The sequence below is a fragment of the Streptomyces rhizoryzae genome, from assembly GCF_023155275.1.
GTDB classification, from domain to species: domain Bacteria; phylum Actinomycetota; class Actinomycetes; order Streptomycetales; family Streptomycetaceae; genus Streptomyces; species Streptomyces rhizoryzae.
The window spans coordinates 1-57671 of the sequence record NZ_JALMUV010000026.1; the positions used below are offsets into that span (position 1 = coordinate 1).

44 protein-coding genes (1 of these 44 running past the window's edge) are annotated in these 57671 nt (G+C 75.1%); 20 read left to right on the forward strand and 24 right to left on the reverse strand.

Features of this window, described 5'->3' with window-relative positions; genetic code table 11:
• The first annotated feature begins 65 nt into the window (after positions 1 to 65).
• The 5 genes from MUU72_RS20635 (at position 66) to MUU72_RS20655 (ending at position 5181) form a co-directional block, all read left to right on the forward strand.
• Positions 66 to 1280 (forward strand): thiamine pyrophosphate-binding protein, encoded by a 1215-nt coding sequence (locus tag MUU72_RS20635; RefSeq protein ID WP_282504369.1) that lies wholly within the window; start codon positions 66 to 68, stop codon positions 1278 to 1280.
• A gap of 223 nt (positions 1281 to 1503) precedes the next feature.
• Positions 1504 to 2961, forward strand: coding sequence for a catalase (locus MUU72_RS20640; protein ID WP_248014892.1), 1458 nt, complete (start codon positions 1504 to 1506; stop codon positions 2959 to 2961).
• A 449-nt stretch (positions 2962 to 3410) separates the two neighbouring features.
• The gene (locus MUU72_RS20645; protein WP_248014893.1) at positions 3411 to 4166 is read left to right on the forward strand and encodes a hypothetical protein; all 756 of its coding nucleotides are present in this window, start codon (positions 3411 to 3413) and stop codon (positions 4164 to 4166) included.
• Positions 4167 to 4238: 72 nt separating this feature from the next.
• Entirely contained in the window at positions 4239 to 4763 is a 525-nt protein-coding gene (locus tag MUU72_RS20650) for a GNAT family N-acetyltransferase (protein ID WP_248014814.1), read from the forward strand.
• Between the two features lie 40 nt (positions 4764 to 4803).
• On the forward strand, positions 4804 to 5181 hold the full coding sequence (locus MUU72_RS20655; protein ID WP_248014815.1) for an MmcQ/YjbR family DNA-binding protein: 378 nt from the start codon (positions 4804 to 4806) through the stop codon (positions 5179 to 5181).
• A gap of 39 nt (positions 5182 to 5220) precedes the next feature.
• On the opposite strand, the gene MUU72_RS20660 is transcribed toward MUU72_RS20655, so the two are convergent.
• The 4 genes from MUU72_RS20660 to MUU72_RS20675 all read right to left on the reverse strand — a co-directional run bounded on the left by MUU72_RS20660 (position 5221) and on the right by MUU72_RS20675 (position 10815).
• Positions 5221 to 5898, reverse strand: a complete 678-nt coding sequence (locus MUU72_RS20660) for a hypothetical protein (protein WP_248014816.1) — start codon at positions 5896 to 5898, stop codon at positions 5221 to 5223.
• 189 nt (positions 5899 to 6087) lie between these two features.
• Positions 6088 to 7866: an AMP-binding protein gene (locus tag MUU72_RS20665; protein ID WP_248014817.1), complete on the reverse strand. Its 1779-nt coding sequence runs from the start codon at positions 7864 to 7866 to the stop codon at positions 6088 to 6090.
• A 328-nt stretch (positions 7867 to 8194) separates the two neighbouring features.
• On the reverse strand, positions 8195 to 9736 hold the full coding sequence (locus MUU72_RS20670; protein WP_248014818.1) for an AMP-binding protein: 1542 nt from the start codon (positions 9734 to 9736) through the stop codon (positions 8195 to 8197).
• Between the two features lie 134 nt (positions 9737 to 9870).
• Positions 9871 to 10815, reverse strand: coding sequence for a LysR family transcriptional regulator (locus MUU72_RS20675; protein WP_248014819.1), 945 nt, complete (start codon positions 10813 to 10815; stop codon positions 9871 to 9873).
• 119 nt (positions 10816 to 10934) lie between these two features.
• Here MUU72_RS20675 and MUU72_RS20680 point away from each other — a divergent pair, with 119 nt between their 5' ends.
• Positions 10935 to 11489 carry a GNAT family N-acetyltransferase gene (locus tag MUU72_RS20680; RefSeq protein WP_248014820.1) on the forward strand — a complete coding sequence of 185 codons (555 nt, stop codon included), beginning with the start codon at positions 10935 to 10937 and terminating at the stop codon, positions 11487 to 11489.
• 198 nt (positions 11490 to 11687) lie between these two features.
• Here the strand turns inward: MUU72_RS20680 and MUU72_RS20685 are convergent, their stop codons facing one another.
• The 5 genes from MUU72_RS20685 to MUU72_RS20705 form a co-directional block, all read right to left on the reverse strand.
• Positions 11688 to 12881, reverse strand: coding sequence for an XdhC family protein (locus MUU72_RS20685; protein ID WP_248014821.1), 1194 nt, complete (start codon positions 12879 to 12881; stop codon positions 11688 to 11690).
• A gap of 33 nt (positions 12882 to 12914) precedes the next feature.
• Positions 12915 to 14378 carry an NCS2 family permease gene (locus tag MUU72_RS20690; protein WP_248014822.1) on the reverse strand — a complete coding sequence of 488 codons (1464 nt, stop codon included), beginning with the start codon at positions 14376 to 14378 and terminating at the stop codon, positions 12915 to 12917.
• Positions 14379 to 14654: 276 nt separating this feature from the next.
• Positions 14655 to 17039, reverse strand: a complete 2385-nt coding sequence (locus MUU72_RS20695) for a xanthine dehydrogenase family protein molybdopterin-binding subunit (protein ID WP_248014823.1) — start codon at positions 17037 to 17039, stop codon at positions 14655 to 14657.
• A gap of 1 nt (position 17040) precedes the next feature.
• Complete coding sequence (locus MUU72_RS20700; protein WP_248014824.1) at positions 17041 to 17634, reverse strand: (2Fe-2S)-binding protein; 594 nt, start codon at positions 17632 to 17634, stop codon at positions 17041 to 17043.
• Positions 17625 to 18527, reverse strand: a complete 903-nt coding sequence (locus MUU72_RS20705; protein ID WP_248014825.1) for an FAD binding domain-containing protein — start codon at positions 18525 to 18527, stop codon at positions 17625 to 17627. The genes MUU72_RS20700 and MUU72_RS20705 overlap by 10 nt, the downstream gene beginning before the upstream one ends.
• 261 nt (positions 18528 to 18788) lie before the next feature.
• Here MUU72_RS20705 and MUU72_RS20710 point away from each other — a divergent pair, with 261 nt between their 5' ends.
• The 3 genes from MUU72_RS20710 (at position 18789) to MUU72_RS20720 (ending at position 22756) form a co-directional block, all read left to right on the forward strand.
• Positions 18789 to 20450 carry a PucR family transcriptional regulator gene (locus MUU72_RS20710; RefSeq protein WP_248014826.1) on the forward strand — a complete coding sequence of 554 codons (1662 nt, stop codon included), beginning with the start codon at positions 18789 to 18791 and terminating at the stop codon, positions 20448 to 20450.
• A 295-nt stretch (positions 20451 to 20745) separates the two neighbouring features.
• On the forward strand, positions 20746 to 21597 hold the full coding sequence (locus MUU72_RS20715) for a hypothetical protein (protein WP_248014827.1): 852 nt from the start codon (positions 20746 to 20748) through the stop codon (positions 21595 to 21597).
• A 298-nt stretch (positions 21598 to 21895) separates the two neighbouring features.
• The gene (locus tag MUU72_RS20720; protein WP_248014828.1) at positions 21896 to 22756 is read left to right on the forward strand and encodes a hypothetical protein; all 861 of its coding nucleotides are present in this window, start codon (positions 21896 to 21898) and stop codon (positions 22754 to 22756) included.
• A gap of 27 nt (positions 22757 to 22783) precedes the next feature.
• Here MUU72_RS20720 and MUU72_RS20725 read toward each other — a convergent pair whose 3' ends face one another.
• Complete coding sequence (locus MUU72_RS20725; protein ID WP_248014829.1) at positions 22784 to 23518, reverse strand: GntR family transcriptional regulator; 735 nt, start codon at positions 23516 to 23518, stop codon at positions 22784 to 22786.
• Between the two features lie 199 nt (positions 23519 to 23717).
• On the opposite strand from MUU72_RS20725, the gene MUU72_RS20730 reads away from it, so the two are divergent.
• Positions 23718 to 24566, forward strand: coding sequence for a (2Fe-2S)-binding protein (locus MUU72_RS20730; protein WP_248014830.1), 849 nt, complete (start codon positions 23718 to 23720; stop codon positions 24564 to 24566).
• 213 nt (positions 24567 to 24779) lie between these two features.
• A complete protein-coding gene (locus tag MUU72_RS20735) occupies positions 24780 to 25895 on the forward strand; it encodes a DUF2637 domain-containing protein (RefSeq protein WP_248014831.1) in 1116 nt (371 codons plus the stop codon).
• A gap of 64 nt (positions 25896 to 25959) precedes the next feature.
• On the opposite strand, the gene MUU72_RS20740 is transcribed toward MUU72_RS20735, so the two are convergent.
• From MUU72_RS20740 to MUU72_RS20750, 3 genes are all read right to left on the reverse strand, one after another.
• The gene (locus MUU72_RS20740) at positions 25960 to 26331 is read right to left on the reverse strand and encodes an ATP-binding protein (protein ID WP_372503231.1); all 372 of its coding nucleotides are present in this window, start codon (positions 26329 to 26331) and stop codon (positions 25960 to 25962) included.
• A gap of 332 nt (positions 26332 to 26663) precedes the next feature.
• Positions 26664 to 28406 carry a pyruvate dehydrogenase gene (locus MUU72_RS20745; protein WP_248014833.1) on the reverse strand — a complete coding sequence of 581 codons (1743 nt, stop codon included), beginning with the start codon at positions 28404 to 28406 and terminating at the stop codon, positions 26664 to 26666.
• 84 nt (positions 28407 to 28490) lie between these two features.
• The gene (locus MUU72_RS20750) at positions 28491 to 29516 is read right to left on the reverse strand and encodes a protein phosphatase 2C domain-containing protein (RefSeq protein ID WP_248014834.1); all 1026 of its coding nucleotides are present in this window, start codon (positions 29514 to 29516) and stop codon (positions 28491 to 28493) included.
• Between the two features lie 534 nt (positions 29517 to 30050).
• On the opposite strand from MUU72_RS20750, the gene MUU72_RS20755 reads away from it, so the two are divergent.
• Positions 30051 to 30533, forward strand: coding sequence for a DUF456 domain-containing protein (locus tag MUU72_RS20755; protein ID WP_248014835.1), 483 nt, complete (start codon positions 30051 to 30053; stop codon positions 30531 to 30533).
• Between the two features lie 94 nt (positions 30534 to 30627).
• Here MUU72_RS20755 and rsgA read toward each other — a convergent pair whose 3' ends face one another.
• The 3 genes from rsgA to MUU72_RS20770 all read right to left on the reverse strand — a co-directional run bounded on the left by rsgA (position 30628) and on the right by MUU72_RS20770 (position 32907).
• Positions 30628 to 31734, reverse strand: coding sequence for a ribosome small subunit-dependent GTPase A (rsgA, locus tag MUU72_RS20760; RefSeq protein ID WP_248014894.1), 1107 nt, complete (start codon positions 31732 to 31734; stop codon positions 30628 to 30630).
• A 361-nt stretch (positions 31735 to 32095) separates the two neighbouring features.
• A complete protein-coding gene (locus MUU72_RS20765; protein ID WP_248014836.1) occupies positions 32096 to 32479 on the reverse strand; it encodes a MerR family transcriptional regulator in 384 nt (127 codons plus the stop codon).
• A 71-nt stretch (positions 32480 to 32550) separates the two neighbouring features.
• On the reverse strand, positions 32551 to 32907 hold the full coding sequence (locus MUU72_RS20770) for an ArsR/SmtB family transcription factor (RefSeq protein WP_248014837.1): 357 nt from the start codon (positions 32905 to 32907) through the stop codon (positions 32551 to 32553).
• Positions 32908 to 32969: 62 nt separating this feature from the next.
• Here MUU72_RS20770 and MUU72_RS20775 point away from each other — a divergent pair, with 62 nt between their 5' ends.
• A complete protein-coding gene (locus MUU72_RS20775; protein ID WP_372503232.1) occupies positions 32970 to 34091 on the forward strand; it encodes a cation diffusion facilitator family transporter in 1122 nt (373 codons plus the stop codon).
• Positions 34092 to 34124: 33 nt separating this feature from the next.
• Here the strand turns inward: MUU72_RS20775 and MUU72_RS20780 are convergent, their stop codons facing one another.
• The 3 genes from MUU72_RS20780 to MUU72_RS20790 all read right to left on the reverse strand — a co-directional run bounded on the left by MUU72_RS20780 (position 34125) and on the right by MUU72_RS20790 (position 38165).
• Positions 34125 to 35183: a sodium:calcium antiporter gene (locus tag MUU72_RS20780; RefSeq protein WP_248014839.1), complete on the reverse strand. Its 1059-nt coding sequence runs from the start codon at positions 35181 to 35183 to the stop codon at positions 34125 to 34127.
• Positions 35184 to 35458: 275 nt separating this feature from the next.
• Entirely contained in the window at positions 35459 to 36796 is a 1338-nt protein-coding gene (locus MUU72_RS20785) for a cysteine desulfurase (RefSeq protein WP_248014840.1), read from the reverse strand.
• Positions 36783 to 38165 (reverse strand): family 2B encapsulin nanocompartment shell protein, encoded by a 1383-nt coding sequence (locus tag MUU72_RS20790; RefSeq protein WP_248014841.1) that lies wholly within the window; start codon positions 38163 to 38165, stop codon positions 36783 to 36785. Before MUU72_RS20790 ends, MUU72_RS20785 begins: the two co-directional genes overlap by 14 nt.
• Before the next feature lie 430 nt (positions 38166 to 38595).
• Between MUU72_RS20790 and MUU72_RS20795 the strand changes: the two genes are divergently transcribed.
• Positions 38596 to 41583 (forward strand): SpoIIE family protein phosphatase, encoded by a 2988-nt coding sequence (locus MUU72_RS20795; RefSeq protein WP_248014842.1) that lies wholly within the window; start codon positions 38596 to 38598, stop codon positions 41581 to 41583.
• Between the two features lie 271 nt (positions 41584 to 41854).
• Entirely contained in the window at positions 41855 to 42337 is a 483-nt protein-coding gene (locus MUU72_RS20800) for a hypothetical protein (protein ID WP_248014843.1), read from the forward strand.
• Between the two features lie 100 nt (positions 42338 to 42437).
• Here the strand turns inward: MUU72_RS20800 and MUU72_RS35355 are convergent, their stop codons facing one another.
• Positions 42438 to 42980: a hypothetical protein gene (locus tag MUU72_RS35355; protein ID WP_282504371.1), complete on the reverse strand. Its 543-nt coding sequence runs from the start codon at positions 42978 to 42980 to the stop codon at positions 42438 to 42440.
• An 836-nt stretch (positions 42981 to 43816) separates the two neighbouring features.
• Between MUU72_RS35355 and MUU72_RS20810 the strand changes: the two genes are divergently transcribed.
• The gene (locus tag MUU72_RS20810; protein ID WP_248014844.1) at positions 43817 to 45787 is read left to right on the forward strand and encodes an APC family permease; all 1971 of its coding nucleotides are present in this window, start codon (positions 43817 to 43819) and stop codon (positions 45785 to 45787) included.
• A 149-nt stretch (positions 45788 to 45936) separates the two neighbouring features.
• Here MUU72_RS20810 and MUU72_RS20815 read toward each other — a convergent pair whose 3' ends face one another.
• Positions 45937 to 47157, reverse strand: a complete 1221-nt coding sequence (locus MUU72_RS20815) for an acyltransferase family protein (RefSeq protein ID WP_248014845.1) — start codon at positions 47155 to 47157, stop codon at positions 45937 to 45939.
• Positions 47154 to 49523, reverse strand: a complete 2370-nt coding sequence (locus MUU72_RS20820) for a glycosyltransferase (RefSeq protein ID WP_308403842.1) — start codon at positions 49521 to 49523, stop codon at positions 47154 to 47156. The genes MUU72_RS20815 and MUU72_RS20820 overlap by 4 nt, the downstream gene beginning before the upstream one ends.
• 933 nt (positions 49524 to 50456) lie before the next feature.
• Between MUU72_RS20820 and MUU72_RS20825 the strand changes: the two genes are divergently transcribed.
• Positions 50457 to 51092, forward strand: a complete 636-nt coding sequence (locus tag MUU72_RS20825; protein WP_248014895.1) for a transcriptional regulator — start codon at positions 50457 to 50459, stop codon at positions 51090 to 51092.
• A 70-nt stretch (positions 51093 to 51162) separates the two neighbouring features.
• Here MUU72_RS20825 and MUU72_RS20830 read toward each other — a convergent pair whose 3' ends face one another.
• The gene (locus MUU72_RS20830) at positions 51163 to 52623 is read right to left on the reverse strand and encodes a nucleobase:cation symporter-2 family protein (protein WP_248014847.1); all 1461 of its coding nucleotides are present in this window, start codon (positions 52621 to 52623) and stop codon (positions 51163 to 51165) included.
• Between the two features lie 265 nt (positions 52624 to 52888).
• On the opposite strand from MUU72_RS20830, the gene MUU72_RS20835 reads away from it, so the two are divergent.
• From MUU72_RS20835 to MUU72_RS20845, 3 genes are all read left to right on the forward strand, one after another.
• A complete protein-coding gene (locus MUU72_RS20835; protein ID WP_248014848.1) occupies positions 52889 to 55240 on the forward strand; it encodes an FHA domain-containing protein in 2352 nt (783 codons plus the stop codon).
• A 75-nt stretch (positions 55241 to 55315) separates the two neighbouring features.
• A complete protein-coding gene (locus MUU72_RS20840; protein WP_248014849.1) occupies positions 55316 to 56086 on the forward strand; it encodes a hypothetical protein in 771 nt (256 codons plus the stop codon).
• Complete coding sequence (locus MUU72_RS20845) at positions 56083 to 57138, forward strand: serine/threonine-protein kinase (protein ID WP_372503233.1); 1056 nt, start codon at positions 56083 to 56085, stop codon at positions 57136 to 57138. The genes MUU72_RS20840 and MUU72_RS20845 overlap by 4 nt, the downstream gene beginning before the upstream one ends.
• Positions 57139 to 57304: 166 nt before the next feature.
• On the opposite strand, the gene MUU72_RS20850 is transcribed toward MUU72_RS20845, so the two are convergent.
• A protein-coding gene (locus tag MUU72_RS20850; protein WP_248014850.1) for a streptophobe family protein crosses the window boundary here: on the reverse strand, positions 57305 to 57671 show its final stretch. Its footprint extends 959 nt past the window's final position; only the last 367 of its 1326 coding nucleotides appear in the window; its start codon lies off the right edge, out of view; its stop codon occupies positions 57305 to 57307.

Sequence of the window (57671 nt, forward strand, 5' to 3'; positions counted from 1 at the left end):
CTCCGCCCTCCTGCGCGGCGTCGAGCGCCTCTCCGGATACGACCTCAAGGGCTGAGACACCCACCATGGGGGCACGTCGGATTCCCGCCGCACAGGCGGCCGTTGAGATCATGCAGGACGAAGGTGCCGGCACCGTCTTCGGATGCCCGGGTGCCGCCCTGCTCCCGCTGTACGCGGCGATGGAGCGGACCGGCGGTATCGCACACCTGTCCGCGGGCCACGAAGAGGGCGCCGTGCACATGGCCGACGGCTGGGCCCGGACGACCGGGAAGGCCGGCGTGGCCGCGGTGGCGGCCGGGCCCGGAGCGGTCCGGCTGCTCACCGGGCTGGCGGCCGCCCAGCAGGACGCGGTCCCGCTGGTGTGCGTCACCGGCCGGGCGGCCTCCGGGCCGCACGCCCCCGCCGTCCCGCTGCGGCACGCCGGCCACCGGCCGCCGGACCTGGTCCGGCTGGCCGGCGCGGTCACCAAGCGTGCCGAGCGGATCGAGGACCCCGCGCGGATCCCGGGCGCTTTCCGTGAGGCGTTCCGGATCGCGCGGGAGGGCCGGCCCGGGCCCGTACTGATCGACGTACCGGCCGAGCTGGCCGCGGTGGAGATCGTGTGCGGCCCGCAGCCGGCCACCCCGCCCGCTCCCGGTGCCGGTCCGGCCCTGGTGGACGGCGTCCGGTCGCCGGCGCCGGGAGCGGTGCTGCCCGTGTCCGTCCCGCCGGACCGGGCGGCGGCCGGACCCGCCGCGGCCTCCTGGGCGCTGGCGGAGCTGGCCGGGGTCTACGGCTCCCGGCCGGCCGCGGACACCTACGTCGTCAGCGGACTGCCGGAGGTGTGCGCCTCCGGGGCCGCGGGCCGGCACCGGGTGCCGCGCCGCGGCGGCCCCCCGGGGTGGGAGGTGCCGACCGCGATCGGCGTCCGGGCCGCGCTGGACGCCCGGGGCGAGCGGGAGGCGGAGGTCGTGGTGGTGGTCGATGCCCACGGCTTCCCGCTGACGGCCGGGGAACTGGCCGCCGCCGCCCAGTACGCGGTGCCGTTCGTGATCGTGCTGCTCGGGGCCGCGGAGGACGCCGATCCGTTCACCTCCCCGGTGAAGCTCGCCGAGGCGTACGGCTGCGCCGGCCGCGACGTGCTCGATCCGGAGGAGTTCCGCTCGGCGGTCGAGTGGGCCCGCAAGGAGGCCGTCTCGACCCGGCGGCCGGTCCTCGTGGAGGTCCGCTCCGCGCGCCCCGCGGGCGCGTCCGCGGGGCCGCCGGGAGACCCGGTCGGCGCCCGCGCGTACGGGACCTGACAACCCTCCGCCGGGGCTCCCGGACCCGTGCGGAAACAAGCTTCCGGGCGGTGGTCGCGCTGACACCTGTCCTGTCGCGCCCAGGCGCGGCCGCCGCCCGGAATACCCACCCAGGTTTGTTTCAACAAACTGTTGACGTTTGGTCGGAGCGCTTTCTACGCTCCGACATGCGGAAGCCAACTTCCGCGCTCTCGTACGGAAGGTCACCATGTCGAAGCCCACGCTGACGGCGCGCACTCTCACTACGGAGGCAGGCGCCCCCGTCGCCGACAACCAGAACTCCGCCACCGCCGGCGTCGGCGGCCCGATCATTCTCCAGGACCAGCACCTGCTGGAGAAGCTCGCGCGCTTCAACCGCGAGCGCATCCCGGAGCGCGTCGTGCACGCCCGCGGCTCCGGTGCGTACGGCTACTTCGAGGTGACCGACGACGTCACCGGCTTCACCCGGGCCGACTTCCTCAACACCGTCGGCAAGCGGACCGAGCTGTTCATCCGCTTCTCGACCGTGGCCGACAGCCTCGGTGGCGCGGACGCCGTGCGGGACCCTCGCGGTTTCGCGGTGAAGTTCTACACCGAGGAGGGCAACTACGACCTCGTCGGCAACAACACCCCGGTGTTCTTCATCAAGGACCCGCTGAAGTTCCCCGACTTCATCCACTCGCAGAAGCGCGACCCGTTCACCGGCAAGCAGGAGCCGGACAACGTCTGGGACTTCTGGGCCCACTCCCCCGAGGCCACCCACCAGGTCACCTGGCTGATGGGCGACCGCGGCATCCCGGCCTCCTACCGCCACATGAACGGCTACGGCTCCCACACCTACCAGTGGACCAACGCCGAGGGCGAGGCGTTCTTCGTCAAGTACCACTTCAAGACGAACCAGGGCGTCCGCAGCCTCTCCGCCGAGCAGGCCCAGGAGCTGGTGGGCAAGGACGCCAACAGCCACCAGACCGACCTGCTTCAGTCCATCGAGCGGGGCGTGTACCCCTCCTGGACCCTGTACGTGCAGGTCATGCCGGCGGCCGAGGCGGCGCACTACCGCTTCAACCCGTTCGACCTGACCAAGGTGTGGCCGCACGCCGACTACCCGCTCCAGCGGGTCGGCCGGATGGTCCTGGACCGCAACCCCGACAACGTCTTCGCCGAGGTCGAGCAGGCCGCCTTCTCGCCGAACAACTTCGTGCCCGGCATCGGCCCGTCCCCGGACAAGATGCTCCAGGGCCGGCTCTTCGCCTACGCCGACGCGCACCGCTACCGCCTGGGCGTCAACCACACCCAGCTGGCGGTCAACGCCCCCAAGGCGACCAGCGCCAACAACTACGGCCGGGACGGCTTCATGGCGTCCAACGCCTACGACCGGCACGCCAAGAACTACGAGCCGAACTCCTACGGCGGCCCGGTCGAGACCGGCCGGCCGCTGTCCGCGCCGCTGGCCGTCTCCGGCCACGTCGGCACCCACGAGGCCCCGGCGCACACCAAGGACGACGACTTCTTCCAGGCCGGTGAGCTCTACCGCCTGATGTCCGAGGACGAGAAGAAGCGCCTGGTGGACAACATCGCCGGCGGTCTGTCCCAGGTCAGCCGCGACGACGTGATCGAGAAGAACCTCGCCCACTTCCACGCCGCCGACCCGGACTACGGCAAGCGCGTCGAGGCGCGCGTCCGCGAGCTGCGCGAGGACTGACGGGAGGTCAGCTTCCTTGCGCACCCGTACCGGCCGGCCCGTTGAGGGGTGGTCGGCCGGTACGGGGAGGTAGCGCGGAGCTCCGCGGCACGTCCGGGGAGATTCCAGTGCGGTGGCAGGCCCGTCCGACAAGGAGGACGGGCCGCCTCCCCGCCGCGGAGCCCGCCTGCTGCCCGGCACGTCCCCCCCACCCCTCCCCCGACTCCGTCCGGCGGTGCGATGTCCCGTCGCGCCCATCTCTCGCACTGCCGGACGGGAACCACCCACAGGGTCCGGAACTTCCGTACGGTCACGGAGTCCGGGCCCTGTGCCGCACCCCCGGCGCCCGCACCGGCGCCGGGGGTGCGGCCTCTTCCGGCGCAATCCGGCCCCCGGTGGCGGCCTTTGGGGGGACCATGGACGGCAAGCAGGCCCGACCGACCGCCTGCCCGACCTGCCTGGAGCCGATCATGGCCGACAGCGTGCCGGTGCGGTGCCCTACGTGCCGCCGCGAGAACGCCTTCACCCCGCCGACCTTCCCGTGCGCCTGCGGCGCCCCGCTGACCCTGCCGGTGCTGCGCGGCGGCGTGCCGGTGGAGATACGGCACCGCACCTGGGAGGCGTCCTGGGTGCAGGTCCGGTGCGAGGTCTGCGGCCGGCAGGACGCCTGGCCCGCGCCGGAGGCCGGCTGCGCCTGCGGCACGGTCGTCCGGGTGCCGGTCGCCCCGCTCCCGCCGGCCCCGCCGGCCGGTGCACCGCGGCTCCCCTCCCCGGCCGCCGGCCCCGCCCGGCCGGCCCCGCGCACCCGGCCGGCCGCCGGGCCGCCGCCGCAGCGCCCGGTGTTCCACCCGGTGACCATCCGGACCGCCCGGGACTGCGTCACCGCGGCCGCGCAGTACCTGAAGTGGCTGGGCTTCGGCGACGTGGCCCGCACCCAGGAGCGCAGCGCCGCCGGGGTGGACCTGCGCGGCAGCGGCGTGGTGGCCCAGGTGGACCCCTCGACCCGGGCCAGTACCGTCCGCGACGTCGAGTGCGTCTGGCTCAACGGCCTGACCGACTCCGCGGTCGCGGTCTTCTTCTCCCTGGCCGGCTACGCGCGCGAGGCCCGGGAGCGGGCCGACGCGCTGCACGTCCCGCTGTTCGTCATGGACCTCACCGGCACCCCGCAGCCGGTCAACGACGCGGCCGACGAGCTGATCGCCTCCGGTGCGGGCCGCCCCGGCTGACGGCCGGGCCGGTGGTGCCGCCCGCCGGAAACCCGCTGGCCGCGGGCGGCCCCGGGCGGCCACACTGGCCCCATGCTGCTGCGCGCTCCCGACCCCGCCGACCTGCCCGCCCTCCGCGCCGTCGAGCGCGCCGCCGGGGAGGCGTTCCGCACGCTGGGCATGGCGGCGGTCGCGGACGACGAGCCGCCGCCGCTCGACCTGCTCGCCCGGTACCTCCGGGCGGGCCGGCTGCTCGCCGCCTACGACCCCGGGCGGCCCGGCGGGGCACCGGCCGGCTATGTGCTGTGGGACCCGGTCGACGGCTGCGCGCACATCGAGCAGGTGTCGGTCCACCCGGAGCGGGCCCGGCGGGGCGTCGGGCGGGCGCTGATCGACCGGGCCGAACGGGACAGCGGCCGGCCCGCGCTGACCCTGACCACCTTCGCCGGCGTCCCGTGGAACGCCCCCTACTACGCCCGGCTCGGCTTCCGCCGCCTGGCCGCCGCGGAGCTGACCCCGGGCCTGCGGGCGATCCGCGCGCACGAGGCGGAGCTGGGCCTGGACCGCTGGCCCCGGGTCTGCATGCGGCGGGAGGCGGGGACCGGCACCGTCAACTGACGGTCCGTCAGGTGCGGTGCGGGCCCGGCATAATGGGCCGGTGATCGATGCGAAGGCGCTGCGCGCCCTGTGCCTGGAGTTCAACGGGGCGATCGAGGAGAACCCGTTCCCCCGGAACCCGGACGTCTCCACGTTCAAGGTCGGCGGCAAGATCTTCGCCCTGGCGTCCCTGGACGCGCTCCCGCTGACCGTCAGCCTCAAGTGCGATCCGGAGACCGCGCTCCGGCTGCGGGCCGCGCACCCGGAGGTGGTGCCCGGCTACCACCTCAACAAGCGGCACTGGAACACCGTCTCGCTGGCCGGCGCGCTCCCGGACCGCCTGGTGCGGGAGCTGGTCGAGGACTCCTACGACCTGGTCGTCGCCTCGTTGCCGCGCGCCCTGCGGCTGCGCCTGGACTGGCCGGGCGAGCGGGCCTGACCGCCGCCGCGCACCGGGCGGCGGCGGTCGGGCGCCCGGTCAGCCCCGCGGCGGCAGGACGGCGCGGATACCGCCCTGCGCGGTGGCCGGGGCCACCGTGTCGTAGCCGCCGTTGACCGCGCCGTTGCCGGCGTACTCGGCGGTGTAGCCGCCGCTCAGCACGTCGGCGCCGGAGCGCGGCCGGTCGGCGTCGCAGGACGCCCGGCCGGCGGTGTCCGTGCGCGCCACGCAGAGCACCTGGCCGGCGGTGTCCTTGAAGGTGATGGTGGCGTTCCAGACCGCGTCCTGCGGGCCGGCGGCGCGGGCCCGCACCAGGGTGGCGTGCAGGCCGATGACCTTCCGCGGCGCGGTGGACAGGGTGGCCTTGCCGGCGGTCAGCCGGGTCGCCATCTCGGGCACCCCGGCGGCCGGTTCGCACAGGCCGCGGCTCCAGTCGAAGAGCCCGCCGGGCGCGCAGGTCGCGTGCCCTTCCTGCGCCGCCACCCGGTGGGTGACCGGGTCGCAGCGGTAGAAGCGGGCGGCACTGTCGGCGTCGACCACGGTCGGCGCCACGGTGGCCGCGTCCTCGCCGCTCGCGCAGCCGGCGGTGAGCACCTCACGGGTGGGACCGTCCGGGGTGCCGGGCTGGACGACGTCGGCGTAGGCGGGGGCGGCGAAGCTCCCCAGGGCGGCGGCCACGGCGGCGGCAGTGGTCGCCCAACGTGCGATACGGGTCATGAATGTCCCCTCTTGGCGGGAATCCCGCGGGATGCCCGGCCTGGTGAACGGCCTTGGGAATTGGCCTGGTTGACGGCCTTTCACCCGCCCCGGAATCCGGGAACGGGCCAGGTGGGGACCCTATCGGCCGGTCCGCGGGAGCCCGGCGGCGGGCCCCGCGCGGCATCCCGGCCGTCGCCTGACGCCCCGTCAGGACAGGTCCACGCTGTCCCGGTCCCGGCTCTCCGGCAGGGTCGCCCCGGCCGCGTCCGCCACGCCCCCGGCCGCGTCCGCCACGCCCCCGGCCGCGTCCGCCGCGTCCCCGGCCGGGGCGTCCGGCCCCGCCGCCCGCGCCGGCGCGCCCAGCTTCGCGGCGAGCCGTTCGCGGAGTTCGACCTTGCGCACCTTGCCGCTGACGGTCATCGGGAAGGCGTCGGTGATCTCCAGGTAGCGGGGCACCTTGAAGTGCGCGAGCCGGGAGCGGCAGTAGCGGGCCAGCTCGTCGCGGGTGAGGGTGACCGCGGGGTCGCGCAGGATGACGCAGGCGGCGATCTCCTCGCCGTACTTCTCGTCCGGGACGCCCACCACCTGCACGTCGGCGATCTTGGGGTGGGAGTACAGGAACTCCTCGATCTCCCGCGGGTAGACGTTCTCCCCACCGCGGATGATCATGTCCTTGATGCGGCCGACGATCCGGACGTAGCCGTCGTCGTTCATCACCGCCAGGTCGCCGGTGTGCATCCAGCGGGCCCGGTCGATGACCTCCGCGGTGCGCTCGGGGTCCTCCCAGTAGCCCAGCATCACGCTGTAGCCGCGGGTGCACAGCTCGCCCGGCGTGCCGCGCGGCACGGTCACCCCGGTGACCGGGTCGGCGACCTTGACCTCGATGTGCGGCAGCACCCGGCCGACGGTGGCGGTGCGGTGCTCCAGGTCGTCGTCCCGGCGGGTCTGGGTGGAGACCGGCGAGGTCTCCGTCATGCCGTAGCAGATCGCCACCTCCGCCATGTGCATCTCGGACACCACCCGCTTCATCACCTCCTCCGGGCACGGGGAGCCGGCCATGATGCCGGTGCGCAGCGTGGAGAGGTCGTAGGAGGCGAAGTCCGGGAGGTTCAGTTCGGCGATGAACATGGTCGGCACGCCGTAGAGCGCGGTGCAGCGCTCGTCCTGGACGGCCCGGAGGGTGGCGGCCGGGTCGAAGGCGGGGGCCGGGATGACGATGCAGCCGCCGTGCGAGGTGATGCCGAGGTTGCCCATCACCATGCCGAAGCAGTGGTAGAAGGGCACCGGCAGGCACACCCGGTCCTGTTCGGTGTAGCCGAGGGTCTCGGCCACCCAGTAGCCGTTGTTGAGGATGTTGTGGTGGGAGAGGGTGGCGCCCTTGGGGAAGCCGGTGGTGCCGGAGGTGTACTGGATGTTGACCGGGTCGTCGGCGGCCAGCGTCCGCTCGCACTCGGCGAGCCGGGTCTGCGGGACGGCCGCACCGGCGGCCAGCAGCCCGCCCCAGGTGGGGTCGCCGAGGTAGACCACGTCGCGCAGCGCCGGGCAGTCGGCCCGCACCTGCTCGATCATCCGGCGGTAGTCGCTGGAGCGGTGGGCGACCGCGGAGACCAGGACCGCCACCCCGGCCTGCTTCAGGACGTACGCCAGCTCGTGGACCCGGTAGGCCGGGTTGACGTTGACCAGGATCGCGCCGATCCGCGCGGTGGCGTACTGGACGAGCACCCACTCGGCGCAGTTGGGCGCCCAGATGCCGACCCGGTCGCCCTTGCCGACGCCCTTGGCGAGCAGCCCGAGCGCCACCTCGTCGACCGCGCGGCCCAGTTCGGCGTAGGTCCAGCGGCGGCCGGCGGCCACGTCGACCAGCGCCTCGCGGTCGCCGCAGCGGGCGATGGTACGGGCCAGGTCGGCGCCGATGGTGCGGCCGAGCAGCGGCCGGTCGGCCACCCCGCTCGCGTACGACAGTTCGGTGTGCGGCTGACTGCTCACCGGTGGTTCTCCTCCCAGTACTCGGCACCGCCGGCGCCCCGCGGCGCCCCCGGCCCCTCCACCCACAGGTCCGTCTTCCGTTCCCGGATGCCCGCCCCGGCCGGAGGTGCCCGGCCGGGGTGCCGGCACCCTGGAGGCTGCCCGCCGCGGAGCACGATCCACTCCCCGCCGGCAGGTACCCCGTACAGCATGGCGTCGCGCGCGCCCGAAGAGCCCCTGGCTCGCCCGTGCCTTCGCGCGGCGAAAGCGGGTTCGGCGCACCGGCGGAACCCGCCGCCGGGCCGGGGCGTCGGGCCGGGCCCGGCGGGGGCCGGGCCCGGCCGGTGGTTCAGTGCACGCCCCGGTCCAGGCCCGCCCAGTACGGCTCGCGGAGCTTGAACTTCTGGATCTTGCCGGTGGCGGTTCGGGGGATGGCGTCGCGGAACTCCACGGAGGTGGGCGCCTTGTAGCCGGCCAGGCGCTGCTTGCAGTGGGCGATGAGGCCCGCCTCGTCCGCGGTGGCGCCCTCGGCGAGCACCACCAGGGCCTTGATGGTCTCGCCCCACTTCTCGTCGGGGACGCCGATCACCGCGACCTCGGCGACGGCCGGGTGGCTGAAGAGGGCGTCCTCCACCTCGATCGACGAGACGTTCTCCCCGCCGGTGATGATCACGTCCTTCTTGCGGTCGGAGATGGTCAGCCGGCCGTCGGCCGGGTCCAGGGTGCCGCCGTCGCCGGTGTGGAACCAGCCGTCACGGAGCGCCGCGGCGGTCTCCTCCGGCTTGTCCCAGTAGCCCTCCAGCACGGTGTTGGAGCGGGCCAGGACCTCGCCGGAGTCGGCGATCCGCAGGGTGACGCCGAGGGCCGGGACGCCTGCGCGGGAGAGCTTGCGGGCCCGCTCCGCGGCGGGCAGGGCCGCGTCGGCGGGCCGGGTGCGGTTGAAGGTGAGCAGCGGGGAGGTCTCGGTCAGGCCGTAGAGCTGGGTGAACTCCCAGCCCAGTTCCTCCTCGACGCGCTGGATGGTCCGGGTCGGCGGCGGGGCGCCGGCGCAGACGATGCGGACCCGGTCGCGGCCCGGGATCGGGCCCGGCCAGTCCGCGGCCGCGTCCAGGACCATGTTCCAGACCGCCGGGGCGCCGCACATCAGGGTGACGCCGTGCTCCTCGACCCGGCGCAGGATCTCGGTGCCGTCCACCTTGCGCAGCGCCACCTGCTTCACGCCCAGGCCGGCCATCACGTACGGCATGCCCCAGCCGTTGCAGTGGAACATCGGCAGGGTGTGCAGGTAGACGTCGCCCTCCCAGACCCGGGTGTGCAGGCCGAAGGTGAGGCCGTTGACCCAGATGTTGCGGTGGGTGAGCTGGACGCCCTTGGGGCGGGCGGTGGTGCCGGAGGTGTAGTTGAGGGTGGCGGTGGCGTCCTCGTCCGGGTGCGACCAGGGGCGGGGTTCGGTGCCGAAGCGCATCAGCTCGGTCTCGGTCCGCTCACCGAGGACGAAGCGGTGCCGGGCCGTGACGCCGGCCAGCGCCGCGTCCAGCTCGGGGTCGACGAGCAGCACCGAGGAGCCGCTCTGCCGGACGATGTAGTCGACCTCCTCCGGCTTGAGGCGGAAGTTGACCGGGACGCAGATGCGGCCGCTCATCGGCACCGCGAACAGCAGCTCCAGCAGGCGGGCGGAGTTGTGCGCGGCCACCGCGACCCGCTCGCCCTCCCCGACGCCGAGCGCGTCCAGGCCCGCCTGCCAGGCGCGGACGCGTTCGGCGAAGCGGCCGTAGGTGCTCTCGGGCACCGGCACGGCGGGCTGGTGCGGCTCGTCGACCACCCCCGGGCTGTCCCGGAACCCCAGCTCGGCCCGGTTGAGGAAGTCCGCGACGGTCATCGGTGTCCGCATGCTCTCTCCTGTGCTCGGATGGATCCGTTCCGCAATGACGCAACGATCGCCTGCCATCGTGTAAGCACGGCGGCGCGCACACCACCCCCTGTCGGGAGGAAGCGGCGGCGGCCCGGGGCGGGCGCCCGGGGCCGTCAGCGGCAGCCGGCCGGGGCGCCGCGCTCCCCCGCCGCCGCGCAGGCCCGCAGCAGCAGGTCGACGCCGGCCGGCGGACCGCCGCGGCGCACCACCAGGCACGTCGTCAGCTCCATGCCGGGGCCGCGGAACGGCAGGTACACCACACCGGGCGCGGGCAGCCGGCGGGCGTACGCGTCGTAGACGACGGTCCACCGGCCCGCGGCGGCGGTGCCCTCGCCGACCGCGGCGAGGGCGGCGTCCAGCGCCGGGTGCCGGGGCCCGGCCACGGGCGTGAAACCGGCCGCGTGGCAGGCGGCCAGGACCAGGTCGACCAGCGGGGGGTTGTCCTCGCGGTCGGGCAGCAGCAGCGGGAGGCCGGCCAGTTCGCCCAGGCTGACGGCGCCGGGTGAGCCGGCGAGCGGGTGCCGGGCCGGGACGGCGGCGACCAGCGGGTCCTGCCAGAGCGGGACGTGGCGGAGCCCGTCCCGGCCGGGGCCGGGGGCCCGGCAGCGGACGAACGCGGCGTCCAGCGCGCCGGCCGCGACCAGGGCGCGCCGCTCCCGGGCCGGTGCGGTGACCGGTTCGACGGCGAGCCGGGGTGCGGTCCGGGCGAGCGCGGCCAGCACCCGGTCCAGGTGCGCGGCCAGGCCGGGGCCGGTGCCCAGCCGCAGGGTGCGGTCCGGGGCGGGCGCCGGGACGGCCGCGGGGCGGTGCGCGACGGCGGAGCGGGCCCGCTCCGCCGCGGCGAGCAGCGCCCGGGCCGCCGGGAGGAACCGCTCGCCGTCGGCGGTCAGCCGCGCTCCGGGCACCGAGCGGTCGAACAGCTCGGTGTGCAGCTCCCGTTCCAGCCGCCGGATCTGCCCGGCGAGCGCCGACCGCAGGAGGCCCAGCCGCTGGGCGGCCCGCCCCAGCTCCCCGTCCTCCGCGACCGCCACGAAAGCGCGCACCTGACGCAGCTCCACATCCGTCACTCCCCCCGGCCCCCTCGGACCGCCGGCCCGTACCGGCACCGGCTCCCACGGCGGCCGCCCCTCGGTCGATTCCCTTGCCCGCCGGGCCGCGGCGCGGACATCATCTCCCCATGATCGATGCCGAGGCGCTCGCACAGAAGCCGGTCCTGGAAGGCGGCCGGATCCGGCTGGTGCCGCTCGCCGGGCGGCACGCCGAGCCGTTCCACAGGACCTTCCAGGACCCGGAGACCAGGCGGCTGACCGGCACCCACCACGACTGGACGCTGCCCGGGATCCAGGACTGGATCGCGGAGTGCGGCGGCCGCACCGACCGGCTGGATCTGGCCATCGAGGACCGGGCGACCGGCGGTTACCTCGGCGATCTGGCCCTCAGCCGGATCGACCGGGACAACGCCCACGGCTCCTTCCGGATCGCCCTCGTCCCCGGTGCCACCGGGCGCGGTCTGGGCTCCGAGGCGACCCGGCTGCTGCTTCGCCACGCCTTCGACCGGGTCGGGCTGCACCGCGTCCAGCTGGAGGTGTTCGCCTTCAACGAGCGGGCCCGGCGGGCGTACGAGCGCTGCGGGTTCGTGGTGGAGGGGCGGCAGCGGGAGGCGCTGCGCTGGGGCGGGGCCTGGCACGACGTGCTGCTGATGGCGGCGCTGCGGCCGACGGCTGACGGCTGACGGCCGGTCACTTGCGCGCAGGACGCACGACGGCACGGGCGCGGCCCCCAGATGGCTCCGCGCCCGTGCCGTGGCGGACCGGTGTCCGCCGTCCCGCGGGACCGGCGGCGTCAGGTGCGCCGGTCCCGCGGGGCCCTTCTTCCCGCGTGGGCGTACGGTGCGCCGACCGCCGCACCGATCCCGTTACATGACGACCCGTCAGGCCACTTCGCCGATCCGGCCCACCGTCCGCGGGGTCTCGTGGTGGATGGGGGTGTGCGCGCCGGTGAGCGGGGCGCCGGTGCCGCCGCGGCGGTTGGCGACGATCTCGGCGGCGATGGACAGGGCGGTCTCCTCGGGCGTCCGGGCGCCCAGATCCAGCCCTATGGGCGAGCGCAGGCGGTTCAGCTCCAGCTCGGTCAGCCCGGCGTCGCGCAGCCGCTGCTGGCGGTCGAGGTGGGTGCGGCGGGAGCCCATCGCGCCGACGTAGGCGACCGGGAGCTTCAGCGCGCGCTCCAGCAGCGGGATGTCGAACTTGGCGTCGTGGGTCAGGACGCAGAGCACCGCGCGGGGGTCCAGTTCCTGGGAGTCGAGGTAGCGGTGCGGCCAGTCGACGACGATCTCGTCGGCATCCGGGAAGCGGGTGCGGGTGGCGAAGACCGGGCGGGCGTCGCAGACCGTGACGTGGTAGCCGAGGAACTTGCCGACCCGGACCAGCGCGGAGGCGAAGTCGATCGCCCCGAAGACGATCATGCGGGGGGCGGGCACCGAGGACTCCACCAGGAGGACGACCGGCTGCCCGCACCGGGAGCCGTCCGCCCCGATCTCCACCGTCGTGGTGCGCCCGGCGTCCAGCAGCGCCCGGGTGTGCTCGACCGCGGTGCGGTCCAGCGCCGGGTGTCCGCCCAGGCTGCCGGTGTGGCTGCCGTCGGGGCGGACCAGGAGGGCGCGGCCGAGCAGGTCGTCCGGCCCGTCGATGATCCGCGCGACCGCCGCCGCCTCCCCCGAGGCGGCGGCGGCCAGCGCGGCGGCGAGCGTCTCGGCGTTGCTGTCCACCGCAGTCCCCGCGGGGCCGCTGCCGGCCGCGGTCCCGGGGGCGCTCGCCCGTACCGGGGTGATCACGATGTCGATGATTCCGCCGCAGGTCAGGCCCACCGCGAAGGCATCCTCATCGCTGTAGCCGAACCGCTCCAGGACCGGCCGGCCGGTCTCCAGGGCCTCCTGGCACAGTTCGTAGACCGCTCCCTCGACACACCCGCCGGAGACCGACCCGATCGCCGTGCCATCGCTGTCGACGGCGAGCGCGGCGCCGGGCTGGCGCGGGGCGCTGCCGTTGGTGGCGACGACCGTGGCCACCGCGAACGTGCGTCCCTGCGTCATCCACCGGTTGAGCTCGTCGGCGAGGTCCAGCATGTCGGTCTCCTTACGGACGGGAGCGCGGGGGCGTTACCTGACGCCCAGCCACTGCTCGATCGGATGGAGCGAGAAGTAGACGAGGAATATTCCGGTCAGCACCCACATGAAGGCACCGATCTCGCGCCACTTGCCCTGGGCCGCCTTGATGGCGGTGTAGGCGATGACGCCGGCGCCGACACCGGTGGTGATCTGGTAGGTGAACGGCATCAGGGCCACGGTCAGGAAGACCGGGATCGAGGTCGCCCGGTCGCTCCAGTCCACGTGCCCCGCGACACTCATCATCATCGACCCGATGACGACCAGCGCGGCGGCGGCGACCTGGCCCGGCACGAGCTGGGTGACCGGGGTGAAGAACAGGCAGGCCGCGAAGAACAGGCCGGTGACCACGGACGACAGCCCGGTGCGGGCGCCCTCGCCGACGCCGCTGGCCGACTCGATGAACACGGTCTGGCCGGAACCGCCGGTCAGACCGCCGATCGCACCGCCGGCGCCGTCCACGAACAGCGCCTTGGACAGGCCCGGCATGCGGCCCTTGTCGTCGGCGAGCTTGGCCTCGGTGCCAACACCGATGATGGTGGCCATGGCGTCGAAGAAGCCGGCCAGCACCAGGGTGAAGACGATCATGGTGACGCTGAGGACGCCGATGGAGCCCCAGCCGCCGAACTCGACGTGCCCGAAGAGTCCGAAGTCCGGCATGGAGACGGCGCTGCCCTCGATGCCGGGCGCCGTGCCGCCCCAGTCCTTGGCGGTCAGTCCGCCGAACTTGGTGGCGGCGATCGAGAGCCCCGAGCCGATGACGATGCCGATGAGGATCGCGCCGGGCACCTTGCGGGCCTGGAGCATGAAGATCAGCAGCAGGGTGATGCAGAAGAACAGAACCGGCCAGCCGGCCAGCTTGCCGTTGATGCCCAGGGTGACCGGGCTGCCGGGGTTGCCGATGCCCACGAAGCCGGCCTTCACCAGGCCGAGCAGGGCGACGAACATGCCGATGCCCATGGTGATCGCGTGCTTCAGGGCGAGCGGGATGGCGTTCATGACCATCTCGCGCAGACCGGTGACGACCAGGAGGCAGATCACGACGCCGTACATCACACACATGCCCATGGCCTGCGGCCAGGTCATGTGCGGGACCACCTGGGTGGTCAGCGCGGCGGAGACGTTGAGGCCGGCCGCCAGGGCCAGCGGTACCTTGCCGACGAAGCCCATCAGCAGGGTGCAGACCGCCGCACCCAGTGCGGTGGCGGTGACCAGGGCGGAGTGTTCCAGGGTGTTCTTCTGCACGTCCTGCACCGAACCCAGGATCACCGGGTTGAGCAGCAGGATGTAACACATCGCCATGAAGGTGGTGATCCCGCCGCGCATCTCCCGCGCGAGGGTCGACCCTCTGTCGGATATGTGGAAGTACCGGTCGAGCCAGGATCGGCCGGCGGGCTGGCGTGAGCCGTCACCCGCGTCTTCCGCCGTGGTCCTCGGCTCGGTGGACTGCTGGGTCATGGTGCCTTAACTCCCAAGGTTCATAGGGGCACTCGCCACGGCGGCGAGATTTGGGATGGATCTTCGGCTGCACGACCCGGGGGACGGCCCGAGACGAACGTGATACTGCCTGCGCCGTGTTGTAGCAGGTCAGTCCGGGGGTGATGCGGGGTGGTGCGGGGCGGTTCAGGTCGGGCTCCGGGCGGCGCGCGCAGGAGGACGGACAGGGACACCCCTTGTGCCGCGCGCCGCCCGGAGGCTTGGGGGCCTGGGGAGGATGGCCCCCAGGCGGCTCCGTTACGTACCCGTCAGGTGCTCGGGCCGTACCGGAGTCTTGTTGAGCTCCAGCCCGGTCGCGTTCCGGATCGCCGCGAGGACGGCCGGGGTGGACGACAGGGTCGGGGCCTCACCGATGCCGCGCAGGCCGTAGGGGGCGTGCTCGTCGGCGAGTTCGAGCACGTCGACCGGGATGGTGGGCGTGTCGAGGATGGTGGGGATGAGGTAGTCCGTGAAGGAGGGGTTGCGCACCTTCGCGGTCTTGGGGTCGACGATGATCTCCTCCATCACCGCCACGCCCAGTCCCTGGGTGGTGCCGCCCTGGATCTGGCCGACGACGGAGAGCGGGTTGAGCGCCTTGCCGACGTCCTGGGCGCAGGCCAGCTCGATGACCTTGACCAGGCCCAGCTCGGTGTCCACCTCGACGACCGCGCGGTGCGCGGCGAAGGAGTACTGGACGTGGCCGTCGCCCTGGCCGGTTTCGAGGTCGAAGGCCACGGTGGGCCGGTGGCGCCACTCCTCCTCCAGCTCGACGACCTCGTCCTCCAGCACGTCGACCAGGTCCGCGAGGACCTCGCCGCCGTCGGTGATCACCTTGCCGCCCTCCAGGAGGAGTTCGGCGGTGGCCCACGCCGGGTGGAACGTGCCCATCTTGCGGCGGCCGATCTCCAGGACCTTCTCGCGCACCAGCTCGCAGGCGTTCTTGACGGCGCCGCCGGTGACGTAGGTCTGGCGCGACGCGGACGTCGATCCGGCCGAGCCGACCTGCGTGTCGGCCGGGTGGATGGTCACCTGGGTGACGCCCAGCTCGGTGCGGGCGATCTGCGCGTGGACGGTGACCCCGCCCTGGCCGACCTCCGCCATGGCGGTGTGCACGGTGGCGACCGGCTCGCCGGCGACGACCTCCATGCGCACCTTGGCGGTGGAGTAGTCGTCGAAGCCCTCGGAGAAGCCGACGTTCTTGATGCCGACGGCGTAGCCGACACCGCGCACCACACCCTCGCCGTGCGTGGTGTTGGACAGGCCGCCGGGCAGCTGGCGGACGTCGGCGCCCTCGCTGGACTCCCACTGGCGCTCCGGCGGCAGCGGCATCGCCTTGACCCGGCGCAGCAGTTCGGCGACCGGGGCCGGGGAGTCGACCGGCTGGCCGGTCGGCATGATCGTGCCCTGCTCCATGGCGTTGAGCTGGCGGAACGCGACCCGGTCCAGGCCCAGCTTGTCGGCCAGCTTGTCCATCTGCGCCTCGTAGGCGAAGCACGCCTGGACCGCGCCGAAGCCGCGCATGGCGCCGCAGGGCGGGTTGTTGGTGTAGAGCGCGATGGCCTCGATCTCGACGTCGTCGATCACGTACGGGCCCGCGGACAGCGAGGAGGCGTTGCCGACGACGGCCGGGGAGGCGGAGGCGTAGGCGCCGCCGTCCAGCACGATCCGGCACTTCATGTGCGTGAGCTTGCCGTCCTTGGTGGCGCCGTGCTCGTACCAGAGCTTCGCCGGGTGGCGGTGGACGTGCCCGAAGAAGGACTCGAACCGGTTGTAGACGATCTTGACCGGCTTGCCGGTGTGCAGCGCCAGGAGGCAGGCGTGGATCTGCATCGAGATGTCCTCGCGGCCGCCGAACGCGCCGCCGACGCCGGACAGCGTCATCCGGACCTTCTCCTCGGGCAGGCCGAGGACCGGGGCGATCTGGCGCAGGTCCGAGTGCAGCCACTGGGTGGCGACGTACAGCTCGACGCCGCCGTCCTCCGAGGGCACCGCGAGGCCGGACTCCGGACCGAGGAACGCCTGGTCCTGCATGCCGAAGACGTACTCGCCCTCGACGATCACATCGGCCTTCTTGCGGGCCTCGTCCGCGTTGCCGCGGATGATCGGCTGGCGGTGCACGATGTTCGGGTGCGGGACGTGGCCGATGTGGTGGTCGTCGCGGCCCTCGTGGATCAGCGGCGCGTCCTCGGCGAGCGCGCTGGCCTCGTCGGTGACCAGCGGCAGCTGCCGGTACTCGATCTTGATCTTGGCGGCGGCGCGGCGCGCGGTCTCCGGGTGGTCGGCGGCGACGATCGCCACCGGCTCGCCGTGGTGCCGGACCTTGCCGTGCGCGAGCACCGGGGTGTCCTGGATCTCCAGGCCGTAGTGCTTCACGTCGGCCGGCAGGTCGTCGTAGGTGAGGACGGCGTAGACGCCGGGCTGGGCCAGCGCCTCGGAGGTGTCGATGGAGACGAGCTCGGCGTGCGCCTCGGTGCTGCGCAGGGTGAAGCCCCACAGCATGTCCTCGTGCCACAGGTCCGAGGAGTAGGCGAATTCGCCGGTGACCTTCAGGGTGCCGTCGGGGCGCAGCGTGGATTCACCGATGCCGCCCTTGGTCTTGCTGCCCTGGGTCAGGTTGGTGGGTGTACGGGTGACGCCGGCCATGTCAGACCCCCGTTCCTGCGGTCTCGGCCTCGCCGCGGGCGGCCGCGAGCCGTACCGCGTCGAGGATCTTCTCGTAACCCGTGCAGCGGCAGAGGTTGCCCGACAGGGCCTCGCGGATGTCCGCGTCGCTCGGGGAGGTGTTGCGCTCCAGCAGTTCGTCGGCGGCGACGAGCAGACCCGGGGTGCAGAAGCCGCACTGCACGGCGCCGGCGTCGATGAACGCCTGCTGGATCGGGGACAGCCCCGAACCCTCGCCGGTCTGCGAGTCGGCGGGCTTGGCCTGCCACTGCTGGGCCTTGTTCAGCTCGGTGCCGCAGGCGCCCGACGCACAGCCCTCGGCGCGCTGCTTGGCGAAGTCGGCCAGGCCCTCGACGGTCACCACCTCGCGGCCCTCGACCTGGCCGGCCGCGACCAGGCAGGAACAGACCGGCACGCCGTCCAGCCGGACCGTGCAGGAGCCGCACTCGCCCTGCTCGCAGGCGTTCTTCGAGCCCGGCAGGCCGAGCCGCTCGCGCAGCACGTACAGCAGGCTCTCGCCTTCCCAGACGTCGTCGGCCTCCTGCTTGCGGCCGTTGACGGTGAAGTTCACGCGCACTGTGCGCCTCCCTGTGTGCCGTAGGAGTTGCCGCGGTAGGACTCCCAGGTCCAGCCGAGGGTGCGGCGCGCCATGATGCCCACGGCGTGCCGGCGGTACTTGGCGCTGCCGCGCACATCGTCGATCGGGTTGCAGGCGCCGGAGGCCAGCTGCGCGAACTGCTTGGCGACGGACGGCGGGATCGGCTTGCCCGACTCCCAGTGGCCGCCCTCCTCCAGCGCCGCGGCCAGGAACGTCTCCGCCTCCTTGGCCCGGACGGGCGTGGGGGCGGCCGAACCGATGCCGGTGCGGACCGTGCGGGTCTCGGGGTGCAGGGCGAGGCCGAAGGCGCACACCGCGATCACCATCGCGTTGCGGGTGCCGACCTTGGAGAACTGCTGCGGGCCGTCGGCCTTGGGCAGGTGCACGGCGCGGATCAGCTCGTCGGCGGCCATGGCGTTGCGCTTGACGCCGACGTAGAACTCGTCGATCGGGATCATGCGGACGCCGCGCTCGGCGGACTCGACCTCGACCTCGCAGCCGGAGGCGAGCAGCGCCGGGTGGGCGTCGCCGGCCGGGGAGGCGGTGCCGAGGTTGCCGCCGACGCCGCCGCGGTTGCGGATCTGCGGGGAGGCCACGGTGTGCGAGGCCAGGGCCAGGCCCGGCAGCTCGGTGCGGAGGTTCTCCATGATCCGGGTGTACGGGACGGAGGCCCCCAGACGGACGGTCTTCTCCCCGACCTCCCACTCGTACAGGTCACCGATACGGTTCAGGTCGAGCAGGTACTCCGGGCGGCGGTGGTCGAAGTTGATCTCGACCATCACGTCCGTACCGCCCGCGATGGGCACAGCGGTAGGGTGCTCTGCCTTGGCGGCGAGCGCCTCCTCCCAGCTGGCGGGGCGAAGGAAGTCCATGGTTGGCCTCTTCTACGAAATGGGGTCGTTCGCTGCTCCCGGCGGGACCTTCGGCCCTCGTCGCCGGGGAGTCGTTCATGTCTTGTTAACGCGGTTGGGCTTAGTGAACGCGTCCGGCACCCACCCTGTGCAGCCACCGAAACCATGAAGCGGTTGGCTGGCCACGCTGCCCGTCTTGTAGATTCGAACGAAAGACGAGGGATCACCACCTCGCGGCATTCCACCGGCAACACGAGACAGCACAGAACGGCGGGCGAGGTCATGCGGCTCCGCGCACTCCTGGACACACATTCTCTGGGCCTCACGCTCCTCGGGAGCGAAGAGGAGCTGGACCGCACCGTCCGTGGCGTGATGACCACCGACCTGCGGGACCCCAGCCGGTACCTCTCCGGCGGCGAACTGGTCCTGACCGGACTGGCCTGGCGCCGGGAAGCGGAGGACTCCGAGCGGTTCGTCCGCATCCTGGCCGGCGCCGGGGTCGCCGGGCTCGCGGCCGGCGAGGCCGAGCTGGGCGCGGTCCCGGACGACCTGGTGCAGGCGTGCCTGCGGCACCGGCTGCCGCTGTTCTCGGTCGACGAGACGGTCTCGTTCGCCTCGATCACCGAACACGTGGTCCGGCAGGTCTCCAGCGAGCGGGCCGGCGACCTGGCCGCGGTGGTGGACCGGCACCGCCGCCTGATGACGTCCGGACCGGCCGGCGGCGGCCCCGAGGTCGTCCTGGACCTGCTCGGCTCCGACCTGGACCTGCGGGCCTGGGTGCTCTCCCCCACCGGCCGGCAGATCGCCGGCTCGTCGCTGGCCGGCGCCGGCCCGGAGCTGCCCGCCGAGCTGGCCGCCCGGCTGGCCGGCGAGCACCTGGCGGCCGCCCGCGCCGGCCGCCGCGGCCCGCACCGGATCTCCCTCGGCGGCGCCACGTACTCGCTCTTCCCGATCCGCCACGAGGGCCGCGACCTGCGGCAGACGCTGCTCAGCGACTGGCTGCTGGCGGTCGAGGCGGACGCCGGGGACTGGCCCGAGGAGCGGCTGGACCTGCTGCACGGCGTCACCCAGCTGATCGCGGTCGAACGGGACCGCCGGGACGCCGCCCGCACGGTCCGCCGGCGGCTGGCCCAGGAGGTCCTGGAGCTGGTGCAGACCGGTGCGCCGCCGGCCGAGATCGCCGCCCGGCTGCGGGTGGCCGCCCCGGTCCTGCTGCCCGGTCTGGGCGCCGCCCCGCACTGGCAGATCGTGGTGGCCCGGGTCGAGTGGGAGGGCGGCGACGTGCCCGGCGGCCCGGTGGCGCAGAGCCTGCTGGAGGAGGTGTTGGTCGACCCCGGCACGTTCGGCCCGGAGCCCTCGGACCGGATCGCGGTCGCGCACACCGGCGACGAGGCGGTGGCGCTGGTGCCGCTGCCCGCCGTCCCGGAGGACTCCGCCGACGCCACGGACGGCCTGCACGCCGAGCAGCTGCTGCGCTCCGTGCGGGAGCCGCTGGGCCGCGGCCTGGCCGACGACGGCCGGCTGACGGTCGGCGTCAGCGCCTCGGTGCACTCGGCCGAGGGGCTGCGCGGCGCCCTGGAGGAGGCCCGGCACGCCCGCCGGGTCGCCGCCGCTCGCCCCGGCCGGGTCTGCGCCGCCGGCCACGAGGAGCTGGCCTCGCACGTGCTGCTGCTGCCGTTCGTCCCCGACGACGTCCGCCGGGCCTTCACCGCCCGCCTGCTGGACCCGCTGCGCGACTACGACCGCCGGCACCGCGCCGAGCTGATCCCCACGCTGGAGGCGTTCCTGGACTGCGACGGCTCCTGGACGCGCTGCGCCACCCGCCTCCACCTGCACGTCAACACCCTGCGCTACCGCGTCGGCCGGATCGAGCAGCTGACCGGCCGCGACCTCTCCCGCCTGGAGGACAAGCTGGACTTCTTCCTGGCGCTGCGGATGTCCTGACCCGCGCGCCGGTCCCCGCGGCGCGGGCCGCGGGGACTGGGCCGTTCGGGGTACCACGATCGGGCGGCACCGGGCCGGCGCCGGCGGCGGCGCGGGCCGGCGGCCCCGGCGCCGCACCGCCGTGCGGGGGCCGCCGATCCGCCCCGTACCGGCCACCGCGACCGCCCCGAGCGATTGTGAAATCTTTCACCCGCCCCCTTGGCCCGGCGGCGGGATTCGTGCTGAGATGCGCGCACACATCCTGCATTCCCGTCTCAATGGCGCGCTCGGGGAGGGCACTGTGGCGGATACCGCCATGCCAGGATCCGCGGATCCCGCGGATGCCATGAACGCCGCGGGGGCGGTACCGGTCCCGCGACCGGTCACCGCACCGCCACCGGTGACGGGTCCCGAGGCGGCGGACCCCCTGGACCGCGCGGTGTGGCGGCTGCGCTCCCGCGGCTGCTGGCTCGACGCTGCCGCCCTGCTGGAGCCGTACGCCGTCCGGCAGCCGTCCGCCGCGCTGCGCCGGGCCGCGCTCCTGGTGGAGCGCTGCATGTTCACCGCGGCCGGCTGGGCCGAGGCCGAGGACGCGCTGCGCACCGCCGAGGCACTGGCCGGCGGCGACGACGAACGCGGCGCCGCGGCCTGCGAACGGGGCCAGCTCGCCTACACCGCCACCGTGCTGGGCGTCCGCGACCGGGCCGACGAGGCGCGCTCGGCGCTGGGCCGGGCCGCCGCGCTGCTCGCCCCGGGCGCGCCCGGCCGCCCGCTGCTGGACTTCCGGCGCGGGCTGCTGGCCGAGCACCTCGCCGACAGCCCGGACGCCGCCCGCGCCGCCTACCGCCGCGCGCACGCCGGCGCCACCGCCCAGGGGGACGCGTTACTGCTCTCCTTCACCTGGCGCCACCTGGCCGGACTCGCCCTGCGCGACGGGGAGGTGGCGGAGGCCCGGCACGGTTTCGCGGAGTCCCTGCGGATCCGCGAGGAGCTGGGCTTCCTGGTCGGCACCGCTCCGGCGCTGGCCGCGCTGGCCGACGCCGCCCCCGAGGACGAGGCGGTCCGGCTGCGCACCGAGGCCGCCCGGCTGTTCCGCCTGATGGGCGGGGTCCCCACCTGGCTCGCCGCCCAGCTCCCGCCACCGCCGCCGGAACCGTCCGCGTCGTAGCGGAGAGCCCGCCGGCGGTCCCACGCCCGGCCGGCGCCGCGCCGCCGGCCGTCAACCCCCCTGCCTCGGCCATGCCGCCCCCCGCACCGTTTGGCCGGATCCTTGCGGTGCCGGCCGCGGATCGGCCGGGCCGCGGTGGCTCCCGCCGGTGCCCGCACCGCCGACCGGTCGGTAGCGCCACGCCCCACCGGCCCCGAGAATGGCCACAAGTCGCACTGCGACGCGGCGGGCGCGGCCTGGATCCTGGTCCGCGTCCAGCTCCCTTTGGCACGCCTTCAGGAGGCTCACCGTGGCAGGAGTGGCGCATACCGGAACCGACTGGGGCAAGGCGCATTTCGAGTCGATCTACAACTGCCCTGATCCGCGCCGGTACTTCAGCACGCTGCACCCGCTCGACTACCAGATCCCGCACCACGGCCAAGCGGTGTTCCGCGCGCTGGCCGACGCGCTGCGACGGCGCCGCGGCGACCGCCCGCCGCTGCGCGTGGTGGACCTCTGCTGCTCCTACGGGGTCAACGCGGCGCTGCTCAACCACCGGGTGACCCTCGACGACCTCTACCACCGCTACGCGCAGGGCGGCGCGGGCCCCGCGGCGGGCGAGGAGCTGGCCCGGGAGGACCGCGCCTACTTCGCCGCCCGGCGCCTGGCCGACCCGGCCCGGATCACCGGTATCGACGCGGCCGGGCACGCGGTGGGCTACGCCGAGGCGGCCGGCCTGCTCGACCGCGGCTTCGCGGAGAACCTGGAGCTGGCCGCGCCCAGCCCCGCGCTGTGCCGGGAGCTGGCCGGCACCGAACTGATCACCGTCACCGGCGGCGTCGGCTACATCACCGCCCGCACCTTCGGGCACCTGGTGGACTGCGTCGCGGCCCCGCCCTGGGTCGCCGCGTTCGTGCTGCGCACCGTGTCGTACCGGCCGGTCTCCGCGCTGCTGGCGCGCGCCGGGCTGGTGACCGAGCGGCTGACCACCCGGACGTTCCGGCAGCGGCGGTTCGCCGACGACGCCGAGCGGCGGGCCGCGCTCGACGCGCTGGCGGCCCGCGGGCTGCCGGTCGGCGGCAAGGAGGCCGACGGCTTCTACCACGCCGAGCTGTACGTCTCCCGCCCCGCCGCCGACGTCGCCGCCCTCCCGCTGGGCGCGCTGCTCCCGGCCCTCTGACCACCCGGCCCGGGCCGCGGCGGCCGGCTAGTGGGGGTGCCGGGCCGCCGAGAGGTGTTCGCGGGCGATCCGTTCGGCGACCGCGTGCTCCCCGGCGATCAGCGCGTCGAGCAGCGCGGTGTGCTCGGAGGCGTCGGCCAGCAGCTCGGCGGTGCGCGGCCGGGACCCGCCGCCCGCCGACCACTGCGCGCGGCGCAGCAGCTCGCCGGCGACCTGGGTGAGCCGGCAGTTCCCGGTGAGCGCCATCAGCGCCCGGTGGAAGGCGTGGTCGGCGTCGGCGTACCCGGCCAGGTCGCCGCGGGCCGCCGCGGCCACCCCCTCGTCGGCCAGCGGGCGCAGCTCCTCCCAGCGCTCCGGCGGGACCGCCCGGGCCAGCCGGACGAGCGCGGGCACCTCCAGCATGGTGCGGACCTCGGCGAGCTCCGCGAGGTCGCGGGGGCTGCGCTCGCTGACCCGGAAGCCGCGGTTGGGCACCACCTCGACGGCGCCCTCCCCGGCGAGCTGCTGCATCGCCTCGCGGACCGGGGTCGCGGAGACGCCGTACCGCTCGGCGAGGGCCGGCGCCGAGTAGACCTCGCCGGGGAGCAGCTGCCCCTCGGTCAGCGCCCGCCGCAGCGCGTCCAGCACCTGGCCGCGGACCGAGTGCCGGTGGGGCCGCCGGGGCGCGCCGGGGCCGCCGGCGCCGGGCGGCTGGGCGCGGCCGGCCTGGGCGGGCAGCCACGGCCGGGTCTCCGGCCGCGGTCCGGCGGTGCCCTGCTCCATGTCGGTTCCTCCTGCTGACGGCGTGCGCGGGGGCCGGCCGCCGGCTCCGCGCCCGCCGGGCGGGCGGGACGGCACCCGGACGGCGGGCCCCAGCACCATAAGCGCCCCCGCGGCCGGTTCACACCTCGGCGAGCGCGGGTAGAGATCTCGGATAAGGTAAGCCTTACCTGCCAACGCTCGCGATTCGGTGGTCCCCCGCATGCCTTCTGCCGTTGCCGCCGGGCCCGTCGCCCGCCCCGCCGCGCACCCCGCGGCCGACGCCTACGCCCGGCTCACCGAGGTCTTCCCCGGGCTGCGGGTCACGCTCGTGGACGCCGCGCCGCCCGGCGGCGGGTGGCTGCCCGCGGCCGAACTGGCCGCCGGCGGCCCGGCGCTGGACGGCTTCCTGGCCGACGAGGCGGTCCGGATCGAGCAGGATCACGGGCAGCCGGCCCGCCCGGACGTGGCCGCGAGCTTCGCGCTGCACCGCTACGCCTGGCCGGCCTGCCTGCTGATCACCGTCCCGTGGTTCCTGCACCGCCGGGTGCCGTACCTCTCCACCGGGGACGTCCACCTCCACCGGGACCTGGGCCGGATGGCGGTACGCCTGACCTCCTTCGGATGCCTTCCGGACGATCCGGCGGCGGCGCTGCCCGGCGCCCGGGTGGTGCCGGACGAGGCGGCGCTGCGCTCCGAGGTCCGCGCGGCGGTGGCCCGGCACCTCGGACCCGTCCTGGAGGGCTTCCGCCCCCGGGTGCGGCGCGGGCCGCGGGCGCTGTGGGGGATGGCGTCCGACGAGATCGCCGAGGGCCTGTGGTACGTCGGCCACCTGCTGGGCGAGGAGCCGCGCGCGGTGGCCGAACTGGCCCGGCTGCTGCCGGGCGCGACCGCGCCGTTCGCGGGCGGGGCCGGCTTCCGCGAGCTGACCGGGCCGGACGGCACCCCGCTGCCCACCCGGGACCGGGCCAGCTGCTGCATGTACTACACCCTGCGGCCCGAGGACACCTGTGTGACCTGCCCGCGCACCTGCGACGCGGAGCGCATCAGCCGCCTCACGGCAACCTCCTGACCCGGCCGCCGCCCCGCAGGGGCGGCCGCGCCTCGTACACAACTCCCACTCTCCGCACGGCGGTTCGAGCCGGGAGCCGTTCCCCCGCCCGCCGCGGCACCCCTTGGCGTTCACTTGCCCCGAAACCCCCTGCGGCCGGGGCCGGGTCCGCCAGGATGGCGCGCGCAATCGCGCAGCGGCGAAAGCGCCGCAACCCGAGGCAAGGGGTCCGGAATGAGAATGACCGATATATCGCTGAATTGGCTGATTCCGGCGGCGCTGGTGATCGCCGGGGTCATGGCCACCGCCGTCGCCCTGCTGCGCGGCCGGAGGAACGCCGCGCGGAACGCCGCCGCCGGTGACTCCTGGGAGCGCAGCGAGGAGCGGCGCCGCCGCAAGGAGGCCGTCTTCGCCTCCGCCTCCTACGTGCTGCTGTTCTGCTGCGCGGCGGTCGCCGCGGCGCTGTCCTTCCACGGCCTGGTCGGCTTCGGCGTCCAGAACCTCGGCCTGTCCGGCGGCTGGGAGTACCTCGTCCCGTTCGGCCTCGACGGCGCGGCGATGTTCTGCTCCGTCCTGGCCGTCCGGGAGGCCAGCCACGGCGACGCGGCGCTCGGCTCCCGGCTGCTGGTGTGGACCTTCGCGGGCGCCGCCGCCTGGTTCAACTGGGTGCACGCGCCGCGCGGACTGGACCACGCGGGCGCCCCGCAGTTCTTCGCCGGGATGTCGCTGTCGGCGGCGGTCCTCTTCGACCGGGCGCTGAAGCAGACCCGCCGGGCGGCGCTGCGCGAACAGGGCCTGGTGCCGCGGCCGCTGCCGCAGATCCGGATCGTGCGCTGGCTGCGGGCGCCCCGCGAGACCTTCGCCGCCTGGTCGCTGATGCTGCTGGAGGGCGTACGGACGCTGGACGAGGCGGTCGAGGAGGTACGGGAGGACAAGCGGGAGAAGGCCCGCAACCGGCTCCGCCGGCGGGAGCAGGGCAAACTCGACCGGGCCCGCATCAAGGCCCTCAACCGCCAGCACCGCGCATGGGGCCGGGGCGGCGGCCGCCGGGTCGCGCTCCCCGCCGGCGCCCCGGTGGGCGCCGAACCGCTCCCGCCCGCCGGCCCGGGCACCGCACCGCACCCCGGCCCGGACGCCGCCGGCCCGGCCGATCCGGCGCCGGTGCTCCAGGGCGACGTGGCCGCGCGGCCCCGGCCGGCCCTGAAGGCGGTGACCGGCGCCGAGCCCGGCGCGCCCGCGGCCGCCCGGCGCGCCGCGGCGGACCCGGCCGCGGAGGACGACGGCCGCACCCTCCCCCGGCTGGACTCGCTGGAGGAGAAACTCGCCGAGATCGAGCGGCAGTTCGGCTGAGCGGCGGCGGACCGCGCCGGCCCCGGACGGCGGTCGTCCGCCGCCCCGGGGGCCCGGCTCCGGGTCAGGCCGGTCCGCCCCCCAGCTCGAACCACACGCACTTCCCGGTGCCCTCGGACCGGATGCCCCAGTCGTCCGCCAGCGCCCGGACCAGCATCAGCCCCCGCCCGGACGTCCCGGCGGCGGAGGCGTCGCGCGGCTCGGGGCGGCGGGCGGCGAAGTCCCGCACCTCCACCCGCAGCCGGTCGGTGACCCGCGCCGTCACCACCGCGCCGCCCTCGGTGTGCAGCAGGGCGTTGGTGACCAGTTCACTGGTCAGCAGCACGGCGACCTCGGGATCCGCCGGTGCGCCGCCGTCCGGCGGCGCCCAGCGGGCCAATAACTCCCGCAGCTCCCGGCGCACTTCACCGACCGCCTTGCGATCGGCCTGCCGCACCTTCCGTTCCAGTATCCCGGGCGCCCGCACCGCGACCGCCCCGCCCCCGCCGTCCCCGTCCGCCTCCCGGCGTCTGTCCGGTCCCTCGCACCGCACGGGCTGACGCATGCTCCCCCCGCCCCCAACGAACCACCAGCGCTCTGCCTCGAACAGCCTCACGGTCAGCATTCCCACCGGGCCCGCCCCCATGCTTCCGCTTGGCGCCGGCCGCCGTGCCGCCGCTCACCCCGGCGGCCGGGGCGGTCTGCGGCGCTCCCCCGGGACGGCGGGCAGCGGGGCGGGCCGGGCGGCCGTTCCGCGACTGCCCGGAGCGGGCCGGTCCGCGGGCCGCCTCACCTCCGCGGGATGTTGCGCAGGTTGGACCGCGCCATCTGCACCATCCGTCCCACCCCGCCGTCCAGCACCATCTTCCCGGCCGACAGCGCGAAGCCGGAGACCATCTCCGCGCTGATCTTCGGCGGGATGGACAGCGCGTGCGGGTCGGTGACCACGTCCACCAGCGCCGGGCCCTTGTGCCGGAACGCGTCCCGCAGCGCGCCGCGCAGCTGCCGGGGCTTCTCCACCCGCACGCCGTAGGCACCGGCAGCGGTGGCGATCGCCGCGAAGTCGGGGTTGCGGTTGGTGGTGCCGTACGACGGCAGGCCGGAGACCATCATCTCCAGCTCCACCATGCCCAGCGAGGAGTTGTTGAACAGCACGATCTTCACCGGCAGGTCGTACTGGACCAGGGTGAGGAAGTCGCCCATCAGCATGGCGAATCCGCCGTCCCCCGACATCGAGACGACCTGCCGCCCCGGGTAGGTGAACTGGGCGCCGATCGCCTGCGGCAGCGCGTTGGCCATCGAGCCGTGACTGAACGAACCGATCACCCGGCGGCGGCCGTTGGGGGTCAGGTAGCGGGCCGCCCAGACGTTGCACATCCCGGTGTCGACGGTGAACACCGCGTCGTCGGCGGCCTCTTCGTCGAGCACCGAGGCGACGTACTCCGGGTGCAGGGGGATGTGCCGCTCGACCTTGCGGGTGTAGGCGCGGACCACGCCCTCCAGCGCGTCGGCGTGCTTCCGCAGCATCCGGTCGAGGAACTTCCGGTCGGTCTTCTCGCGCACCTTGGGCAGCAGGCAGCGCAGCGTCTCCCGGACGTCGCCCCAGACCGCGAGGTCCAGGGCGGTGCGCCGCCCCAGGTGCTCGGGCCGGACGTCCACCTGCACGATCCGCACGTCGTCCGGCAGGAACGCGTTGTACGGGAAGTCGGTGCCCAGCAGGATCAGCAGGTCGCACTCGTGGGTGGCCTCGTAGGCCGCGCCGTAGCCGAGCAGGCCGCTCATCCCGACGTCGTAGGGGTTGTCGTACTGGATCCACTCCTTGCCGCGCAGCGCGTGGCCGACCGGCGCCTTGACCCGCTCGGCGAACCGCATCACCTCGGCGTGCGCGCCCGCCGTGCCGCTGCCGCAGAACAGCGTGACCCGGTCGGCCCGGTCGACCATCCGGGCGAGGGCGTCGATCTCGTCGTCGCCGGGGCGGACGCAGGGCCGGGTGGTGACCAGGGCGTGCTCGGGGGCGCGTTCGGGGGCCGGTTCGGCGGCGATGTCGCCGGGCAGCGCGACGACCGCGACGCCGCCCTGCCCGACGGCGTGCTGGATCGCGGTCTGGAGCACCCGCGGCATCTGCCGGGTGCTGGAGATCAGTTCGCTGTAGTGGCTGCACTCGGCGAACAGCCGGTCGGGGTGGGTCTCCTGGAAGAAGGTGGTGCCGATCTCGCTGGAGGGGATGTGCGAGGCCAGCGCCAGGACCGGGGCCATCGAGCGGTGCGCGTCGTACAGGCCGTTGATCAGGTGGAGGTTGCCCGGCCCGCAGGACCCGGCGCAGGCCGCGAGCACGCCGGTGAGCTGGGCCTCCGCCCCGGCGGCGAAGGCGGCGGCCTCCTCGTGCCGCACCTGGATCCAGTCGATGGCGGCGTTGCGGCGGATGGCGTCCACCACCGGGTTGAGGCTGTCCCCCACCACCCCGTAGAGCCGCCGGACGCCGGCCCGCACCAGGATGTCGATGAACTGCTCGGCAACGGTCTGCTTGGCCACGGCAGAAGCCTCCTTTGGCGGGGACGGACGACGGGCGGCGCGGCCGGGCCGGTCACCGCCCCCTCCATCAATCCACGTCCGGCGCTACTCCGCCTCCGGGCGGTCCGAACGGCCCCGGCCGGCGGGGCCGGCCGGGAGGGGTTCCCAGACCGCGGCGGCCGTGTGGTCCCCGGTGGCGGCGGGGTCCGGCGGCTGAGCGGCGGTCAGGAAGTCCGCCGGGGCGGGCGGACCGGCCGACCAGGCGGCGGCCAGCCGGGCGGCGAGGCCGGGAGCGCCGCCGGTCAGCGGCCCGGCCAGCGCGGTACCGCACAGCAGCAGGACGTCGCCCGGGCGGCCGGTGACGGTGCGGAACCGGAACGGCGCCGGGCGCGGCCCGCCGTCCGGGTCGGGGCCGGGGCCGCCGTCCGGGTCCGCGCCCTCCCGGCCGCCCGGTGGTTCCAGGTCCTCCCAGGCGCCGTCGCGCAGCCGGAGGAGCCCGCCCGCGCCGACGCCGAAGAACACCCGGGCGCGGCAGTCCGGGTCGCCGGGCAGCAGCAGGCAGCGCAGCGCCGCCGGGGGCCCGCCGGGCGCGTCGTCCCGCTCCGCCGCGCGGCCGCGCAGGGTGCCGTACCCGCGGTCGGACAGGCGCCGCAGGCCCGCCCGGAGCGCGTCGTGGTGGCCGGTGCGGAGGTCGTGGGCCAGCCGGGTGGCGCCGCGGCCGACGGCGCCGCCGATCCAGGCGCAGGCGTCCCGGGCCACGCGCCCGGCGGCCGCTCCGGCGGCGGGCGCTCCGGTGGCGGTGGCCACCAGGAGCAGGGCGTCCGGGCCGGTGCCGAACCGGGCGGTCAGCAGCGCGTCGCGGCGCCCCTCGCCCCGTTCGCCCGCGCCGGTGCCGCACCGCGAGACGGCCCGGACGGCGAGCGGTCCGAACCGGGCGCTCTCCAGGGCGGTGCCGGGCACCAGGTCACCGAGCGCCTCGGGGTCGGCCTCGGGGAGCGTGCAGCGCCAGGGGGGCGCGGCGGGGGCGTCCCCGTCCGGCGGCTCGCCCGGCAGGGCCCGCCGCGGCGGCTCCCAGGGCCGCGGCTCCCAGCCGCTCGGCTCCCACGGCCGCGGCTCGAACCCGGTGGACACCCCGCCCCCGGGGGCCGCCGGAGGTGGGTCGGCTCCGCCCGGGACGGCTCCGGCGGCGGCGCCGGGGAGCGGGCTCACGAGGGGTGCGGTCGCGGGCGGCGGGCCCGCGGTCGGGGCGGCGCCGGGCGGGGCACCACCGGGCCACGGTGGGTCGACCGGGGGCGGGGCGGCCGCTGCCGGGGCGCCACCGGCGGCCCCTCCGGACTCCCCGGCCCCCCTCTGCCCGTCTTCCCCCTCCCCCTCCCCCTCTCCCTCCCCTTCCGCTGCCCCGCCGTCCTCCCCGTACAGCTCGCGCCACCACCAGTCGGCCTCTCCGCCACGGCCCCCGCCCGCCCCCTGCTGCTTCATGGGCGGCATTGTTCCGTGGGGCCCGGCGCCGGGACAGGGCGCGAAAAGGGCATTCCAGGAAGCGCGTCCGGGCCCCGTCCGGCAGGCTTGGGCCATGCGGGCCCGAAGAGAGCGCAGCGGACGTGCCGTCACGGGGCGCACGCCGCGCGGGTCGCGGCCCGGCGCCGGCGGCTCGGGGGGCGCCGCATGAACGTCTGGCAGCTGATCGCCGTCGGCGTCGTCCTGCTGCTCGGGGTGTTCGGGGTGCTGGTGCCCGGCATCCCGGGGCCGCTGGTGGTGTGGGCGGGGCTGCTGTGGTGGGCGACGACGGAGCGGACCGGCCTCGCCTGGACGGTGCTGATGGCGGCGACCGCCGTCCTGCTGCTCAGCGAGGTGCTCACGTGGCTGCTCCCGGCCCGCAGTCTGCGCGACGCGGGCACGCCCTACCGCACGCTGGTGTGGGCGGGCGTGGCCGGTATCGCGGGGTTCTTCCTGATCCCGGTGATCGGCTGCCCGCTGGGGGCGGTCGGCGGCCTCTACGTCCTGGAGCGGGCCCGCCTCGGCAGCCACGGCGACGCCTGGGCCGCCACCCGCACGGTGCTGCGGGCCATCGGGCTGAGCGTCCTGGTGGAGCTGTTCGCCTGCCTGCTCGTGGTGGGCGCCTGGACGGGGGCGGTGGTGGCCGGCTGACGGGCCGGTGCGGGACCGCCGTCCCCTGGAAAGGCCCCGCCCCGCCGGGGGACGGGCCCGAGGCCACCGCCCCGGGCCCGGCCCCGCGTCCCGTCTAGCGGCCGCGCTTGCGTTCCGCCAGGTGCCGGCCCAGCGCCTGCTTCCGCTTCCACTCGCGGCGGAGTTCGGCCCGTTGCCGGACGTCGGTCCGGGCCGCGATCCGCTGGTTCTCGCGCCGGAGCTTGCGGTAGCTCTCCAGCCGCCGGTACGCCAACGTGCCGTCCGCCACGGCACGTTGGACGGCGCAGTCCGGTTCGGTGCCGTGTGCGCAGTCGGGGAACCGGCAGTGCGCGGCCAGCTCGGCGACGTCGGCGAACGTCCGGGCCAGCCCGGTGTCCGCGTCCCACATCCCGACACCGCGCAGGCCCGGCGTGTCGATCAGTACGCCGCCGCCGGGCAGAACCAGCAGGTCGCGGGTGGTGGTGGTGTGCCGGCCCTTGCCGTCGCGGTCGCGGACCGCCCGGACGTCCTGGACGTCCGCGCCGACCACCGCGTTGGCCAGGGTGGACTTGCCGGCCCCGGACCGCCCCAGGAGGACGGAGGTGGAGCCGGCCAGTTCGGCGGTCAGCGCGGCCAGGCCGCCGCCGGTCGCCGCACTGACCGCCAGCACCCGGACGCCGGGGGCGGCGGCCGCCGCGTCCGCGACGAGGTGGGCCCGCACGGCCGGATCGGCCACCAGGTCGGCCTTGGTGAGGGCCACCAGCGGCTGCGCGCCGCTCTCCCACGCCAGGGCCACGAACCGCTCGACGCGGCCCGGGTCGAACGGTTCCGCGAGGGAGACCGCGACCACGGCGCGGTCCACGTTGGCGGCGAGGATCTGCGCCTCGGACCGCTTGGAGGAGGCCGACCGGAGGAGCGCCGTGCGGCGCGGCAGCAGCGCCCGTACCACGCCGTCCGGAGCGGCGCCGGTCCGGCCGTGCGCCAGGTCGAGGACGGCCCAGTCGCCGGTGCACGGGACCCGGGTGGGGTCGCCGGTGGCCACCGGCGCGGCGTCGGCGAGCACGGTGCGCACGCCGGGGCCGTCCGCCACGACGGCGTCCAGGCGGCCGCGGTCGACGCGGACCACCCGGCCGGGCACGAAGCCCCGCCCGGCGTGGGCGGCGAAGCGCTCCGCGAACCCCTCGTCCCAGCCGTAGGCGGCCAGCGGATGCGCGGCGGGCAGGGCGGGACGTGCGGGGAGGGCGGTGGGAGGGGAGTCGGGGGAGGGAACGGAGTCGGACGGCGCGGGGAACCACGAGTCGGACAACGGGAGGGCCTTTCGGGAAGGCGCGGTCCCGGGAAGAGGTCAGCCGGTGACCGCGGAGGCGGGGTCGAGGAGTGCGGTGCTCGTGCGGATGCGGGCCGTGCCCGTCGCCGTGGCGGTCATCGGTGCCACCTCCCGTGCCGTGGTCGAAAGGCGCGCGGCGGCGCGCGCCGGCCGCGGCGGACAAGTGCCGCGGCCCGGGCCGACGTTAGGGCAGCCGCCGCCCGGACCGCCAGCGGTTTTCTCCCGTCCGGTCCGCGGCCGGTCCGGGGCGCGGCGCCTACCCGCCGGTGCGCTCCGCGCCGTCGTAGGCGAGGACCGCGTCGAGGTACGCGGCGATGGCGTCGCGGTTGCGGGTCAGGCAGGAGATGCGGTCGGTCATCCGGTCGCGTTCGCGCCGCAGGGTGGCCAGCATCTCCGGGGTGGCGTCCGGGAAGTAGATCGTCCGGGGCCGGTCCAGGCAGGGCAGGATCTGCTTGATGATGCGGGTCGGCAGACCGGCGTCGAGCAGGCCGCGGATCTGGAGGACCCGGTCCACGAAGCGCTCGTCGTAGTCGCGGTAGCCGTTCGGGGTGCGGGCGGCGGCGATCAGGCCCTGCTCCTCGTAGTAGCGCAGCAGCCGGCGCGGGGTGCCGGTCCGTTCCGACAGTTCTCCGATCCGCACGGTGTCCGCCCTCCCCTTCCGCGCGCGGCGCGCCGGCCCCAGCATAGGGCGGGCGGCGGGCCGCCGGCCGGTCAGTCGTGCGGCGGCAGGTGGCGGATCCGGTGGTCGGCGGCGTTCAGCGCCTCGTCGACCAGCCGCCGCAGATGCCCGTGGCGCAGCGCGTAGACCGCCCGGCGGCCGTCCTTGCGGGTGGTGACGAGCCCGGCGAGCCGGAGCCGGGCGAGGTGCTGGCTCACGGAGGTGCGGGAGGCGCCGCAGGCACCGGTCAGGGTGGTGACGTCGGCCTCGCCGGCCGCCAGGCGGCGCAGCAGGGCCAGCCGGGTGCGGTCGGCGAGCAGGCCGAGGATCTCCACGGCGGCGGCCAGCCGCGCGCCGTCGTCCGGCTCCTGCGCACCGTGCGCAGCTGAGAGGTGCATGCGTGCGCTCATACGCACATAATGGGCGGACGAGGGGGTGCGGCACAAGTCGCGCCCCGGACGGCGGAGGTGCGATGCCCGTGACCGCGCAAGTACCGGACCCCGAGGCCCCCTCCCCCGGCGGCCCCCCGCACGACCACGATCACGACCACCACCCCGGCCCCGTCCACGGGGACGGGCACGGGCACCCGCACCCCGCCGACCGGTCGCGTGCGGCCCGGCTGCGGCACCGGCTCGGGCACGCCCTCACCCCGCACGGCCACGACGCCGCGGACCGGGTCGACCGGGCGCTGGCGACCTCCCGGGAGGGGCTGCGCACGCTGTGGCTGTCGTTCGCGGTGCTCGGCGCGACCACCGCGGTGCAGGCCGCGGTGGCGGTGCTGTCCGGTTCGGTGGCGCTGCTCGGCGACACCCTGCACAACGCCGCGGACGCGCTGACCGCCGTCCCGCTGGCCCTCGCCTTCGTCCTCGGCCGGCGGGCCGCCACCCGCCGCTACACCTACGGCTACGGCCGGGCCGAGGACCTCGCCGGGGTGGTCATCGTGCTGACCATCGCCGGGTCCGCGGTGCCCGCGCTGTGGACGGCCGCCGACCGGCTGCTGCACCCGCGCGACGTGCAGCACCTGTGGGCGGTCGCCGCGGCGGCGCTGGCCGGCTTCGCGGGCAACGAGTGGGTGGCGCGGCGCCGTATCCGCACCGGCCGCCGGATCGGCTCGGCGGCACTGGTCGCGGACGGCCTGCACGCCCGGACCGACGGTTTCACCTCGCTGGCGGTGCTGCTGGGCGCGGGCGGGTCGGCGCTGGGCGTGCGGGCCGCCGACCCGGTCATCGGCCTGCTGATCACCGGGGCGATCCTGCTGGTCCTCAAGGACGCGGCCCGGGAGGTGTTCCGGCGGCTGATGGACTCGGTGGACCCGGAGCTGGTGGCGGCCGCCGAGACCGCGCTGCGCGGCGTGCCGGGCGTACGGGGCGTCGGGCAGCTGCGGATGCGCTGGATCGGGCACACCCTGCGGGCCGAGGCGGACATCGTCCTGGACCCGCGGCTGACCGTGGCCCGCGCGCACCGGATCGCGGTGGCCGCCGAGCACGCGCTGATCCACGGTGTGCCCCGGCTGACGGCGGCCACCGTGCACACCGACCACACCCCGGAGGACGGCGGGGCGGACCCGCACGCGGCGCTCGCCCACCACGCCTGACCCCGCCGTCCGGCGGCCCGCCCCGCCCCGGGCTCAGCCGAGGATCACGAACAGCCCCAGCCCGAACACCGCGTAGAACCCGGCGGCCAGGGCCAGCCGCCCGGCGGTCAGGGCGCGGGTCCGCATCAGCACCAGCAGGTAGCCGATCGCCACCATGGTGACGATGCCGGACCACACCAGGGCGGTGTCGAAGTGCCAGCGGGTGAAGAGCAGTCCCAGGCCGCTGGGGACGGTGGCCTGGATCATCATGGCGCCGGAGATGTTGGCCAGCGCCAGCTTGGTCTTGCCCTGGCGCACCCAGATCACCGCGTTCATGATCTCCGGCAGTTCGGTGGCGACCGGGGACAGCAGCAGCGCGGTGACCGTGGTGGACAGGCCGAGCATCGGGCCGATGGCGTCCAGCTGGTGGACGAAGAGCTGCGAGGCGAAGAAGATCACCACCAGGGTGGCCAGGGTCTGCGCGACGACCGCCCAGGTCGCCGGGGACGCCGCCTTGGGCTGGAACTTCAGCGGCTCCAGCTCGACGCCCTCGTCGTCCTCCTCGTGGTCGCCGCGGATCTCCCGCCAGAAGTAGACCGCGTACACCGCGAAGAAGGCCAGGCCCAGCACCGGCTTGAAGGCGAAGGCGACCAGGCCGAGCGCGACCTTGACGACGAAGACCGGCAGGAACCAGCTCTGGTCCTTGGCCAGCCGCCGCAGGTCCCGCTCCGAGCCGAGCGGCGCACCGGCCTCACCGGCGGCTCCCGGCGCCCGGTCCGCGGGCGCCCCGGCCGGGACCGCCGCGCGCCGCCGGCGCCGCTGGAGCAGCAGCATCGCCCCGGTCACGCCGTACGCCACGGTGGCCAGCGCCAGCGGGCCGCCCATCGCGGCGCCGACGCCGATGTCCTTGGCCTCGGGGGTGGCGCCGGTGGTCACCGCCACCAGGGTCACCACGGACTCCGGGAGGGCGGTGCCGAACGCGGCCAGGATGGTGCCCACCGCCATCCGGCCCACGTTGAGCCGCTCACCCAGCCATTCCACGGCGTTGACGAACCACTCGCAGGAGAGGTAGATCGCCACCGCGCACACGATGAGCAGGACGAAATGCAACACGCTGATCGTCAGCCTTTCCGCTCCGGCGGCATCGAGGCGACCGGCGTGGGAGCGGCGGCACGGCTTCGACCCCGCCGACGCACGATAAATCGTCGACAAAGGGCCGAAGGTCTCGCCCGCCCGCGCAGTGACTGCGTGGGCCCGGCCACCGGGAGCCGTGGCTCCAGTGTGTCGACGACCGGTTCGCGGGGCTACTCCCCTTCGCAGCCCCCCACCCTACACACCGCGGGTGTCCGGTGGCGGCCGCGGGGCCGCGGGGCGGCCCCCGGGGGCTTTCAGCCGGAGCGCTGCATCCGCCGCAGCGAGGCGGCCAGCCGGTCCACCTCCTCCGGGGTGTTGTAGAGGGCGAGCGAGGCGCGGACCGCGCTGTCGAGGCCGTAGTGCGCCAGGGCCGGCTGGGCGCAGTGGTGGCCGGCCCGCACGGCGATCCCGTCCCGGTCCAGCCAGGCCGCGACCGCGGCCGGGTCGTGGCCGGCGAGGGTGAAGGCCAGGACCGCGATCCGCTCCGGCGCGTCGCCGATCACGTCCAGCCCCGGCACCCCGGCCAGGGCCTGGCGGGCGTGCTCCAGCAGCCCGGCCTCGTACGCGGCGACCGCCTCCCGGTCGAAGCCGGTCAGCCAGGTCACCGCGGCGAGCAGGCCGACCACCCCGGCGATGTGCCCGGTACCGGCCTCCAGGCGGTGCGGGACCGGGGCGTAGTCGGTGCGGTCGAAGGAGACCGACTCGATCATGTTGCCGCCGCCCTGCCAGGGCGCCATCGCCGCCAGGAGCTCCGGTTTGGCGTAGAGCGCGCCGATACCGGTGGGGGCGAACAGCTTGTGGCCGGAGAAGACGTAGAAGTCGGCGTCCAGGGCGCGGACGTCGACCGGGAAGTGGGCCACCGCCTGCGCCCCGTCGACCAGGACCCGGGCGCGGTAGCGGTGGGCCAGCGCGGTCATCTCGGCGACCGGCGGGACGGTGCCGAGGACGTTCGACGCCTGGCTGAGCGCCACCAGCCGGGTGCGCACGGAGAGCCGGTCGGCGTAGGCATCCAGGTCGATCTGCCCGTCCGGCCGCAGCGGGACCGGCACGACCCGGGCCCGGGTCTCCTTGGCCACCAGCTGCCAGGGGACGATGTTGGAGTGGTGCTCCAGCACCGGGACGAGGATGTCGTCGCCGGGCCCGAGGTTGGCCCGGCCCCAGCTCTGCGCGACGAGGTTGACCGCCTCGGTGGTGCCCCGGACGAAGACGATCTCGTCGGGGGAGGCCGCGCCCAGGAAGCGGGCGACCGCGGCCCGGCCCGCCTCGTACGCCTCGGTGGCCTCGCGGGCCATGGTGTGGGCGCCGCGGTGGATGTTGGAGTTGCCCGCCCCGTAGAAGCCGGCCACCGCCTCGATGACCTGCCGGGGCTTGTGGGTGGTGGCGCCGTTGTCGAGCCAGACCAGCGGTTGGCCGTTGACGCTCCGGTGCAGCGCCGGTACGTCCCGGCGCGCCGCCTCCGGCGCGAACGCGGGCGGCGGGGCGAGCAGCTCCGGCGCGAACGCCGGCCGTTCGCCAGCGAACTGACGGGCCGTCGGGTCCGTTGCGCCGGGCGCCTTCGCCGCGGCGGCCGCCAGGGAATCAGGCGTAGTCATGGTAGCGGGACACCTCGACGTTCTGGAGGACCGCGACGGCGTCCTCGACCAGCACCGCGGCGTTGAAGTACGCGGTCATCAGGTACGAGGTGATGCCCCTGGTGTCGACGCCCATGTTCCGCATGGCCAGGCCCGGTTCGATCTCGTCCGGGACGCTCGCCGGGCGCAGCCCGACCACGCCCTGCTCGGCCTCACCGACCCGCATCAGCAGGATCTCGGTGGTGCCGGTGCCCGCCCCGCCGGAGAACCGCACCTTGTCGGAGGGCAGCAGCGGCACCCCTCGCCAGGTCAGCAGCGGGCTGCCGAAGCGGGTGTCGATGACCGGGGGCACGCCCCGGCGGGTGCACTCCCGGCCGAACGCGGCGATCGCCCGGGGGTGCGCGAGGAAGTAGCCGGGCTGCTTCCAGACCCGGGTGAGCAGTTCGTCGAGGTCGTCGGGGGTGGGGGCGCCGTGCCGGGCCTGGACCCGCTGGCCGGGCGCGACGTTGCGGAAGAGGCCGTACTCGGGGTGGTTGAGCAGCGACGCCTCCTGCCGTTCGCGCAGCGCGTGCGCGGTGAGGTTGGCCTGCGCGCGGGTCTGGTCGATCGGGCCGTTGTAGAGGTCGGAGACCCGGGTGTGGACCCGCAGCACGGTCTGGGCCAGCGTCATGTGGTACTCGCGGGGCGCGTCCTCGTAGTCGACGAAGGTCGCCGGCAGGTCGGGTTCCCCGGTGTGCCCGGAGCTGAGGTCGACCGGCACCTCGCTGCCCGGCAGCACCCCGTCGGCGGCGAGGTAGGCGTCCAGCGCGGTGCGCAGGGCCGGGTCGCGGTCGGCCAGCCGGGCGAGGTGGCCGCGGTCCAGGCAGAGCGCCGTACCGGGGGTGAGCGCGGTGACCCGGTACGGTACGGGCTCGCCGCGCGTCCAGGCGTCGAGGTCGAAGAACTGGCCGTCGCCGACCACCTCCAGCAGCGCCTCCTCGCCGTAGCGGCCGCGCGCCCGCTTCTCGGCCCGGCCCTGCGCCAGCACGACCAGACGCCCCGTCAGGTCGCCGTCGTCCGCGAGGACTTCTCCCGCGTCGAAGGACAACACCTCGAAGGAACCGGCGAGTTCGGCCAGCAGCTCCTCGTCCGCCTGGCGCAGATAGGGGAGTTCGCGCAGGTCGCCGGGGATGACGCGGTGGGTGTCGCCGTCCTGGTAGGTGCTGAGCCGGTCGTCGCCGAGGACATAGGTGCGGCGGCGGTTGACGCGGAAGACGCCCGCCTCGACGTCCACCCAGGGCAGGGCGCGCAGCAGGTAGCGCGGGGTGATGCCGCGCATCTGGGGGGCGGTCTTGGTGGTGGTGGCGAGTTGCCGCGCCGCGTCCGGGGCGAGACTCATCCGGTCGTTCACGGGACCTCCTGCGGGACTCGTAGGTGTGCCGGACGGCCGGCGCGGCCGGCGGCACGCGGGGACGACCGGATCGTCGGGCCGGGAGGCGGCGCCCCGCAACGGCCCGTCGGCCGGCCCGCGGCCGGAAACGCTCGGTGCCCCGATCTCGCCTTCCGGATGCCCGTTTGATTACGGTGCGTCGCCGATCCGACACGCCCTGCGAGACAAGGCCCCGGAAGCGCACCTTCCGCACTCCCCCGGCCCGCGCCGCCGCGCACCCCACCCCCGCATCCGACCAAATCAGGCCCCATAAGAGACCTTTCCGTTACCAAAAGGAACCCTTATGGTCTTATGGCGCAGCCGACCGCCCCCCAGGGGCGCACAATGCTAAATATGGCGCGTGATGGAAAATTTCGGGCGAAAAGGTGATGACCGGCGTCGTCTTCGCTCGGTGCCGAGCGCGCACAGCGTCGCGGGCCAGGTGCTCGTCCTCCAGCTGGCCCTCGTCGCGCTGCTGGTGGTCGCCGCCGGCGCGACCCTCGCGCTCCAGGCCCGGCAGGCGAGCCTGGCGGAGGCCAAGCAGCGCTCGGCGGTCGCCGCCCGCGCGTTCGCCCACGCCCCCGGCACCGCGGCCGCGATGCAGTCCGCCGACCCCACCGCCCGGCTCCAGCCCCGCGCCGAGGACGCCCGCAAGGAAGCCGGCCTCGACTACCTCGTCGCGTTCAGCCCCACCGGCATCCGCTGGACCCACCCCGACCCGAAACTGATCGGCAAGCGCGTCCCCGGCGGCTACGGCCCCGCGCTCGCCGGCCGCACCGTCACCTCCACCTCCACCTCCGCCTTCGGCCGCGCGGTCGACACCACCGTGCCCGTCCGCAGCTCCCGCGGCACCGTCGTCGGCCTGGTCGCCGCCGGCATCAAGGTCCAGCGGACCGACGAGTGGGCGCTCCAGCGGCTGCCGCTGCTGATCGGCAGCGCGGCCGGCGCCCTGGTCGTCGGCGGCCTCGGCGCCGCCCTGGTCAGCCGCCGGCTGCGACGGCAGACCCACGGCCTGGACCCGGCCGAGATGACCCGGATGTACGACCACCACGACGCCGTCCTGCACGCCGTCCGCGAAGGCGTCCTGATCCTCGGCAGCGACGGCCGGCTGGTCCTCGCCAACGACGAGGCGCGCCGCCTCCTCGCCCTCCCCGACGACGCCGAGGGCCGCCGGGTCACCACCCTCGGCCTGGGACCGGAGCTCACCGCCCTGCTGGCCTCCGGGCGCGCCGCCACCGACGAGGTGCACCCCGCCGGCGACCGGCTGCTCGCGGTGAACATCCGCCCCACCGGCCCCTACGGCGGCCCCCCGGGCTCCGCCGTCACCCTCCGCGACACCACCGAACTCCAGGCCCTGACCGGCCGGGCCGAGGTCGCCCAGCGGCGGCTGAAGCTGCTCTACGACGCGGGCATGCGGATCGGCAGCACCCTCGACATCGCCCGCACCGCGCGGGAGCTGGCCGAGGTCGCGGTCCCCCGCTTCGCCGACGTGGTCTCCGTCGAACTGCTGGAACCCGTCCTGCGCGGCGACGAACCGGACGGCGGGCACGGCCCGATGCGGCGGCTGGCGGTCCGCGGCGTCCCCGAGGACTCCGCCGTCTACCGCGTCGGCGAGCAGGTCCGCTTCGCCCCCGGCAGCCCGATCGCCGAAGGCATCGCCGAGGCCCGCCCGGTCCTCATCCCCGACCTGAGCGCCGAACACGCCTGGCGCGCCCAGGAACCCGCCGACACCCAGCGCATCCTCGACAACGGCATCCGCTGCCTGATCGCCGTACCGCTGCGGTCCCGCGGCGTGGTGCTGGGGCTGGCCAACTTCTGGCGGGGCGGGGCCTCCGAACCGTTCGGCGCGGAGGACCTCTCGTTCGCCGAGGAGCTGGCCGCGCGGGCCGCGGTCTCCATCGACAACGCCCGCCGCTACACCCGCGAGCACGCCACCACCATCACCCTCCAGCGCAGCCTGCTGCCGCGCGCCCTGCCCGCGCAGTCCGCCCTGGAGGTGGCCCACCGCTACCTGCCCGCCCGGGCCGGTGTCGGCGGCGACTGGTTCGACCTCATCCCGCTCCCCGGCGCCCGGGTCGCCCTGGTCGTCGGCGACGTCGTCGGCCACGGCCTGCACGCCGCCGCCACCATGGGCCGGCTGCGCACCGCCGTCCTGAACTTCTCCGCCCTCGACCTGCCCCCCGACGAACTCCTCGGCCACCTCGACGAACTGGTCAGCCACATCGACACCGACGAAGCCGGCTCCGAGTGGTCCGACGCCGCCGTCCCCCCACTCCCCCACGCGCCGCCCGGAGCCCCGGGCGGACCGTCGCACGGGGCGCCGGGGCCGCGGCCCGGACGGTCCGGCCGCCCGGACCGCCCCGCGGACGGCTCACCGAAGGGCCCGCCCGCCGGGCCGTCGGGGGACCCGCCCGACAGCCCGCCGGAGGGGCCGCCCCACGATTCACCGGACGGAGACCCCCTCGGCGCACCGGACGGCCCGCCCCTCGGCGCACCGGGCGGCCCGGCGGAGCCCCTGGACGAATCCCTGGTCGGTGACGGCGGCGCCGGCATCACCGGCGCCACCTGCCTCTACGCCATCTACGACCCGGTCGGCGGCTGCGTCACCCTGGCCCGCGCCGGCCACCCCGGCCCGGCCGTGATCCGCCCCGACGGAACGGTGTCCTTCCCCGACGTACCGGTCGCCCCGCCGCTCGGCCTGGGCGGCGGCATGCCCGTCGAAACCAGCGAACTCGTCCTCCCCGAGGGCTCCCGGCTCGTCCTGTACACCGACGGGCTCATCGAGGACCGCGACCGCGATATCGACACCGGCCTGACCCTGCTGCGCCGCACCCTCGTGGCCGGTCCGCACCGCGACCCGGAGGAGACCTGCACCGCCGTCCTGGACGCCATGCTGCCCGAGCACCCCAGCGACGACATCGCCCTGCTGGTGGCCCGTACGCGCCTGCTCGACCCGGACCGGGTCGCCGAGTGGGACGTGCCCTCCGACCCCGCGGCCGTCGGCCCGATCCGCTCCGCCTGCATGCGGACCCTGGAGACATGGGGGCTGGCCGAGGCCGGCTTCACCACCGAGCTGATCCTCAGCGAACTGATCACCAACGCCATCCGCTACGGCGCCCAGCCCATCCGCGTTCGCCTCCTGTACGACCGCGCCCTGATCTGCGAGGTCTCCGACGGCACCAGCGCCTCCCCGCACCTGCGGCGGGCCGCCACCACCGACGAGGGCGGGCGCGGACTGTTCCTGGTTGCCCAGTTCGCCCAGCGGTGGGGGACGCGCTACACCCCCGGCGGCAAGGTCATCTGGACCGAGCAGTCCCTCGACGACGTGGGCCCCTCGGGCGGCCCCGCGGACGACGGCATCGACACCCTCCTCGACCAATGGGACGAACCGGCCCGGTGACCCCCGCCCCGCGGCCCCGCGCCCCGGATGCACCCCCACCCGCCCCTGGCTAACCTCGACCGAAGGGCCGCCCACCACCGCCCCGGCCGCCCCCGGCAACCACCAGCCCCGGCAGCCCCGGCCACCACCGCCGCTCGGAGGCCGGGCCGGGCGGGGTACGGCGGTCCGGGTACCGCCGGCGGGGCCCCGGTACGGCTCGGTACGGCTGCCGCCGGACCCCCGCCCCGCAGAGCCCCCAGGCAGCCCGTCCGCACGACTCAGGAGGCCCCAGATGCTGAAGGTGCTCGAACCCCGCGACATCGCCCCCCGCCTCACCACCGGCGCGTTCATCCTGAACTCCGGGCTGACCAAGTGGGGCGCGGACCGGCAGACGGCGGAATCCGTACACGGCATGGCCAGCACGGCGTACCCGTTCCTGGCGAAACTGCCCCCCGAACGGTTCACCCGTTTGCTGGCGGCCTCGGAGATCGCCATCGGCGGCGCCCTGCTCGCCCCGCTCGTCCCGACCCGGCTGGCGGGCCTGGCCCTGACCGGCTTCGCGGGCGGACTGGTCGGCCTCTACCTCCGGCTCCCCGGGATGCGCGAACCGGGCAGCCTCCGCCCCACCCAGAACGGCATCCCGCTGGCCAAGGACGTCTGGATGCTGGGCACCGGCCTCGGCCTTCTCTGCGCCTCCTCCCGCAAACGCACCCCCCACCCCTGCCGCCACACCCGCCGCCACCGCCACCACACGTGCCCCCGCTGCCGCCACTGACCCCGGCCGCCCGGGGCGAGCCACCGCGCCTGCGCCACGAGTGCCGAGCCCCCGGGAGCCACGGCCGAACGCTGTGAGCGCGCCCGGGGCGGTTCGCGCCCTACGCGGACCTGCCCCGGGCGCGAACCGCCCTCGCCACCCGCCCGGCCCGGAGCACCCGCGCCACCCCCGCGCACACCGCCCCTGCCAGCCCCGCCGCGGCGAGCACCCAGAAGCTGGCGCGGTCGGCCTGGTGCCAGGCCAGTTCCGCGCGCTGGTGCACCACGAAGCCGTCGAAGAACATCCAGGAGACGAGGACGACGGCCGGGACCAGGCGGAGCCGGGCCGCCGCCGTGACGGCGACGGTCAGCAGCGCGAAGGCGGCGAGCGAGAACGTGAGGTGGGCGGCCTGTCCGGTGACCAGCAGGGCCGTCACCGCGACGGCGGCCACGGCGGCCCCGACCGGCAGCGCGAGGTCGCGCCCCAACTCGTCCGCGCGGGGCGCGGCACGGCCCGTGCGGGCAGCAGGCGGCGCACCGGGCCCGGCGTGCCCGATCCCGGGTCCGCGGGCGGCCGGGCTGCCGGCGGTGGCCGGGGCGTTCCGGGCGGGCTCGGAGGCCGGGGCGGGCGTGGGGGTGGGGGTGGGGTGCTGGAGGGTGGCCATGGGCACCTCCTGGGGCCGGCCCCGGCGCGGGGCTCCGGTACGGGTGGGGGCGGTCTGGCGTCCGGGGCGGGCGATCCGGTGCCGGCCGGCGGGCGGCCTGGTGGCAGGGGCGTGTGGGGGAAGGGTCTGGGGACAGGGTGCGCGGGGCAGGGGGTCGGTACGCGGGTTGGCCGGGAAATTGACGTCGTGTGTACGCGGGGCGGGGGGATTCTGACGTGTTCCTGACGCGGGGGCCGGGTGCCGGATGGTTCCGGACGCGCCCCTGGGGGTGGGGGGTGCGGGGTATGTGTTGCATACTCGCTCCTCGTCGCCCGGGTTCCCGGGCACACGAGGAGCGAAAGGGGACAGATAGCAACAGACGGGTGGGAAGCGGGTTCGTGCCTGGCGTCGTCGAGGCGGTGGCCCGGCGGTCGTACCGCTCATCCGTTTCGTTTTCCTGACTCCTTGTTCTCCGTTCTCCGTTCTCCGGGTTCCGCGCACGGCGCGGGCCGCGCGGTGCGCAGGCCCGGGGCGCAGGGCCTGGACGCGACGGCGGTGCCGCCGTCGGGTGCGGGCCGGGGCTTCGAGGCGTGGGCCGGGACCGGGCGGGCAACCGACCGGGCAGCGGCACCGGGCCGAGCGGTCGTCCGCCAGGACGTACCGACGGGACGAGCCGACAAGACCTACCGGCAGGACGAACCGGCGGCACGAACCGTCGGCCTCGGAGCCCGTCCCGCCCCCGACCTCACCCCCGACCTCCAACTCCCGACCCCGACCCCGACCAACCCCCCAACCAACCCCCCACCCCGCCCTCAGGCGCGGGGATGGATGAATGACGATCGGCAGGACGTGGCCGCATGACCAGTACGCAGGTGGACCCCACTCCGCCGCCCGCCGCCGCCGCACCGAGGTGGCGGTCCTGGCTGCTGGACGGACTCAGCGAGCAGCGTGCCCGCCACCCCGGGCCGCACGGGACGCCGCCCGCCGAGCACAAGGGGCACTCGTGGTGGCGGGTGATGTGCCTGACGGGTGTCGACTACTTCTCGACGCTCGGGTACCAGCCGGGTATCGCGGCGCTGGCGGCGGGGCTGCTGTCGCCGTTCGCGACGCTGGTGCTGATCGCGCTGACGCTGCTGGGCGCGCTGCCCGTCTACCGGCGGGTGGCCAAGGAGAGCCCGCACGGCGAGGGTTCGATCGCGATGCTGGAGCGGCTGCTGCCCTGGTGGGCGGGGAAGCTCCTGGTGCTGGTGCTGCTGGGGTTCGCGGCCACGGACTTCGTGATCACGATGACGCTGTCGGCGGCGGACGCCTCGGCCCATGTGGTGGAGAATCCTTTCGCCCCGGCGGCGCTGCACGGTGCGAACCTGTGGATCACGCTGGTGCTGCTCGCAGCGCTCGGGGCCGTCTTCCTCAAGGGCTTCCGGGAGGCGATCGGCATCGCGGTGGCGCTGGTGGGCGTCTACCTGGTGCTCAATGTGGTGGTGCTGGCCACGTCGGCGTGGCAGGTGCTGTCGCACCCGGTGGCGATCGGCAACTGGTGGGACGCGATGACCGCGCAGCATTCGTCGCCGCTGGCGGTGGTCGGGGTGGCGCTGCTGGTCTTCCCGAAGCTGGCGCTGGGCATGTCCGGTTTCGAGACCGGTGTGGCGGTGATGCCGCAGGTGCGTGGTGGCGCGGGCGACACGGCGGAGAAGCCGGCGGGCCGGATCCGGGACACCCGGCGGCTGCTGACCACCGCTGCGCTGATCATGAGTGGTTTCCTGCTGCTGTCGAGTCTGGCGACCACGATCCTGATCCCGCAGAAGGAGTTCGCGGCGGGCGGCGCGGCGAACGGGCGGGCGCTGGCGTATCTGGCGCACCAGCACCTGGGTGAGGCGTTCGGCACGGTCTACGACATCTCGACGATCGCGATCCTGTGGTTCGCGGGGGCGTCGGCGATGGCGGGGCTGCTGAACCTCGTCCCGCGGTATCTGCCGCGGTACGGCATGGCGCCGGAGTGGACCCGTGCGGTGCGGCCGCTGGTGCTGATCTTCCTGGCGATCGCGTTCGGGATCACGATCGTGTTCGACGCGAGTGTGGACGGCCAGAGCGGGGCGTACGCGACGGGTGTGCTGGTGCTGATGCTGTCGGCGTCGTTCGCGTCGACGGTGGCGGCGCGGCACCGCGGGCACCGGGGCGCGGCCGTCGGGTTCGGGGCGATCACCTTGGTGTTCGGGTACACGCTGGTCACGAATGTGATCGAGCGGCCGGACGGTTTGAAGATCGCGCTGCTGTTCATCCTGGGGATCCTGCTGACCTCGTTCGCGTCGCGGGTGCACCGGGCGTTCGAGCTGCGGGCCGCGGACGTGGTGTTCGACGCGACGGCGGAGCGGCTGATCGAGGAGGCGATGGCGGCGGGGCCGCTGCGGGTGATCGCCAACGAGCCGCAGGAGCAGGACGCCGAGGACTACCGGGAGAAGGAGTACAGCCAGCGGGAGGAGACGCACATCCCCGACGGCGGGCCGGTGCTGTTCCTGGAGGTGCTGGTCGAGGACTCGTCGGACTTCACCGCGGAGCTGCACGTGCACGGGGTGGAGCGGTACGGGACGCGGATCCTGCGGGTGGAGGGCGCGGGGGTGCCGAACACCCTGGCGGCGGTGCTGATGCGGCTGCGGGACCGTACGGGCCAGGTGCCGCACATCTACTTCAACTGGACGGAGGGGCATCCGCTGAGCCACCTGCTGCGGTTCCTGGTGTTCGGTGACGGGGAGGTGGCGCCGGTCACCCGGGAGGTGCTGCGGCGGGCGGAGCCGGATCTGCGGCGGCGGCCGCGGGTGCACGTGGGCTGAGTCCGCCCGGGTGCCCCGCGCCCGTCTCCCGTGCCGCTCGGCCGCCGGATCGCTTCCGGCGGCCGAGCGCTTTTCTTGGGGGCCGGGGGCCCGGCCGGTGGGGCGGGCGCCGGTGTCCGGGGGGAGGTGTCCGGCGCCCGCCGGTGCGGTCAGGGGGCCGCGATACCCGGGTAGAAGTCGCGGGGCCGGCCGCGGGCGTCCCTCAGGCGCCCGAGCAGGCCCGCGGGGTATTCGATGAGCCAGTAGCTGGCGGCGGCCGCGGGGAGTGCGGCGAGGAAGACGATCAGCAGGGCCCAGGGGAAGCCGGCCGGGCCGGGCGGCAGCAGTCCGGCGGTGTGCAGCAGGAGCATGACCGGCTCGTGCCAGATGAAGAGGGAGTAGCTGATCAGGCCGACGGCGGTGAGCCGGCGGGTGGTCAGGAAGCGGTTCCAGGCGGTGCGCCGGCGGACGTGGAGGGTGCTCAGGAGGAGCAGGGCCCACAGGGCGGCGGCGATCGGATGGTAGTAGGTGAAGGGGAAGCTCTCCGGGTCGGACCGGAGGGAGAGGGCGAACAGGCCGGCCAGGGCGAGCGCGGTGAGCGGCAGTGCGGCGCGCCGGGGCAGCCGGCCGCGGTCGCCGAGGGCGGCGAGCAGCACCGCCAGGGCCATGCCGGCCGCGAAGCCGCCGAAGCGGGCCTGCGGACCGAAGTAGGCGACCCAGTCGGTGTGCGGGATGCCCAGGGCGTAGTGGGCGGCGGTGATCCAGGCCAGCGGTGCGGCGTAGAGGGCGAGGCAGCCGCCGAGCAGGAGGGCGGTCCGGCTGCGGCGGTGGCGCAGCCGGTGGCAGGTGCGGACGGCGAGCGGGCCGAGGGCGGCCAGGACGGCGTAGAAGAGGACTTCCAGGGAGAGGGACCAGGTCGGGCCGAGGGTGTAGAAGATCCGGTCCTGGTCGAAGACGTGGGTGAAGGTGAGGTGTTCGAGGAGGTCGCGCCAGTCGCCGGGGAGGGTGGGGTTGCGGGTGGCCCAGACGGTGAGGACGGCGAGGAGGTAGAGCGGGAGGATGCGGACGGCGCGGCGGAAGAGGAAGGCGCGGGCCGGGCGGGTGGTGGTGCCGTCGAGGGCGGCGCGGGCGTAGGAGTGGGTGAGCAGGAAGGCGGAGAGGACGAAGAAGAGGTCGATGACTTCGAGGGAGAGCAGGGCGTCGAGGGCGGGGTTGTCGACGGGTGGGTGGGCGCCGGCGGCGTCGTAGGCGGTGTACTGCTGCCAGACGTGGAAGGCGACGGTGCTGAGGGCGGCGAGGCCGCGGAGGCCGTCGATGTCGCGGGCGCGGCGGTGCGGGGCCTGCGGGGCGGGCCGGGCTGCGGGCGGGGCGGTGGCGGTGGCGGTGGTCATCGGTGGGCCTTTGCGGTGGTGGTGCGGCCGCGGGGGGTGACGCGCCAGCGGCGGTCGCCGAGGGCCTCCTTGAGGTGGGCCTGGCGGGCGACCATGTTCTTGAAGTGGCTGTAGAAGACGGTCGAGACCAGGAGGTAGGACCAGAACCAGCGGCGGCGGGCGCGGAGTTCGGGGACGGCCAGGCGCCAGGCGAAGAGGGCCTGGACGGGGCCGGCGCCGAGGGTGAGGAGGAGGGCGAGGACGCAGAGCGGTACGGCCCAGTCGAGGTGCTGGGGGCCGCCGGCCTTCCAGGCGGCGTAGCCGAGGACGGGGAGGATCTGGAGGGTGAGCCAGGGCTGGATCTCGCGCCAGCCGAGGAGGGCGAGCAGCCCCAGCTTCTGACGTACCGTCAGGACGGGTGAGCGCAGGCCGGTCCAGAGGTGCTTGAGGGAGACCTGGAGCCAGCCCTGGGCCCAGCGGGAGCGCTGGTTCCACAGGGCGGTCAGGGTGGTGGGGGCCAGTTCGCGGGAGAGCAGGGTGCGGTCGACGGCGATGCGGGCGCCGGTGGTCAGGGCGCGCAGGGTGGAGTCGATGTCCTCGGTGAGCATCGAGCCGTGCATGCGGGTGCGGGCGAGGAGGTCGGTGCGCCAGAAGCCGTTGGAGCCGCCGAAGACGCCGAAGCCGTGGAGCCGGGTGCGGCCGGGGTGGCTGACGGCGTAGATGGCCTCGAATTCGACGGCGACGAGGCGGGCGGTGCGGGAGCTGTCGCCGTTGCGGACGACGCAGTGGCCCTGGACGACGTCGTAGCCGTGGGAGAGCCAGTGCCAGGCGTTCCGGAAGGCGTCGGGGGCGGGGTGGTGGTCGGCGTCGAAGATGCCGACGAACTCGCCGCGGACGCGGGTGACGGCGGCGTTGACGTTCTGGGCCTTGGAGGTGGAGCCGGCGACGGGCAGCAGGACGAGGCGGGGGTCGCGGGCGGCGAGGGCGCGGAGGGTGTCCTCGACGGGGAGGGGGTGCGGGGTGTTGTAGGCGAGGACGATCTCCAGGTCGCCGGGGTAGTCCTGGCGGAGGAACGCCTCGACGGTGTCGACGAGGGTGGCGGCCTCGTTGGGGAGGTAGGCGGCGATGACGGCGCTGGCGGGCGGGTAGGGGGCGCCGGGCCGTTCGGGGCGGGGCGGGGCGTCGAGGGCGTAGAGGCATTCGAGGATGATCAGGAGCGCGGAGAGGACGAGTCCGGCGACGACCACCCAGTACATGGCGGAGCCGAGGTCCCAGCCGGCCCGGTACGCCTGCTGGTAGAGGACGAACGGCACACCGATGCCGAGGAGCAGGGACAGCACCGGGGAGAGGGCGAGGAGCGCGGGGCGGAGCAGGGCGCGGAGCGGGGGGCGGCGGTGCCGGTGGGGGGCTTCGCGCATCCAGGGGGCGTGGCGGACGGGGCGCAGGTCGCGGTGGCGGAGGGCTTCGCGGGCGGCGTCGCGGGCGCGGTCCGCGGCGTCGGCGGCGGTGGTGGCCTCGGTGAGCGGGAGCCAGCCGATGGCGGGGGTGAGGCGGACGTTCTCGTCGGCGATGACGAAGCGGGTGCCGGCGGCGGTGGTGGCGAGGGTGGCCAGGGCGCGGCGGGCGGTGTCCTCGTCGATGCCGGGGAGCAGCATCAGCAGGTGGCCGTCGCCGTCGTGGCCGAGCAGGTCGCAGGCGCCGCCGAGGTGTTCGGCGATGGCGGCGAGGCGTTCGGCGGTCTCGCGGCGGACGCGGGGGCCGAACCGCTCCTCCAGGAGGGCGAGTTCGGCGACGCCGAGGGCGGCGAGGACGCCGCCGTGCCGGGCGGCTTCGGGGCGCCGGAGTTCGCGGTCGAGTTCGTCGAGGAAGTGGGTGCGGGAGTACAGGCCGGTGCGCGGGTCGCGGAGCAGGTGCTCGACGGGGACGGGGACGCGGCGGAGTTTGGCCTCGATGCGGGCGGAGAGTTCGTCGGGGTCCGAGGTCTCGGGTATGCAGTCGTCGGCGCCCCGGCGGAGCAGGTCGGCGGCGCCGGTGCGGCCGGCGGTGCCGCTGCCGGTGACCATGAGGAGGGGCAGGGCGCGGCCGGCGGGGTCGGTGCGGACGGCGCGGATGACGTCGGGGCCGGCGGGGTGGGTGCCGGGTTCGTGGAGGGCGACCACGGCGTCGGGGGCGGCCTGGCGGACGCCGGGTCCGGCCTCGCCGGGCGGGGCCTGGCTGACGTCGTGGCCGGTGGTGCGGAGGGTGTGGGTGAGGCGGTCCAGGCGGGGCCCGGGGGTGCCGATGACGAGGACGCGGCCGGCGGGGTGGGGGCCGGGGGCGGGGTGGTCGGTTCCGCCGAGCAGGGCCGTGGGTGAGCCCTGGGGGTGTGCGGGGTGCGAAGTGAGCACCTGGGGTGGTCCTTTCTGGTTTCCGGCAGGCGGAGCCCCGGCGCGGACCGGTGGGGACGGCGGGTCCCGGTGCGCCGTGCGCGGGCAGGGCGGAGCGACCGCCCGCCGGCGGTGGCGGGTCGGGGTGGCCGTCGGTCCGGGTGGTGGTGCGGGCCGGTGGCTTCCGGATGCGCGGGTGCGGGACAGTGACGGTCAGGCGGGCGGGCGCCGGTCGTGGGGTGGGCGCCGCGGCACCGGACTGCCTGTCAGGGTCATGACAGCCAGCAGCGCAACTGCGCGGTCAGCGTGGCCGGTTGACGCGCGGCGGGGCGGTGCGCCGGGCCGGGACGGGGCGCGGCGGGCGCGCGGGGCCGCGTCTGCGCCCGGCGGAAGAGGGGGCGGCGCGGTGCGGTGCGGCCTGCGCGGGCGCGGCCGGTGCGGCGGACTTCGGGCTCCGGACCGCGCGGGGGCGGTCGAGCGCGTATCGCATAGGAAGGGTCCCATCCTGATCGGATCGTGGGGGGAGGACCGGATGTCAGGTGTACACCGGCCGGCCCCGCTCGGCAAGGCCCACCGGCATCCGCCAGCCTCTGCGAGCACTGTGACACCGCACCTTCATCCACGTAACACCTTCATTACGGCCGGTCCTCGCGGCGGCCCCGAGGGGCGCTACCGCCCGGTAGGGGCCGTTCCCTCGGCTATAACCCGGTACGGGAGTTCTGAGCTGGAGGTTCGTACCTCTCGCCTATCTGTTAATCTGCCCGCCCCTGGACGTTCCTCCATGTCCCCCTCCACTCCTTTCACTCCCGTCACTCCCTTCCGCTCTGCCCGCACCCCTTTGCCCACCGGGTGCAGCGAGGTGTCGCGTACGTGAACAGCGTTCCGTTCTCTCCCGCTCAGGCCCGGTCCGCCCGGGCCCGGGTCGGTCTGACCACCGGTCAGGTCGCCCAGTCCATGACCGCGTGCGGCGCCCCGGTGCGCCCCGAGGCGATCGAGGCGTGGGAGTTCGGCTCCCTGGTGCCCACCGAACCGCAGCTGTTCGCCCTGGCCGATGTGCTGTGGTGCCCGCCGGCGGTGCTGATGGGCGTGGAGCCGCGCACCCTGGCCGAGCACCGGCTGGCCCGGCAGCTGAGCGTGGAGCGGCTGGCGCAGCTGGTCGGGATGGCGCCGGAGACGTACCGGGCGGCGGAGGCGGCCAACGAGTGGTACGGCGACTACCGGCAGACCAAGGCTCTGGTGGAGGCGCTGGGGCTGTCGCTGCGGAAGCTGATCGGGGTGATGGGGCGGGTCGAGGAGCTGGCCGGCCACCTGCGGTCGGCCATCGAGGGCCGCTGGAAGTCGCACATCGCGCCGATCACCGAGATCACCACGCTGAACCGGACCCGGGTCGGCGACGCACTGCGGGTGATGCACGGGGAGTTCGCGGAGTTCGCCGAGCGGTACATGGGGCATGTGGTGGCGCGGAACGCCGACGCCCGGCTGAAGGAGATCGCGGCCGAGCGGTCGGCGTACCTGCGGCGGCTGGTGGACCGCTTCTGGGAGCTGATCGGGGAAGCGGGCGAGGCGCCGCCGTTCAACTCCGTGCACTGAGGCGGCGGAAGGCGGCCGGACGGCGGCGCGGGGCCCGGCCGCCGCGTCCGCCGTCCCGGGGTGGCCGGGTTCAGTACGCGCCCTGGGGGTGCGGCGGCGGCCCGGCGGGCGCGGGTCCCTCCGGCGCGGCGCCGTCCTCGTCGTCGGTGAACTCGTCCCAGTCGATCTCCACCGACCGGCGGCGGGTGAAGACGTTGAAGACGAGGTTGAGCACGATCGCGGTCAGGCCGCCGAGGGTGATGCCGCTGTCCAGCACCGCGCGGACGCCCTGCGGCATCCGCTCGAAGAACGGCGCGACGGCGGTGGGCAGGAACGCCGCGCCCAGACTGACCGCCAGGATCAGGGCGTTGCGCTCCTCGCGCAGGTCCACCTTGCCGAGGATCTGGATGCCGACCGCGGCGACCATGCCGAACATCGACAGCGCCGCGCCGCCGAGCACCGGGTGCGGGATCGCGGCGACCACCGAACCGGCCTTCGGCAGCAGGCCCAGCACGACCATGAAGCCGCCGGCCGCGACCACCACGAACCGGCTCATCACCTTCGTCATCCGCACCAGGCCGATGTTCTCCGCGAAGGCCACATAGGGAAAGGAGTTGAACAGGCCGCCCAGGACGGTGGCGACGCCGTCGGCGCGCAGCGCGCGGGCCACGGTGTCGTTCCCGACCGGCTTGCCGGTGATCTCCCCGATGGCGTAGACGTCGCCGGTGGTCTCCACCATCGTGATGAGCATGACGACGATCATCGCGAGGATCGGGAACGGTTCGAAGACCGGCATGCCGTAGTGGAACGGGGTGCTGACGCCGAACCAGTCGGTGTCCTTGACGGCGCTGAAGTCGGCGTCCCCGAGCAGCCAGGCGACGGCCGTTCCGCCGACCAGTCCGAGCAGGACCGCGATGCTGCTCAGCACCGGCTTCCCGATGCGGACGAGCAGCAGGATGAACAGCAGGGTGCCCAGCGCGTAGCCGAGGTTCTTCAGGTCGCCGAATTCCGGTTTGCCCGTCAACTGGGCGCCGCCCGCGGCGTCCTGGAGGGCCTGCGGGATGAGGGTGAGGCCGATGATGGTGAGAATGGTGCCGATGACCACCGGCGGGAAATACTTCACCAACTTGCTGAAGAACGGGGCGAAGAGGAACGTGGCGATACCGGCGGTGATGACCGCGCCGTAGACCACCAGCAGTCCGGCGGTGCCGCCGCCCGCGCCCAGTCCGATGGCGATCATCGGGGAGACCGCGGTGAAGGTGGCGCCCTGCACCAGCGGCAGCCTGGCACCTATCCGCCATATCCCCAACGCCTGGATGATGGAGGCGATTCCGCAGGTCAGCAGGTCCGCGTTGATGAGGTAGACGAGTTCGGTGCGGGACAGCCCCAGCGCGTTGCCGAGCATGATCGGGACGATGACGGCGGCGGCGTAGAAGGCGAGGACGTGCTGGAAACCGTAGAGGGCGAGTTTGCCGAACGGCAGTACCTCGTCCACCGGATGAGTACGCTGCCGGGCGGATTGCCGGGAGGATTGTCGCGCGAGTCGTGCCATCTCTGCCTTGCCTTCACGAGGTAGGTGAATAAGAAGGAACCCGGGCCCGGTGGTGCGGTGGCCCCTGCGGTGCGGTGCGTACCGTTCCGTTACCGGCGGCGAACGGCCGGCGGATCGGACGTCAGGCGTTTTCCCGGAATGCGCGGGGCGGGCTCATCGGGGCGCTCACCATAGTTGACCTTTCCCGTTCCGCGCGAGTAACCAGCGGCTTCCGCATATGCGTGACCACAAGCGCGGGCGGGTAATGCGCCGTAAAATCTGACATATGGCTGAGCGGCCGGATGCGTCCACCGCGCCCGAACTCCTCGTCGAGTCCGGCGGCGTCACGCAGGTACTGGAACCGGACCACGAGTACCACGTAGGCCGGGACCCGGCGGTCGAGCTCGTGCTGAGCGACGCGCGGGTCTCCTGGCACCACGCGGTGCTGCGCGCCACCGGCGACCACTGGCTGGTGGAGGACGAGGGCAGCACCAACGGGACGTACACGGACGGGCGCCGGGTGCTGCGCTCCGGGGTCGGCCCGGGCAGCGTGATCCGCTTCGGCAACCCCGCCGACGGCCCGTGCGCGGTGCTCAGCGGCGTCCCCCGCCGCACCGCGGCCGGACGCCCCTCCGCCGTCTCCCACCCGGCGGCCACCCACACCTTCCGGCGGCCCAGCTCGGTCCGTCCGCTGCCCCCGGCGCGCACCACCCGGATCGGCCGGGCGGACGACAACGACCTGGTCGTCGACGACCTCGCGGTCTCCCGGCGGCACGCCGAACTCCGGTCCGGGCCTGACGGCTACGTCCTGGCCGACCTGGGCAGCCACAACGGCACCTACCTCAACGGCCGGCCGGTCGACGTCGCGCCGGTGCGCTCCGGTGACGTCATCGGCATCGGCCACTCCGCGTTCGTGCTGGTCGGCGACCGGCTGGAGGAGTTCGTCGACACCGGTGAGGTGTCGCTGGACGTCCAGGACCTGACCGTGCGGGTCGGCAAGGGCACCGCGCGCAGGTCCCTGCTGGGCGGGGTGTCGTTCCCGGTGGGCGAGAAGTCGCTGCTGGCCGTGATCGGGCCGAGCGGCGCCGGCAAGTCCACGCTGCTCAACGCGCTGACCGGCCTGCGGCCCGCCGACGAGGGCACCGTGCTCTACGACGGCCGGGACCTCTACCGGGACTACGCCGAGCTGCGCCACCGCATCGGCCTGGTGCCGCAGGACGACATCCTGCACACCCAGCTGACCGTCCGCCGGGCGCTGAGCTACGCGGCGGAGCTGCGGTTCCCCGAGGACACCGCGCGGGCCGAACGGGACGCCCGGGTCGAGGAGGTGATCCGCGAACTGGGCCTGGTCGAACGGGCCGCGCTGCCGATCCACAAGCTCTCCGGCGGGCAGCGCAAGCGGGTCAGCGTGGCGCTGGAGCTGCTGACCAAGCCCTCGCTGCTCTTCCTCGACGAGCCGACCTCGGGCCTGGACCCGGGGATGGACCGGTCGGTGATGCACATGCTGCGCGGGCTGGCCGACGGCGGCCGCACCGTCATCGTGGTCACCCACAGCGTGCTGAGCCTGGACGTCTGCGACCGGCTGCTGGTGCTGGCGCCGGGCGGCACCATCGCGTACTACGGGCCGCCGGACGAGGCGCTCGGGTTCTTCGGCTTCGCCCAGTGGCCGGAAGCCTTCGAGGCGTTCGAGAACGACCGCGGCCGGGACTGGGCCGGGGAGTTCCGCGCCTCACCGCTGTACCCCCGCTACGTCACCGGCGAGACCCGGCAGCCGCCCGCGGCCCCGGCGCCGCACGCCCCGGTGGCCCCCCGCCGCACCCAGAGCTGGGGCGGCCAGCTGTGGACGCTGATGCGGCGGTACGCGGCGGCACTGTCCTCGGACCGGACGTTTCTGATCATCATGGTGGCGCTGCCGTTCGTGATGGGGGCGATGGCGCACGGCCTCAGCGGCGGCAATCTGGCCGGCGGGGGCGGCAACGGTGCGTCCACGGTGCTGCTGGTGCTGTGCGTGGGGGCGGTGCTGACCGGCGCCGCCAACGCGGTCCGCGAGCTGGTCAAGGAACGAGTGATCTACCAGCGGGAACGGGCGGTGGGCCTGTCCCGGACGGCGTATCTGATGTCCAAGGTCCTGGTGCTGGGGACGGTCACGGTCGTCCAGGCGGTGGTGCTGACGCTGGTCGCGCTGTTCGGGGTGCGGCTCGGCGCGCCGGGCGGCTCGGGGGTGCTGCTGCCGCCGCTGCTGGAGATCACACTGGCGGTGGCCCTGCTGGCGTTCACCGCGATGACGCTGGGGCTGCTGGTGTCCGCGCTGGTCCGCAAGGAGGAGGTCACCATGCCGCTGCTGGTCCTCCTCGCCATCGTGCAGGTGGTGTTCTGCGGTGCGCTCCAGTCGCTGCGCAAGCCGGTGCTGGAGCAGGTGGCGTGGCTGGTGCCGTCCCGCTGGGCGTTCGCCGCCATGGGCGGCACCGTCGACCTGCACCGCCTCCAGCCGGGGCCGCTCACCGCCGACCCGCTGTTCCGGCACGCGGCCGGGCCCTGGCTGCTGGACATGGGAATGCTGGTGGTGCTCTCGGTGCTGTTCTGCTTCCTGGTCCTGCGGCTGCTGCGGCGCCACGAGCCGGAGATCATGCGCCGGTAGGCCGGTGACGCCGGCAGCCGGAGGAAGGTGCGCACGGCGCCGCGGCCGTGCGCGAGGAGTGCCGAGGAGCCGCCTGTGACCGCGCCGGACTTCCGTCCCAGCCATGTGGTCCCGCCGGACGGGATGGCGACCTGGGCGGTGCCGGACGCCACCCGGCCGCTGGTCCCGCTCGATCCGCTGCTGCCCGTCCAGGTCGTCGAACGGCACGGTGACTGGGCCCGGGCGCGGTGCTCCAACGGCTGGTCGGCGTGGGTGGACGGGCGGCTGCTGCTGCCGCTGCCGCACCGGCCGCCGGCGGCCGGGCAGCCCACCGCGCGGACCGCGGACCCGCGTCCGCTGCTGGCCGCCGCCGAGGGCGCGCTGGCCCGCTTCCGGCAGCTGGTCGAGGAGTTGCTCGCCGGCCAGCTGGACCGCGAGGCGTTCGCGGAACGGACCCGCGGGACGCGGATCGGGGCGGTCGCCGACGGCGACGCGGTGTGGCTCTACGACGCCCGGCACGAGCGCTGGTCCTACTGCGACGGCGCGTCCCTGGTGACGTTCGCGGTGGCGGAGGGGCCGGACGCGGAGGCCGGGGCGGGCTCCGGGGACGGAACCGACTCCGGGGGCGGGGCGGTCTCCGGGGGCGGGGCGGAGCGGGAGGACGAAAGCGAGGGGACCGGGGCGGGTGGTGGTTCCGGGGCGGGTGGTGGTTCCGGGGAGGCGGGTGGCCCCGGGTCCGGCCCCGGGTCCGGTTCCGGCCCCGGTTCCGCGGGCGGGCTGCCCGGGGAGGCGGAGTTCCCGCCGCCGTTCCCGCCTGCGGCCCCGCCGGGGGCGCCCGCGCCGGGCGGGCCGGGTGAGCCGGCGTGAACGGGACACCGGGCGGCGGCCGGCCCCGGGAGCGGACGACCGTGCCCGACTCCTCCGGGCTGCGCGGCCGCCGGATCGCCGGGTATCTGCTCGGGGACGAGATCGGGCGGGGCGGGATGGCAGTGGTCTACCGCGCCGAGGACCTGCGGCTGGGCCGGACCGTCGCGCTGAAGCTGCTGGCCCCCGAACTCGCCCGGAACGACACGTTCCGGAAGCGGTTCGCGCACGAGTCGCGGGTCGCCGCGGCCATCGACCACCCGCACATCGTCCCGGTCTTCGAGGCCGGGGAGACCGAGGGCCTGCTCTACCTCGCGATGCGCTACGTGCAGGGCCGCGACCTGCGGGCGCTGCTGGACCGCGACGGCCGGCTGCCGCTCGACACCACCTGCCGGATCGCCCTCCAGGTGGCGTCCGCGCTGGACGCCGCGCACGCCCACGACCTGGTGCACCGGGACGTCAAGCCCGGCAACATCCTGGTCGCCGAGGGCACCGACACCGACCGCCCCGAGCACGTCTACCTCACCGACTTCGGACTGACCAAGAAGTCCCTGTCGCTGACCGGCTTCACCAGCGTCGGCCAGTTCGTCGGGACGCTGGACTACGTGGCGCCCGAGCAGATCTCCGGACGCCCGGTGGACGGCCGCTGCGACGTCTACGGACTGGCCTGCGTCGCGTACGAGATGCTGACCGGCGCGCCGCCGTTCCGCCGCGACGACGACATGGCGCTGCTCTGGGCCCACCAGTACGACCCGCCGCCGGTCCCGACCGAGCTGCGGCCGGACCTGCCGGCGGCGGTGGACGCGGTGTTCGCCCGCGCGCTGGCCAAGGCGCCGGAGGAGCGGTACGAGACCTGCCGGGGGTTCGTGGCGGCGCTGCGGGCGGCCGGGCGCACCCCGGTCGCGGCCGGCACCCGGCCGGGGCCGGCCGCGACCCGGGTGGACGTCCCGGCGGGCCGCACGCCGCGCGGCGCCGGGCCCGGTGCCGCTCCCCCGCCGCCCCCGCGCTGGGCGCTCCCGGTGTTCCCCGGCCCGCTCGGCCGGCGGGACCCGTGAGCGCGGCCGGAAGCGTACGCCGGGGGAAGCGTGAGCCGGGAATCCGTAGGCGCGGCCCACGGCGCGCGCCCGGCCGGGGCGGCGGCGCGGGCCGGGGGCCGGGGCCGCCGTGGGACGGATCCAGGGTCCGCGGCGGGCGGCCCCGAGGGCGGGTGGCCGACCCCGGTCAGCGGCCCGCCGGCGGGGGCCGGCGGGCGTCGCGGACCTCGCCGGGGTGCCGGACCCGGCGGGCCGCCAGGGCGCCGGCGAACCCGGTCACCAGCCCCCACCCGGCGCCCACCCCCAGCAGCCGCGCCGACTGCGGCTCCAGCGTGACCGCGCCGCCCAGATCCCCGCCGAGATCCCCGACACCGATCAGGGACAGCCCGTAGTGGGCGTCGATCCGGGTGGCCAGGCCGACGACGAGGAGGGTGAGCGCCAGCGCCACCGCCATCTCCAGGGCGTGCCGCCAGGCAGGGGTGCGGGCCGGTGCGCGGACCGCGGCGGCGAACGCCGCGGCCGGGAGCACCACCGCGGCCACCGCCACCAGCCAC

What these genes read in the sequence shown, in the direction of transcription:
- MUU72_RS20695 (WP_248014823.1), bottom strand. Translation starts at nt 17,039, where the DNA reads ATGGCCGGCGTCACCCGTACACCCACCAACCTGACCCAGGGCAGCAAG.
- MUU72_RS20680 (WP_248014820.1), top strand. Translation starts at nt 10,935, where the DNA reads ATGATCGATGCCGAGGCGCTCGCACAGAAGCCGGTCCTGGAAGGCGGC.
- MUU72_RS20660 (WP_248014816.1), bottom strand. Translation starts at nt 5,898, where the DNA reads ATGACCCGTATCGCACGTTGGGCGACCACTGCCGCCGCCGTGGCCGCC.
- MUU72_RS20645 (WP_248014893.1), top strand. Translation starts at nt 3,411, where the DNA reads ATGGCCGACAGCGTGCCGGTGCGGTGCCCTACGTGCCGCCGCGAGAAC.
- MUU72_RS20810 (WP_248014844.1), top strand. Translation starts at nt 43,817, where the DNA reads ATGACCAGTACGCAGGTGGACCCCACTCCGCCGCCCGCCGCCGCCGCA.
- MUU72_RS20755 (WP_248014835.1), top strand. Translation starts at nt 30,051, where the DNA reads ATGAACGTCTGGCAGCTGATCGCCGTCGGCGTCGTCCTGCTGCTCGGG.
- MUU72_RS20815 (WP_248014845.1), bottom strand. Translation starts at nt 47,157, where the DNA reads ATGACCACCGCCACCGCCACCGCCCCGCCCGCAGCCCGGCCCGCCCCG.
- MUU72_RS20785 (WP_248014840.1), bottom strand. Translation starts at nt 36,796, where the DNA reads ATGACTACGCCTGATTCCCTGGCGGCCGCCGCGGCGAAGGCGCCCGGC.
- MUU72_RS20775 (WP_372503232.1), top strand. Translation starts at nt 32,970, where the DNA reads ATGCCCGTGACCGCGCAAGTACCGGACCCCGAGGCCCCCTCCCCCGGC.
- MUU72_RS35355 (WP_282504371.1), bottom strand. Translation starts at nt 42,980, where the DNA reads ATGGCCACCCTCCAGCACCCCACCCCCACCCCCACGCCCGCCCCGGCC.
- MUU72_RS20670 (WP_248014818.1), bottom strand. Translation starts at nt 9,736, where the DNA reads ATGCGGACACCGATGACCGTCGCGGACTTCCTCAACCGGGCCGAGCTG.
- MUU72_RS20715 (WP_248014827.1), top strand. Translation starts at nt 20,746, where the DNA reads ATGCCAGGATCCGCGGATCCCGCGGATGCCATGAACGCCGCGGGGGCG.
- MUU72_RS20705 (WP_248014825.1), bottom strand. Translation starts at nt 18,527, where the DNA reads ATGGACTTCCTTCGCCCCGCCAGCTGGGAGGAGGCGCTCGCCGCCAAG.
- MUU72_RS20690 (WP_248014822.1), bottom strand. Translation starts at nt 14,378, where the DNA reads ATGACCCAGCAGTCCACCGAGCCGAGGACCACGGCGGAAGACGCGGGT.
- MUU72_RS20735 (WP_248014831.1), top strand. Translation starts at nt 24,780, where the DNA reads ATGAGAATGACCGATATATCGCTGAATTGGCTGATTCCGGCGGCGCTG.
- MUU72_RS20835 (WP_248014848.1), top strand. Translation starts at nt 52,889, where the DNA reads ATGGCTGAGCGGCCGGATGCGTCCACCGCGCCCGAACTCCTCGTCGAG.
- MUU72_RS20830 (WP_248014847.1), bottom strand. Translation starts at nt 52,623, where the DNA reads ATGGCACGACTCGCGCGACAATCCTCCCGGCAATCCGCCCGGCAGCGT.
- MUU72_RS20725 (WP_248014829.1), bottom strand. Translation starts at nt 23,518, where the DNA reads ATGGAGCAGGGCACCGCCGGACCGCGGCCGGAGACCCGGCCGTGGCTG.
- MUU72_RS20685 (WP_248014821.1), bottom strand. Translation starts at nt 12,881, where the DNA reads ATGCTGGACCTCGCCGACGAGCTCAACCGGTGGATGACGCAGGGACGC.
- MUU72_RS20650 (WP_248014814.1), top strand. Translation starts at nt 4,239, where the DNA reads ATGCTGCTGCGCGCTCCCGACCCCGCCGACCTGCCCGCCCTCCGCGCC.
- MUU72_RS20730 (WP_248014830.1), top strand. Translation starts at nt 23,718, where the DNA reads ATGCCTTCTGCCGTTGCCGCCGGGCCCGTCGCCCGCCCCGCCGCGCAC.
- MUU72_RS20635 (WP_282504369.1), top strand. Translation starts at nt 66, where the DNA reads ATGGGGGCACGTCGGATTCCCGCCGCACAGGCGGCCGTTGAGATCATG.
- MUU72_RS20770 (WP_248014837.1), bottom strand. Translation starts at nt 32,907, where the DNA reads ATGAGCGCACGCATGCACCTCTCAGCTGCGCACGGTGCGCAGGAGCCG.
- MUU72_RS20800 (WP_248014843.1), top strand. Translation starts at nt 41,855, where the DNA reads ATGCTGAAGGTGCTCGAACCCCGCGACATCGCCCCCCGCCTCACCACC.
- MUU72_RS20710 (WP_248014826.1), top strand. Translation starts at nt 18,789, where the DNA reads ATGCGGCTCCGCGCACTCCTGGACACACATTCTCTGGGCCTCACGCTC.
- MUU72_RS20825 (WP_248014895.1), top strand. Translation starts at nt 50,457, where the DNA reads ATGACCGCGTGCGGCGCCCCGGTGCGCCCCGAGGCGATCGAGGCGTGG.